The 54,429-nt window shown below is 45.0% G+C and carries 69 protein-coding genes, 2 tRNA genes and 3 pseudogenes (1 of these 74 cut by a window edge); 42 read left to right on the top strand and 32 right to left on the bottom strand.

Features of this window, described 5'->3' with window-relative positions:
* Positions 1-49 precede the first annotated feature (49 nt).
* The 9 genes from rpsM (at position 50) to glmM (ending at position 8,737) form a co-directional block, all read left to right on the top strand.
* Positions 50-406, top strand: coding sequence for a 30S ribosomal protein S13 (gene rpsM / locus ACPXXB_RS12505; RefSeq protein ID WP_423907865.1), 357 nt, complete (start codon positions 50-52; stop codon positions 404-406).
* Positions 407-445: 39 nt separating this feature from the next.
* Positions 446-844 carry a 30S ribosomal protein S11 gene (gene rpsK / locus ACPXXB_RS12500; protein ID WP_423907863.1) on the top strand — a complete coding sequence of 133 codons (399 nt, stop codon included), beginning with the start codon at positions 446-448 and terminating at the stop codon, positions 842-844.
* Between the two features lie 48 nt (positions 845-892).
* Positions 893-1,516 (top strand): 30S ribosomal protein S4, encoded by a 624-nt coding sequence (gene rpsD, locus ACPXXB_RS12495; protein ID WP_423907862.1) that lies wholly within the window; start codon positions 893-895, stop codon positions 1,514-1,516.
* Between the two features lie 89 nt (positions 1,517-1,605).
* Complete coding sequence (locus ACPXXB_RS12490; protein WP_423907860.1) at positions 1,606-2,619, top strand: DNA-directed RNA polymerase subunit alpha; 1,014 nt, start codon at positions 1,606-1,608, stop codon at positions 2,617-2,619.
* A 35-nt stretch (positions 2,620-2,654) separates the two neighbouring features.
* Complete coding sequence (gene rplQ, locus ACPXXB_RS12485; RefSeq protein WP_423907858.1) at positions 2,655-3,047, top strand: 50S ribosomal protein L17; 393 nt, start codon at positions 2,655-2,657, stop codon at positions 3,045-3,047.
* A 329-nt stretch (positions 3,048-3,376) separates the two neighbouring features.
* Entirely contained in the window at positions 3,377-4,585 is a 1,209-nt protein-coding gene (locus tag ACPXXB_RS12480; RefSeq protein ID WP_423907856.1) for an MFS transporter, read from the top strand.
* Between the two features lie 21 nt (positions 4,586-4,606).
* A complete protein-coding gene (locus ACPXXB_RS12475; RefSeq protein ID WP_423907854.1) occupies positions 4,607-5,278 on the top strand; it encodes an RlmE family RNA methyltransferase in 672 nt (223 codons plus the stop codon).
* Positions 5,279-5,382: 104 nt separating this feature from the next.
* The gene (gene ftsH, locus ACPXXB_RS12470; RefSeq protein ID WP_423907852.1) at positions 5,383-7,317 is read left to right on the top strand and encodes an ATP-dependent zinc metalloprotease FtsH; all 1,935 of its coding nucleotides are present in this window, start codon (positions 5,383-5,385) and stop codon (positions 7,315-7,317) included.
* Positions 7,318-7,366: 49 nt separating this feature from the next.
* Positions 7,367-8,737 carry a phosphoglucosamine mutase gene (glmM, locus tag ACPXXB_RS12465; RefSeq protein WP_423907851.1) on the top strand — a complete coding sequence of 457 codons (1,371 nt, stop codon included), beginning with the start codon at positions 7,367-7,369 and terminating at the stop codon, positions 8,735-8,737.
* 884 nt (positions 8,738-9,621) lie between these two features.
* Here glmM and ACPXXB_RS12460 read toward each other — a convergent pair.
* Together ACPXXB_RS12460 and ACPXXB_RS12455 are read right to left on the bottom strand one after the other, a co-directional pair.
* Positions 9,622-9,795 (bottom strand): hypothetical protein, encoded by a 174-nt coding sequence (locus tag ACPXXB_RS12460; RefSeq protein ID WP_423907850.1) that lies wholly within the window; start codon positions 9,793-9,795, stop codon positions 9,622-9,624.
* A gap of 32 nt (positions 9,796-9,827) precedes the next feature.
* Positions 9,828-9,914 (bottom strand) — tRNA-Leu (locus ACPXXB_RS12455).
* A 197-nt stretch (positions 9,915-10,111) separates the two neighbouring features.
* On the opposite strand from ACPXXB_RS12455, the gene queA reads away from it, so the two are divergent.
* The gene (gene queA / locus ACPXXB_RS12450; protein ID WP_423907848.1) at positions 10,112-11,182 is read left to right on the top strand and encodes a tRNA preQ1(34) S-adenosylmethionine ribosyltransferase-isomerase QueA; all 1,071 of its coding nucleotides are present in this window, start codon (positions 10,112-10,114) and stop codon (positions 11,180-11,182) included.
* 24 nt (positions 11,183-11,206) lie between these two features.
* Entirely contained in the window at positions 11,207-12,313 is a 1,107-nt protein-coding gene (gene tgt, locus ACPXXB_RS12445) for a tRNA guanosine(34) transglycosylase Tgt (RefSeq protein WP_423907846.1), read from the top strand.
* A 66-nt stretch (positions 12,314-12,379) separates the two neighbouring features.
* Here tgt and ACPXXB_RS12440 read toward each other — a convergent pair whose 3' ends face one another.
* Complete coding sequence (locus ACPXXB_RS12440; protein ID WP_423907844.1) at positions 12,380-12,712, bottom strand: hypothetical protein; 333 nt, start codon at positions 12,710-12,712, stop codon at positions 12,380-12,382.
* 132 nt (positions 12,713-12,844) lie between these two features.
* On the opposite strand from ACPXXB_RS12440, the gene ACPXXB_RS12435 reads away from it, so the two are divergent.
* The 8 genes and pseudogenes from ACPXXB_RS12435 (at position 12,845) to ACPXXB_RS12400 (ending at position 19,719) form a co-directional block, all read left to right on the top strand.
* On the top strand, positions 12,845-14,056 hold the full coding sequence (locus ACPXXB_RS12435) for an MFS transporter (RefSeq protein WP_423907842.1): 1,212 nt from the start codon (positions 12,845-12,847) through the stop codon (positions 14,054-14,056).
* A gap of 56 nt (positions 14,057-14,112) precedes the next feature.
* A complete protein-coding gene (locus ACPXXB_RS12430; RefSeq protein WP_423907840.1) occupies positions 14,113-14,634 on the top strand; it encodes a hypothetical protein in 522 nt (173 codons plus the stop codon).
* Positions 14,635-14,797: 163 nt separating this feature from the next.
* The gene (locus ACPXXB_RS12425; RefSeq protein WP_423907839.1) at positions 14,798-15,328 is read left to right on the top strand and encodes an L-tyrosine/L-tryptophan isonitrile synthase family protein; all 531 of its coding nucleotides are present in this window, start codon (positions 14,798-14,800) and stop codon (positions 15,326-15,328) included.
* 100 nt (positions 15,329-15,428) lie between these two features.
* Entirely contained in the window at positions 15,429-16,286 is an 858-nt protein-coding gene (locus ACPXXB_RS12420; protein ID WP_423907837.1) for a 50S ribosomal protein L11 methyltransferase, read from the top strand.
* 122 nt (positions 16,287-16,408) lie between these two features.
* Positions 16,409-17,077: pseudogene (locus ACPXXB_RS12415) on the top strand (hypothetical protein); the annotation flags it as partial.
* 126 nt (positions 17,078-17,203) lie between these two features.
* Entirely contained in the window at positions 17,204-18,466 is a 1,263-nt protein-coding gene (gene glyA / locus ACPXXB_RS12410) for a serine hydroxymethyltransferase (protein WP_423907836.1), read from the top strand.
* A 147-nt stretch (positions 18,467-18,613) separates the two neighbouring features.
* A complete protein-coding gene (locus tag ACPXXB_RS12405) occupies positions 18,614-19,204 on the top strand; it encodes a bifunctional transcriptional activator/DNA repair enzyme AdaA (RefSeq protein WP_423907835.1) in 591 nt (196 codons plus the stop codon).
* Between the two features lie 152 nt (positions 19,205-19,356).
* On the top strand, positions 19,357-19,719 hold the full coding sequence (locus tag ACPXXB_RS12400) for a methylated-DNA--[protein]-cysteine S-methyltransferase (protein ID WP_423907833.1): 363 nt from the start codon (positions 19,357-19,359) through the stop codon (positions 19,717-19,719).
* 175 nt (positions 19,720-19,894) lie between these two features.
* Here the strand turns inward: ACPXXB_RS12400 and ACPXXB_RS12395 are convergent, their stop codons facing one another.
* The 3 genes from ACPXXB_RS12395 to ACPXXB_RS12385 all read right to left on the bottom strand — a co-directional run bounded on the left by ACPXXB_RS12395 (position 19,895) and on the right by ACPXXB_RS12385 (position 20,564).
* Positions 19,895-20,161 (bottom strand): Fic family protein, encoded by a 267-nt coding sequence (locus ACPXXB_RS12395; RefSeq protein WP_423907831.1) that lies wholly within the window; start codon positions 20,159-20,161, stop codon positions 19,895-19,897.
* A gap of 84 nt (positions 20,162-20,245) precedes the next feature.
* Positions 20,246-20,446: a DUF6356 family protein gene (locus tag ACPXXB_RS12390; protein WP_423907829.1), complete on the bottom strand. Its 201-nt coding sequence runs from the start codon at positions 20,444-20,446 to the stop codon at positions 20,246-20,248.
* A gap of 31 nt (positions 20,447-20,477) precedes the next feature.
* Positions 20,478-20,564 (bottom strand) — tRNA-Leu (locus tag ACPXXB_RS12385).
* A 162-nt stretch (positions 20,565-20,726) separates the two neighbouring features.
* Between ACPXXB_RS12385 and prfB the strand changes: the two genes are divergently transcribed.
* The 8 genes from prfB to ACPXXB_RS12345 all read left to right on the top strand — a co-directional run bounded on the left by prfB (position 20,727) and on the right by ACPXXB_RS12345 (position 28,062).
* Positions 20,727-21,825, top strand: a protein-coding gene (prfB, locus tag ACPXXB_RS12380; protein WP_423907827.1) for a peptide chain release factor 2 whose coding sequence is annotated in 2 segments (ribosomal slippage) — positions 20,727-20,801 and positions 20,803-21,825 — 1,098 coding nt in all. Because the reading frame shifts where the segments join, the coding sequence is not laid out codon by codon here.
* Positions 21,826-21,865: 40 nt separating this feature from the next.
* Positions 21,866-23,359 (top strand): lysine--tRNA ligase, encoded by a 1,494-nt coding sequence (gene lysS / locus ACPXXB_RS12375; RefSeq protein ID WP_423907826.1) that lies wholly within the window; start codon positions 21,866-21,868, stop codon positions 23,357-23,359.
* Positions 23,360-23,391: 32 nt separating this feature from the next.
* On the top strand, positions 23,392-23,589 hold the full coding sequence (locus tag ACPXXB_RS12370) for a ParA family protein (RefSeq protein ID WP_423907824.1): 198 nt from the start codon (positions 23,392-23,394) through the stop codon (positions 23,587-23,589).
* 9 nt (positions 23,590-23,598) lie between these two features.
* Positions 23,599-24,264: a ParA family protein gene (locus ACPXXB_RS12365; protein WP_423907823.1), complete on the top strand. Its 666-nt coding sequence runs from the start codon at positions 23,599-23,601 to the stop codon at positions 24,262-24,264.
* Positions 24,261-24,767: a hypothetical protein gene (locus ACPXXB_RS12360; protein WP_423907821.1), complete on the top strand. Its 507-nt coding sequence runs from the start codon at positions 24,261-24,263 to the stop codon at positions 24,765-24,767. The genes ACPXXB_RS12365 and ACPXXB_RS12360 overlap by 4 nt, the downstream gene beginning before the upstream one ends.
* 116 nt (positions 24,768-24,883) lie before the next feature.
* Positions 24,884-26,128 carry a lipoprotein-releasing ABC transporter permease subunit gene (locus ACPXXB_RS12355; protein WP_423911190.1) on the top strand — a complete coding sequence of 415 codons (1,245 nt, stop codon included), beginning with the start codon at positions 24,884-24,886 and terminating at the stop codon, positions 26,126-26,128.
* Complete coding sequence (gene lolD, locus ACPXXB_RS12350) at positions 26,125-26,856, top strand: lipoprotein-releasing ABC transporter ATP-binding protein LolD (RefSeq protein WP_423907819.1); 732 nt, start codon at positions 26,125-26,127, stop codon at positions 26,854-26,856. The genes ACPXXB_RS12355 and lolD overlap by 4 nt, the downstream gene beginning before the upstream one ends.
* Positions 26,857-27,141: 285 nt before the next feature.
* The gene (locus ACPXXB_RS12345; protein WP_423907817.1) at positions 27,142-28,062 is read left to right on the top strand and encodes a dimethylarginine dimethylaminohydrolase family protein; all 921 of its coding nucleotides are present in this window, start codon (positions 27,142-27,144) and stop codon (positions 28,060-28,062) included.
* Between the two features lie 13 nt (positions 28,063-28,075).
* Here ACPXXB_RS12345 and ACPXXB_RS12340 read toward each other — a convergent pair whose 3' ends face one another.
* Positions 28,076-28,249, bottom strand: a complete 174-nt coding sequence (locus tag ACPXXB_RS12340) for a hypothetical protein (protein ID WP_423907815.1) — start codon at positions 28,247-28,249, stop codon at positions 28,076-28,078.
* A gap of 39 nt (positions 28,250-28,288) precedes the next feature.
* Between ACPXXB_RS12340 and ACPXXB_RS12335 the strand changes: the two genes are divergently transcribed.
* Both ACPXXB_RS12335 and lon read left to right on the top strand, forming a co-directional pair.
* Complete coding sequence (locus ACPXXB_RS12335; protein ID WP_423907813.1) at positions 28,289-29,551, top strand: Zn-dependent hydrolase; 1,263 nt, start codon at positions 28,289-28,291, stop codon at positions 29,549-29,551.
* A 339-nt stretch (positions 29,552-29,890) separates the two neighbouring features.
* A complete protein-coding gene (lon, locus tag ACPXXB_RS12330; RefSeq protein WP_423907812.1) occupies positions 29,891-32,257 on the top strand; it encodes an endopeptidase La in 2,367 nt (788 codons plus the stop codon).
* A 157-nt stretch (positions 32,258-32,414) separates the two neighbouring features.
* Here the strand turns inward: lon and ACPXXB_RS12325 are convergent, their stop codons facing one another.
* The 4 genes from ACPXXB_RS12325 to ACPXXB_RS12310 all read right to left on the bottom strand — a co-directional run bounded on the left by ACPXXB_RS12325 (position 32,415) and on the right by ACPXXB_RS12310 (position 34,054).
* Entirely contained in the window at positions 32,415-32,705 is a 291-nt protein-coding gene (locus ACPXXB_RS12325) for a cupin domain-containing protein (RefSeq protein WP_423907810.1), read from the bottom strand.
* Positions 32,706-32,804: 99 nt separating this feature from the next.
* Positions 32,805-33,170, bottom strand: coding sequence for a hypothetical protein (locus ACPXXB_RS12320; protein ID WP_423907809.1), 366 nt, complete (start codon positions 33,168-33,170; stop codon positions 32,805-32,807).
* A gap of 141 nt (positions 33,171-33,311) precedes the next feature.
* Complete coding sequence (locus tag ACPXXB_RS12315; protein WP_423907807.1) at positions 33,312-33,746, bottom strand: VOC family protein; 435 nt, start codon at positions 33,744-33,746, stop codon at positions 33,312-33,314.
* Between the two features lie 59 nt (positions 33,747-33,805).
* The gene (locus ACPXXB_RS12310) at positions 33,806-34,054 is read right to left on the bottom strand and encodes an integrase core domain-containing protein (protein WP_423907805.1); all 249 of its coding nucleotides are present in this window, start codon (positions 34,052-34,054) and stop codon (positions 33,806-33,808) included.
* 1 nt (position 34,055) lies between these two features.
* Between ACPXXB_RS12310 and ACPXXB_RS12305 the strand changes: the two genes are divergently transcribed.
* On the top strand, positions 34,056-34,319 hold the full coding sequence (locus ACPXXB_RS12305) for a hypothetical protein (RefSeq protein WP_423907803.1): 264 nt from the start codon (positions 34,056-34,058) through the stop codon (positions 34,317-34,319).
* A 64-nt stretch (positions 34,320-34,383) separates the two neighbouring features.
* On the top strand, positions 34,384-34,545 hold the full coding sequence (locus tag ACPXXB_RS12300; RefSeq protein ID WP_423907801.1) for a hypothetical protein: 162 nt from the start codon (positions 34,384-34,386) through the stop codon (positions 34,543-34,545).
* Between the two features lie 118 nt (positions 34,546-34,663).
* On the opposite strand, the gene ACPXXB_RS12295 is transcribed toward ACPXXB_RS12300, so the two are convergent.
* The 20 genes and pseudogenes from ACPXXB_RS12295 to ACPXXB_RS12200 form a co-directional block, all read right to left on the bottom strand.
* A complete protein-coding gene (locus ACPXXB_RS12295; protein ID WP_423907799.1) occupies positions 34,664-34,816 on the bottom strand; it encodes a helix-turn-helix domain-containing protein in 153 nt (50 codons plus the stop codon).
* A gap of 331 nt (positions 34,817-35,147) precedes the next feature.
* A complete protein-coding gene (locus ACPXXB_RS12290) occupies positions 35,148-35,459 on the bottom strand; it encodes a cupin domain-containing protein (protein WP_423907797.1) in 312 nt (103 codons plus the stop codon).
* Positions 35,460-35,626: 167 nt separating this feature from the next.
* The gene (locus ACPXXB_RS12285; RefSeq protein WP_423911188.1) at positions 35,627-35,893 is read right to left on the bottom strand and encodes a GyrI-like domain-containing protein; all 267 of its coding nucleotides are present in this window, start codon (positions 35,891-35,893) and stop codon (positions 35,627-35,629) included.
* 31 nt (positions 35,894-35,924) lie between these two features.
* Positions 35,925-36,137 carry a hypothetical protein gene (locus ACPXXB_RS12280; RefSeq protein ID WP_423907796.1) on the bottom strand — a complete coding sequence of 71 codons (213 nt, stop codon included), beginning with the start codon at positions 36,135-36,137 and terminating at the stop codon, positions 35,925-35,927.
* Positions 36,138-36,261: 124 nt separating this feature from the next.
* Complete coding sequence (locus ACPXXB_RS12275) at positions 36,262-36,570, bottom strand: DUF1272 domain-containing protein (protein WP_423907794.1); 309 nt, start codon at positions 36,568-36,570, stop codon at positions 36,262-36,264.
* Positions 36,571-36,782: 212 nt separating this feature from the next.
* Positions 36,783-37,166, bottom strand: coding sequence for a RidA family protein (locus tag ACPXXB_RS12270; RefSeq protein ID WP_423907793.1), 384 nt, complete (start codon positions 37,164-37,166; stop codon positions 36,783-36,785).
* Position 37,167: 1 nt separating this feature from the next.
* Positions 37,168-38,276: pseudogene (locus ACPXXB_RS12265) on the bottom strand (site-specific DNA-methyltransferase).
* Positions 38,273-38,644 (bottom strand): hypothetical protein, encoded by a 372-nt coding sequence (locus tag ACPXXB_RS12260; protein WP_423911185.1) that lies wholly within the window; start codon positions 38,642-38,644, stop codon positions 38,273-38,275. Before ACPXXB_RS12260 ends, ACPXXB_RS12265 begins: the two are co-directional and overlap by 4 nt.
* Positions 38,620-39,477, bottom strand: a complete 858-nt coding sequence (locus ACPXXB_RS12255; RefSeq protein ID WP_423907791.1) for a PD-(D/E)XK nuclease family protein — start codon at positions 39,475-39,477, stop codon at positions 38,620-38,622. The genes ACPXXB_RS12260 and ACPXXB_RS12255 overlap by 25 nt, the downstream gene beginning before the upstream one ends.
* Positions 39,474-39,749, bottom strand: a complete 276-nt coding sequence (locus ACPXXB_RS12250) for an HNH endonuclease (RefSeq protein WP_423911183.1) — start codon at positions 39,747-39,749, stop codon at positions 39,474-39,476. Before ACPXXB_RS12250 ends, ACPXXB_RS12255 begins: the two co-directional genes overlap by 4 nt.
* Before the next feature lie 15 nt (positions 39,750-39,764).
* Positions 39,765-40,352, bottom strand: a complete 588-nt coding sequence (locus ACPXXB_RS12245; protein ID WP_423907789.1) for a hypothetical protein — start codon at positions 40,350-40,352, stop codon at positions 39,765-39,767.
* A 156-nt stretch (positions 40,353-40,508) separates the two neighbouring features.
* On the bottom strand, positions 40,509-41,066 hold the full coding sequence (locus ACPXXB_RS12240) for a peroxiredoxin (RefSeq protein WP_423907787.1): 558 nt from the start codon (positions 41,064-41,066) through the stop codon (positions 40,509-40,511).
* Between the two features lie 119 nt (positions 41,067-41,185).
* On the bottom strand, positions 41,186-41,599 hold the full coding sequence (locus ACPXXB_RS12235; RefSeq protein WP_423907785.1) for a hypothetical protein: 414 nt from the start codon (positions 41,597-41,599) through the stop codon (positions 41,186-41,188).
* Positions 41,600-41,716: 117 nt separating this feature from the next.
* Positions 41,717-41,926 (bottom strand): type II toxin-antitoxin system HicA family toxin, encoded by a 210-nt coding sequence (locus ACPXXB_RS12230; protein ID WP_423907784.1) that lies wholly within the window; start codon positions 41,924-41,926, stop codon positions 41,717-41,719.
* Positions 41,910-42,128, bottom strand: a complete 219-nt coding sequence (locus tag ACPXXB_RS12225) for a hypothetical protein (protein ID WP_423907782.1) — start codon at positions 42,126-42,128, stop codon at positions 41,910-41,912. The genes ACPXXB_RS12230 and ACPXXB_RS12225 overlap by 17 nt, the downstream gene beginning before the upstream one ends.
* Before the next feature lie 3 nt (positions 42,129-42,131).
* Positions 42,132-42,338, bottom strand: coding sequence for a hypothetical protein (locus ACPXXB_RS12220; RefSeq protein ID WP_423907781.1), 207 nt, complete (start codon positions 42,336-42,338; stop codon positions 42,132-42,134).
* Positions 42,339-42,346: 8 nt separating this feature from the next.
* Positions 42,347-42,478: a hypothetical protein gene (locus tag ACPXXB_RS12215; RefSeq protein WP_423907779.1), complete on the bottom strand. Its 132-nt coding sequence runs from the start codon at positions 42,476-42,478 to the stop codon at positions 42,347-42,349.
* Positions 42,479-42,722: 244 nt separating this feature from the next.
* A complete protein-coding gene (locus ACPXXB_RS12210) occupies positions 42,723-43,469 on the bottom strand; it encodes a trypsin-like serine peptidase (RefSeq protein WP_423907777.1) in 747 nt (248 codons plus the stop codon).
* Between the two features lie 92 nt (positions 43,470-43,561).
* Entirely contained in the window at positions 43,562-43,915 is a 354-nt protein-coding gene (locus tag ACPXXB_RS12205) for a hypothetical protein (protein ID WP_423907775.1), read from the bottom strand.
* Positions 43,916-44,414: 499 nt separating this feature from the next.
* On the bottom strand, positions 44,415-44,633 hold the full coding sequence (locus tag ACPXXB_RS12200) for a hypothetical protein (RefSeq protein WP_423907773.1): 219 nt from the start codon (positions 44,631-44,633) through the stop codon (positions 44,415-44,417).
* A 217-nt stretch (positions 44,634-44,850) separates the two neighbouring features.
* Here ACPXXB_RS12200 and ACPXXB_RS12195 point away from each other — a divergent pair, with 217 nt between their 5' ends.
* The 7 genes and pseudogenes from ACPXXB_RS12195 to ACPXXB_RS12165 all read left to right on the top strand — a co-directional run bounded on the left by ACPXXB_RS12195 (position 44,851) and on the right by ACPXXB_RS12165 (position 49,996).
* Complete coding sequence (locus tag ACPXXB_RS12195) at positions 44,851-45,363, top strand: phage integrase N-terminal SAM-like domain-containing protein (RefSeq protein WP_423911180.1); 513 nt, start codon at positions 44,851-44,853, stop codon at positions 45,361-45,363.
* Positions 45,297-45,794 (top strand): annotated as a pseudogene (locus ACPXXB_RS12190) (tyrosine-type recombinase/integrase). The gene ACPXXB_RS12195 and the pseudogene ACPXXB_RS12190 overlap by 67 nt, the downstream one beginning before the upstream one ends.
* Positions 45,795-45,946: 152 nt before the next feature.
* Positions 45,947-46,954 (top strand): adenosine deaminase, encoded by a 1,008-nt coding sequence (locus ACPXXB_RS12185; protein WP_423907772.1) that lies wholly within the window; start codon positions 45,947-45,949, stop codon positions 46,952-46,954.
* Positions 46,955-47,125: 171 nt separating this feature from the next.
* The gene (locus ACPXXB_RS12180) at positions 47,126-47,983 is read left to right on the top strand and encodes a DNA-methyltransferase (RefSeq protein ID WP_423907770.1); all 858 of its coding nucleotides are present in this window, start codon (positions 47,126-47,128) and stop codon (positions 47,981-47,983) included.
* The gene (locus ACPXXB_RS12175) at positions 47,964-48,710 is read left to right on the top strand and encodes a PmeII family type II restriction endonuclease (protein ID WP_423907769.1); all 747 of its coding nucleotides are present in this window, start codon (positions 47,964-47,966) and stop codon (positions 48,708-48,710) included. Before ACPXXB_RS12180 ends, ACPXXB_RS12175 begins: the two co-directional genes overlap by 20 nt.
* Before the next feature lie 599 nt (positions 48,711-49,309).
* On the top strand, positions 49,310-49,762 hold the full coding sequence (locus ACPXXB_RS12170) for a hypothetical protein (protein WP_423907767.1): 453 nt from the start codon (positions 49,310-49,312) through the stop codon (positions 49,760-49,762).
* Positions 49,763-49,774: 12 nt separating this feature from the next.
* Positions 49,775-49,996 carry a hypothetical protein gene (locus ACPXXB_RS12165; RefSeq protein WP_423907766.1) on the top strand — a complete coding sequence of 74 codons (222 nt, stop codon included), beginning with the start codon at positions 49,775-49,777 and terminating at the stop codon, positions 49,994-49,996.
* Between the two features lie 103 nt (positions 49,997-50,099).
* On the opposite strand, the gene ACPXXB_RS12160 is transcribed toward ACPXXB_RS12165, so the two are convergent.
* On the bottom strand, positions 50,100-51,962 hold the full coding sequence (locus ACPXXB_RS12160; protein WP_423911177.1) for an ABC transporter ATP-binding protein: 1,863 nt from the start codon (positions 51,960-51,962) through the stop codon (positions 50,100-50,102).
* 190 nt (positions 51,963-52,152) lie between these two features.
* On the opposite strand from ACPXXB_RS12160, the gene surE reads away from it, so the two are divergent.
* The 4 genes in view from surE to ACPXXB_RS12140 are tightly spaced (at most 52 nt apart) and all read left to right on the top strand, a layout consistent with a single transcriptional unit that may run on beyond the window.
* A complete protein-coding gene (gene surE, locus ACPXXB_RS12155; protein ID WP_423907764.1) occupies positions 52,153-52,908 on the top strand; it encodes a 5'/3'-nucleotidase SurE in 756 nt (251 codons plus the stop codon).
* Between the two features lie 52 nt (positions 52,909-52,960).
* Positions 52,961-53,653 (top strand): protein-L-isoaspartate(D-aspartate) O-methyltransferase, encoded by a 693-nt coding sequence (locus tag ACPXXB_RS12150; protein ID WP_423907762.1) that lies wholly within the window; start codon positions 52,961-52,963, stop codon positions 53,651-53,653.
* A complete protein-coding gene (locus ACPXXB_RS12145) occupies positions 53,650-54,228 on the top strand; it encodes a YqaA family protein (protein ID WP_423907760.1) in 579 nt (192 codons plus the stop codon). Before ACPXXB_RS12150 ends, ACPXXB_RS12145 begins: the two co-directional genes overlap by 4 nt.
* 1 nt (position 54,229) lies before the next feature.
* On the top strand, positions 54,230-54,429 hold the beginning of the coding sequence (locus tag ACPXXB_RS12140; RefSeq protein ID WP_423907758.1) for a peptidoglycan DD-metalloendopeptidase family protein. It continues 583 nt past the right edge of the window; the window shows 200 of its 783 coding nt (coding positions 1-200); the start codon lies at positions 54,230-54,232; its stop codon lies off the right edge, out of view.

The following is a 54,429-nucleotide window of genomic DNA, read 5'->3' as shown; positions in this document are numbered from 1 at the left end:
CCTCAAGCGGCGCATTTAGAGACTGGGCAGAGTAATTAGAGACTAGAACATGGCACGTATTGCTGGAATAAATCTTCCAAACCATAAACATATTGAGCTGGGACTGACCGCGATATACGGTATCGGTCGTCATACGGCACAACAAATTTGTGACGCAGCGAGCATTGAACGCTCGACCAAAGTTCAGGATCTTGATGAATCCCAAGCCGAAAAACTGCGTACTGAAGTCGCTAAATATGAAGTTGAAGGCGATCTTAGAAGAGCGGTCTCGATGAACATCAAACGGCTGATGGACCTGGGTTGTTATCGAGGCCTGCGACATCGAAGGGGGTTGCCGGTTAATGGCCAGCGCACTAAAACAAACGCACGTACCCGTAAAGGGCCTGCCCGTCCTGTCAAAAGGTAACTCGCGGATACTAAACCAACACAAAGAAGCAATTAATCTATGGCCAAACCAGGCACCGCAAGCAACAAAGGAAAAGCTAAAGTCAGGAAAAATGTGACCGAAGGCATCGCGCATATTCATGCCACATTCAACAATACTATCGTGACCATTTCGGATCGTCATGGTGATACTTTGTGTTGGGCATCGGCCGGCAATTCAGGGTTTAAAGGTTCGAGAAAGAGCACCCCGTTTGCTGCCCAGACTGCTGCGGAGTCTTGTGGTCGGCGGGCCCAGGAAATGGGCGTAAAACAACTTGAGGTAAAAATCAAGGGCCCTGGCCCTGGAAGAGAATCCGCAGTTCGGGCATTGAATGGGCTTGGATTCGAAATTCACTCAATTTCTGATATTACGCCGATTCCGCACAATGGCTGTCGTCCGCCTAAACGACGACGCGTATAGAATCGGCATTAATCGCAAAAGAATTCAGCTAACGACAGGTAATATTTTATGGCAAGATATCTAGGCCCGACTTGTAAACTGGCTCGACGTGAAGGCACCGATTTATTTTTAAAAAGCCCGGCGCGCAGCATTGATTCCAAGTGTAAATTTGATCGTGTTCCCGGCGTGAAAATCGCTGGGCGCCGTTCTCGAAGCACGGTTTATGGCATACAGTTGCGAGAAAAACAAAAGTTGCGCCGAATATACGGCGTGCTTGAAAAACAATTTAGCAACTACTACAAAAAAGCCGCTCGTATTCCAGGCTCCACTGGGCTTAACCTATTGCAATTATTGGAAAGCCGATTGGATAATGTCGTATTTCGATTGGGTTTTGGGGTTACTCGTGCAGAGGCCCGTCAATTAGTAAGCCATAAGAGCATTATGGTCAACGGCAAAAAAGTAAATATTGCGTCCTATCAGGTACAACCTGGGGACCAAATTGAAGTGTTGGAAAAATGCAAGAAACAGTTGCGAATAACATCCGCATTGGAAATTGCAGAACAGATTGGATTCGTCTCATGGGTTGAAGTGAATGTTCAAGCCGTTAAGGGAAGCTATAAATCACTGCCACAGCGGTCTGACTTGTCACCAGATATAAATGAAGCATTGGTCGTTGCGCTTTACTCTAAATAGCGCGGGTATTTAGCGTGGATATTTTTTAGGCGGCAAGTACATTTAGCCGATTTTTATTTTTAACTTCGTTTCAATTGCGAGGAAAACAGATGCAGGACCCAACTGTCGAATTTCTTAGACCACACCTGGTGGAAGCCAAAACTATCGACAAACATCATTCAAAAATTACCATTGAACCACTGGAGCGGGGATTCGGCCATACGCTTGGCAACGCGCTTCGCCGTATCATGCTGTCTTCCATGCCCGGTTGTGCGGTTACTGAAGTTCGCATTGAAGGTGTATTACATGAATATTCCACGCTTGAAGGCGTGCAAGAAGATGTCATAGACATTTTGATGAACCTGAAATCCCTTCCGGTGGTCATGCACAATCGAAGTGAAGCGGTAGTCACTCTGCGTAAAAAAGGCGCTGGGGTGGTAACTGCTGATGATATTGAATTGACCGACGATGTGGAATTGGTTGATTCGACCCATCACATTGCGACTCTTTCTAAAGATGCCGAGCTTGATATGGAACTCACTATCCGCCGGGGACGAGGTTATGAAACGGCGGAAAGCCGATTAAAAGATTCCGACGAATCCCGTGCTGTTGGAGTTATTCAGCTAGATGCATCATTTAGCCCGATTAACAAAATTTCCTACTCGGTGGAAGATGCCCGGGTTGAGCGATTGACTGACTTGGACCGATTGGTGCTGGAAATAGAATCAAACGGTTCCGTTGACCCTGAAGTAGCGGTCAGGCGCGCAGCAACGATATTACACGATCAGATCTCGGTTTTTGTTAATCTGGAAGAATCTATGGTGCAAAGCCAGGTGAAAGAAGAGCCTGAAATTGATCCGCCGTTGTTAAAACCGGTTGACGATCTTGAACTTACGGTTAGATCAGCGAATTGCTTGAAAGCGGAAAATATTTATTACATCGGCGATTTGATTCAACATACCGAAACTGAATTATTGAAAACCCCCAATCTAGGTAAAAAGTCCCTTACGGAAATCAAGGATGTGCTGGCACAAAGAAATCTGTCATTGGGTACAAAACTTGAAAACTGGCCGCCAGCTTCGTTGGTTAAAGAAGATGGGGGCATGCCACTAAGAATGAATTAATGGGAATGAATTAAGAATATTTCGGAATTTTAAAGATGCGACATAAAAAAGCTGGACGCAGCCTGAATCGTACCTCATCTCATCGAAAAGCCATGTTTAGCAACATGGCCAATTCATTGTTTTTGCATGAGCAGATTAAGACCACGTTACCCAAAGCGAAAGAGCTCAGAAGGTTCGCCGAACCGTTGATCACTTTATCGAAGACCGCTAGTGTGGCCAATCGCCGTCTGGCTTTTGCAAAACTTCGCGACCGTGATATGGTTGGAAAATTATTCGATGATTTGGGCCCCCATTTTAAAGATCGCCCGGGTGGTTACCTGAGAATCCTGAAATGTGGCTTGCGTATCGGTGATAACGCGCCGATGGCGTATGTCCAACTGGTCGGCCGTGAAATCGCCGCCGAGGAAAAAGAAACCGCGAAAGAATAACGCGCATTATATTACTCCATTAAGGCTAGGTGTTAGCCCGCAGTCCGGTCAGTGGGGGGGGATTCTGTCACTTGATTGCCCGTCGTCATGTCAACGAAAGTTGGAATCCAGTCAACCATTTGTCCCGCGTGGCGGGACACAAAACCACAAGCCCAAAGCGAGTGCCGGCCTCGCAGCCCTTCAACCCGGCGCCCGTCAATTCCCGTCTGGCGCAGAAATCCAGCAATTATGTCGGCGGGTTGACTAAACTCCAGCGCCCCCATCCTCAAGAGCAGAATACGCTATACCATTTGCGGTAAAATCTAGCGGATTATTCCCAATTTGCCAGCATGAAAAAATACCACTCAAAATGGCGTAACCCTGAAATTCTGTTGATGCTGATGGCGGCAGCGGTGCCGTTGTCGTTCGCCAGTTGGTCGGCGTTAATCAATAACTTCGCGATTGAACAAGCGGCATTTGACGGCGCTGAATTCGGGATGCTGCAAAGCATTCGGGAAATTCCCGGGTTTCTTGCGTTTTTAGTGATTTTCCTGTTGCTCTATTTTCGTGAGCAAAACATCGCCATTATTTCGTTATTAATGCTGGGTGTTGGCACCGCAATTACCGGCTATTTCCCCACGCTTGTCGGCCTGTTTTGCACAACGTGGTTGATGTCTTTAGGTTTTCACTACTACCAAACCATCCAGAATTCCCTTTCCCTGCAATGGATTGAAAAATCGCGAACGCCCTATGTATTGGGAAAATTGATCGCCGTCGGGTCTTTTACATCACTGGTTGCGTACTTGCTGATATTTTTAGGATTAAAGGCGTTTGGTCTCGAATATTCCTCGACTTTTGCCATCGCCGGATGCCTGACCGTGGTTATCGTCATCATCGTATGGAGTTGTTACCCGCACTACCCCAGCAAAACCGTCCAGCACAAAAAACTGGTTTTGCGAAAGCGCTACTGGCTTTATTATGTTCTAACTTTTTTATCCGGCGCCCGGCGACAGATTTTCGTGGTGTTCGCCGGATTCATGATGGTTGAAAAATTTGGCTACAGCGCGGCTTCGTTAACCCTGTTATTTTTAATCAACTGCGCGATTAACATTTGGCTGGCGCCGATAATCGGAAAATTAATCGCCAATTGGGGTGAGAGTAAGGCGCTCGCCTTCGAGTATGCCGGCTTAATCATAATTTTTGTCGGTTATGCGTTTGTGCAAAACGCAAATGTTGCGGCGGCGCTTTATATCCTTGATCATTTATTCTTTGCGTTAGCGATTGCGATCCAAACTTATTTTCAAAAAATTGCCGATCAAGCGGACATCGCCTCCACTGCCGGTGTGTCCTTCACCATCAATCATATCGCCGCCGTAATATTGCCAGCCACGCTAGGCGTAGTATGGCTAACCTCTCCGGCCGCGGTATTTTTAACCGGCGCCGGCTTCGCCGCGGTATCTTTGGTGCTGTGCTTAATGGTGCCCAATGAACCCAGGTCGGGCAAGGAAGTCAGATTGCCGTTTCGCGCTGAAGCGGTACGACAGGGTGCGGTACGCTAACGCCAGCGGAAGTTCTGAATAATGCATGGAAGCCGTCCACATACAAATAATAAAAAGCCCGACAATAAAAAATCCGGCAAGTGGGCGGCCAGGCAAAATCGTGACCCGTTTGTCAGGCAGTCACAGAGACAAGGATTGCGAGCGCGCTCTGTCTTTAAACTTGAACAAATCGATCAAAAGTACCGGTTGATCAAACCCAGTTCAAAAATAGTTGATTTGGGTTCGGCGCCGGGAAGCTGGTCACAGTATGCGGCGTCCAAAGTGGTCGGGAACGATCAAATTGTCGGGGTGGATCTGTTGCCGATGAAAGAAATTAAGGGAGTAAGGTTCATCCATGGTGATTTCTGCGACCCCGGTAGCCATCGGCAGATTTTTGATTGTTTCGAGGAAGGTAGAATTGACCTTGTTTTATCGGATATGGCCCCCAATATCACAGGTATTCGTATCACCGATCAGGCCAATGCCGCACAATTGCAGGATGCGATATTGGCTTTTTGCCTGAAAGCGCTGACGGCGCGCGGTAATTTGCTGACCAAGCTATTTGAAGGCGAGTCTGTCGGCTTCGTCCGAAAAAGATTTATCGAACATTTTGATCGGGTGCAAATGGTTAAACCGGTTGCCTCTCGAGCAGAATCAAGAGAAGTTTATCTGTTGGCGCGTGGTTTCAAGTTAAATTCAAGCCGACCGGATTGAAGTTGATGCACCGAAGTTTTTTTGGCGGATGCCGTATAATCAGCGGTTGATTTAATTTTTATTTGCTAACAATTTTTTAATAGTTTTCATTTGGAGCGTTTGCTTTGCCTAATTTGACCAAAAATATTTTACTCTGGCTTGTCATTGCCATGGTGCTCATGTCGGTGTTCAACAATTTCACCAACTCCACCGGCGGCTCGAATAACGAAATTGATTATTCGACATTCCTGGCTCAGGTGCGGCAAGGGAAAATTTCGGCGGTGGAAATTGACGATAAAGTCATCCGTGGCGTCACTCATGGCGGGCAGACATTTGTCACTTATGCCCCTAATGATCCCAAATTGATAGACGACCTGGTTAGTAATCAGGTTGATATAAAAGCGAAAAAAGAAGAAGAAACTTCCCTGTTGTTGCACCTATTCATCAGCTCATTCCCAATACTGTTGTTAATAGGAGTTTGGATATTTTTTATGAAACAAATGCAGGGTGGCGGTCGCGGCGGTGCACTGAGTTTCGGAAAGAGCAAGGCGAGAATGTTGACCGAGGACAAAAACCAGATTACCTTTGCAGACGTGGCGGGTGTCGATGAGGCCAGGGAAGAAGTTGAAGAATTGGTCGAGTTTTTGAAAGATCCATCGCGTTTCCGCAAGCTTGGCGGGCGCATTCCGCGCGGCGTGTTAATGACCGGCAGCCCAGGGACCGGTAAAACGCTTTTGGCAAAGGCCATCGCTGGAGAAGCCAAAGTCCCGTTCTTTACAATTTCCGGCTCTGATTTTGTTGAAATGTTTGTCGGGGTTGGGGCATCCCGGGTCAGGGATATGTTTGATCAAGCGAAAAAGCATGCGCCTTGCATTATCTTTATTGACGAAATCGATGCCGTGGGCCGACAACGCGGCGCCGGCCTCGGCGGTGGTCACGACGAACGCGAGCAGACTTTGAACCAGTTGCTGGTCGAGATGGATGGATTCGATGCCAGCGAAGGCGTCATCGTCATTGCCGCCACTAACCGTCCCGACATTCTCGACCCCGCGTTGCTGCGCCCCGGCCGCTTTGATCGCCAGGTCACCGTGCCACTGCCTGATATTCGTGGCCGCGAGGCGATATTAAAAGTGCATATAAAAAAAGTGCCGTTGGATGACGATATCGATCTTGCGATTATCGCACGCGGCACGCCCGGATTTTCTGGCGCAGATCTTGCGAACCTAATCAACGAAGCGGCATTGTTCGCGGCCCGAGAAAATAAAAAAGTGGTCAGCATGCCTCAGTTTGAAAAGGCCAAGGACAAAATATTAATGGGTGTTGAAAGACGCTCCATGGTGATGTCCGAAGAGGAACGCAAAAACACCGCGTATCATGAATCAGGGCATACTGTGGTGGCTAAAGTTTTATCGAATCTTACCGACCCGGTGCATAAAGTGACTATCATTCCCCGTGGCAGGGCATTGGGGATGACGATGCAATTACCGGCAGAAGACCACTATAGCCAGAACCGCGATTATTTACTTGCAAGAATTGCCGTGTTGATGGGCGGGAGGATCGCTGAGGAAGTGTTCATGAATCAAATGACGACCGGGGCCTCCAACGATTTTGAACAAGCGACGCAATTGTCACAAAACATGGTGTCGCGCTGGGGTATGAGTGATTTATTAGGGCCGCGTGTTTATGGCGATAATCAAAGCGAGGTTTTTCTTGGGCGGGAAATGTCCACCCACCGTAACGTCAGCCCGGACACTGCGGAAAAAGTGGAAAAAGAGGTGAGCCGGATAGTTGATCAGGAATATAAGCGAGCGAGAAAAATAATTGAACAAAACCATGACAAAGTTGAAGCCATGGCCAAGGCTTTGCTTGAATGGGAAACGCTGGATGCTGCTCAGGTTGACGAAATTATGGCGGGCAAACAGCCAACCCCTCTACCGCCATCAAATGACAAGGACACCAAGTCCAAGGGCGGCGCATCGGCGGAATCCAACGCAGCGGATGATGCGCCCACACTGGACCAATCAGACCTGGATTTACCCGACCCGTCCAAGTTGAATTAGTCTGTATCGAATCGTCAAAGTGAATAGCCAAAGTGAGAGCATGGGTTAGATGCCGGATTCACTATTTGGTACTGATGGGGTAAGGGGCAAGGTCGGCGAAGCGCCGATTACGCCGGAGACTGTACTAAAGCTGGGCTGGGCCGCCGGTCGTGTTTTCGCAAAATCAGGACGCGGTGACACGGTTCTAATCGGAAAAGACACCCGAGTTTCAGGGTACATGCTGGAGTCCGCTTTGGAAGCCGGATTTTCCGCCGCTGGCGTGAATATTTCCCTGCTTGGACCGATGCCCTCGCCGGGTATCGCCTACCTGACGCGAACCGCTAGGGCGTGCGGGGGGGTGGTGATCAGCGCCTCGCACAACCCCTACTACGACAATGGCATAAAAATATTTTCATCGGCAGGAACCAAGCTGCAAGATAGCCTGGTCGACGAAATCGATGCGATGGTGCAGCAGCCATTGCAATGCGTTTGTTCGGCGGATTTGGGCAAGGCGAAACGTTTTCCCGATGCCTATGGGCGTTATATCGAGCATTGTAAAAACACCTTTAGCGAAACAAAAACACTGTCGGGCATAAAAATCGTTGTCGATTGCGCCAATGGCGCAGCCTATAACGTTGCGCCCAAAGTCTTTGCCGAGCTGGGCGCGGATGTCATCGCCATCGCAAATCAGCCCGATGGGTTTAATATCAATGAGCGATGTGGCTCTACTGATTTGAAAGCGCTGAAGAAAAGTGTGAAAAAAGCCGAAGCGGATATTGGCATTGCCCTGGATGGCGATGCGGACCGGGTTTTGCTTATTGATCGGCAGGGCAACGAAATTAACGGCGATCAAATACTCTACATTCTTGCTGGGCACCGAAAATCGCAGAATCGACTCCATGACGATAGCAATGACAGTAATGGCGGCATTGTCGGCACGCTGATGACTAACCTGGGATTGGAACTAGCCCTCAAGAAAATGTCCATCCCGTTTCAACGCACCAAGGTCGGCGATCGCTATGTCCACGAAGCGTTGACAAAAAATCATTGGAACCTGGGCGGCGAAGCGTCTGGCCATATCATCTGCCTTGATAAAACCACGACTGGCGACGGCATTGTCGCTGCCCTTGAGGTGCTGGAAGTGATGCTTGAAACCGGGAAGCCAGTGGCGGAATTAGTTAAAGGAATGGAAATTTACCCGCAACACATGATTAATGTGCCCATCGGCAATTCAAATGGTAAAAAACTGGCAAACCATAAACAAGTTCTTGAGGCGGTGGCAGATGTTGAAGGGAGCTTGGGACGAACCGGCCGGGTGGTGTTGCGACCTTCCGGGACAGAGTCGGTGTTTCGGGTAATGATTGAAGGCAACAATTTGAATGAGGTGCAAAACCTGACCCGGCAAATCGCGGCAACGATAGAGCAGGTCGCGGCCAGTTAGATCGTGGAGAATCAGCGCGAAGAATTAGACTGATCCGGATACGCCGCTTGTCTTCAACGCCTTTCGTTTGGACTCAAAAATCATATCAATTGCGGATAACCCGACTGCAGAACCTATTAAAAAGAAAGCAGTCATGTCGAACTCGAGACCAAAATATCATTCAAAAACATATGTGATGGAGGTATTGCCGCCAAACAAAGCATTGTCTGTAGAGACTCTGATTTTGCCATGCCCAATTGCAGGAAATATACTGGAATAGATCGCAATTAACGCAGTGCCGCCACCCGCCATAATCGCTAACAGCAATCCTGATATTACATTTTTGTTTATTTCCGAAATGACTAAAAAACAAACAAAAAGCGCAATAAACAAGAAAAACACGCCAATAAAATCTCGTTTAACTGCACTTTTTTACTCAAAATAAACACAGAAAAAGGCAACACCAATATAAGGACCAGAAGAATCTTCCACCAGCCCGGCAATGAATGCGGGAATCAATCAAATAAAGATAAAAAACCTACAAAAGCCATTGCTGTATAAACATTCAAAAACAACAAAAATTTAACTTCATTGTCTGTTGCCTACATATTATTAGCATTTGTCCGCATATAATAAAAAACACTGCATAAAAAAATGCCATCTGTCTCATGCGTCGCGTACGCCATATATGCCGCTTCCATCTTCTTTTTCGTGAGCGCAACGAACCCGCAGGGTGCATATCAGGGATGATACGCACAATCCAGCGCCCTTTTGTTTTGTGTTTGCTTTAGCAGTACTAAACACCACCCCAGAGTCTCACCGTTCCCGCTTTTTATAATGCGACGGCTTGCGCCGCGGGTGTCTCACTGGATTATCGGGGCCGCCGCCTTTCGCACTCGGGTTGCTTATTTGTAATCTTGAGACAAAGCATCTTTTAGCTTTTCCTTCTCTTTTTCCCGGTTGTAATCCTTTTTGGATTGATGGGCATGGCCTTTTTTCAACAAAGGGGAGATGGCGATTTTGTTTCTTGGATTGATTTTTTTAGGGGTGCCTTTATGAGGGTCTTTATGTGTTTCCATGGACTGATTACCCAAAAAAGTTCAAAAAGAAATGGTACCGAGGGTCGGACTCGAACCGACACTGAGTTGCCCCAACCAGATTTTGAATCTGGCGCGTCTACCAATTTCGCCACCCCGGCACACAGCTGGAACATAATAGGTTTTTATCTGAGATGCAACATTTCCAGTGCCATTTCCAATGATATGGGGGGGGATGAATTTATTTCGATCCGAATCGACATCGGCAAGGCGCTAACTGAAAAGAAATAACCCTTCATAGCAAATGTCCAATAAAATCGGCCAATAAAATCAGCAGACATTAACTTGTAATTACAACATGGATATCAGTCAGTACGAATACTCTTTACCAGAATCGCTAGTCGCACAATTCCCCACACCGAAGCGGTCGTCCAGCCGATTGCTGGTTGTCGAATCAGATGAGGATTATCGGGATATTCAATTCGAGAACATCATCGACCAGCTCAATCCAGGTGATTTGCTCGTAGTCAATGATACCCGGGTATTGCCGGCCCGAATGTTTGGGAAAAAACCGAGCGGGGGCAAAGTGGAAATCATGTTGGAGCGGATTGTGGATGATCGATGCGCGTTGGTTATGCTGGGTTCAAACAAACCGATTCGAAAGGGCCAGGTGTTATTGCTCGGCAACGAGCATCATTTAGTGTCCGGCAACGAGCATAAATCAGCGCCCGGCGATTGCGCGTTGGTGGTTAGTGGCCGTCGCGGCCAGTTTTTTGAGTTGCTGTTTCCGAGAGGTTATAACGTCAGGGACACTTTTGAGCGATGGGGTTGCATGCCGTTGCCGCCCTATATTGCTCGTGATGCCAGCGCATTCGACAGCGACCGTTACCAAACGGTCTATTCCAAAACTCCTGGTGCGGTGGCTGCGCCAACAGCGGGGTTGCACTTTGATCAACCTTTAATTGATCGTCTTCATCAGCGTGGCGTGGCTTGGGGCGCGATTACGCTGCATGTGGGGGCGGGCACTTTTCAGCCGATTCGATGCCAGGACATTCGCTCCCATCAGATGCATTATGAGCGCATCGAGGTTGGCGAACAAGTTTGTCAGCAAATCGCCCAAACCCAAGCTCAGGGTGGCAGAATCATCGCCGTGGGCAGCACGGTGGTCAGAGCGCTTGAAAGCGCTGCGCAATCCGGTGGATTAATGCCCGATGCCATGGATACTGATTTGTTTATATTTCCGGGCTATAAATTTAACGTCGTTGATGCACTGGTTACCAATTTCCACTTACCCAAATCCACATTGCTAATCATGGTCAGTGCGTTTGCGGGTTATGAAAGAATAATGGCGGCGTATCGGCATGCGATTGATAACGGCTACCGTTTTTATAGTTATGGGGATGCGATGTTTTTGCAGCGACAGCCATAAAAGTCAAGATATAAAAGCCAAGCCATGAAATTCACAATTAAATCAAACCAGGGCAATGCGACTCAGGGCAAGGCGCGTTGCGGCGAGTTGTCCTGCAGTCGAGGAAATATCAGCACACCGGCATTCATGCCTGTGGGTACAAGCGCCACGGTAAAGTCCCTTATCCCGGAAGAAGTCGAATCCGCAGGCGCGCAAGTTATTTTGGGCAATACGTTTCACTTGATGCTGCAACCGGGAACAGAAGTGATTCAAGCGCATGGCACACTGCACGATTTTATGAATTGGCATCGCCCGATTTTGACCGATTCCGGCGGCTTTCAAGTATGGAGTTTGAAAGCGCTCAGAAAACTCGAAGAAGGCGGCGTAACATTTCGTTCGCCAGTGGATGGCAGTAAAATTTTTCTTGGGCCTGAACAATCCATGGACATCCAAAAAGCCCTGGGGTCGGATATTGTAATGGTTTTTGATGAGTGCACGCATTGGCCAGCGACTGAAAACGAAGCACGCGCTTCCATGGAATTGTCGGCCAGATGGGCCAAGCGATGCAAACACAGTTATTCGGGGCAGGGATCGTTGTTTGGAATAATTCAGGGTGGAATGTATGAAAACCTGCGACTGGAATCGCTTGGACATTTAACTGATTTAGGTTTCGATGGTTATGCCATTGGTGGTTTATCGGTCGGCGAGCCCAAAGAAGAAATGATGCGAATTGTCGATGCACTCGTCCATCGAATGCCGGAAAATAAGCCACGCTATCTAATGGGTGTGGGGACACCAAAAGATCTTGTGGATTGCGTGGCCAAAGGGGTGGATATGTTCGATTGTGTCCTGCCCACTCGAAACGCACGAAACGGATGGTTATATACGGATGGCGGAGTGGTCAAAATCAGAAACAGTCAATACCGACTGGACACTAATCCGGTGGACAGTTCCTGCCTGTGTTATACCTGTCAGAATTATTCACGGTCGTATTTAAAGCACCTGCATAAAAACAACGAAATCCTTGGCGCGCGTTTGTGCTCCTTGCACAATACGCACTACTATCAAAATTTGATGCAACGAATTCGGGCCGCAATTTCGTGTAACCAATTCGATGAACTCGCCCAAAATTTCAGTCCAAAATTTCAGTGAGGATTTGATAAAATTCGTCCTGCTGTTATTAGTAATGACTTTAACCAACCTTATATAAGCGAAAAATTACTCTTTTGGGGCATTGACGGATGCAAGGCCGGATGGCTCTGCGTCGGGTTGGGTGTGGGCGGTGAACACGATCATTTTGTCGGTAGCGATATTCGCGAAGTTGACAAACACTTTCCGGAAGCAGAGCAGGTGTATAGATGCTGTTGCGAGAAATTCAAAAGGAAGGATGTGGCGCGAGATGATATTGTTGACGCACTGGTAGCGGCGATTACGGCAAAAATCGGTTTTGGAGAAAATGTCCTGAACTGAAAACACTGCAAATACTTCCTTCCGATCCGCCCGAAGATTCCTGCGGGTTGCGAATGGAAATGTTGTATACAGATTGGTCAACTGTAGCCGTTTGAGCCCCGGAGATTGGCTAAACGCTGTTGCATATAATGAGGGCTGTCCCAGGCAACCAAGTTTATCGTAAGATAGCAGAATGAGAAAGAGTTGTTTAAGCCAGTATAAACAAATTCGTTCATGATGAAAAAAATTTCGTGGTTATCAATAGCCTGTATGGGACTTGTAAACTCGTGTTTTATGAGCACTATTTTCGCATTTTTCTTAATGGGCGGATTGATTGGCAAGGATTACGCTGGGGAACCGATATATAGCACTCTACCGATTTCAGCTTTTGTGGCTGGTGCAGCTATTTCTGTGATTCCGATTTCTATGCTAATGGCTCGATATGGCCGTCGGCTTGGTTTTCTTATTGGGTCTATAGCAGGTATGGCAAGCGGTGTACTCTGTTACGCGGCTTGGGCATATTCTAGCTTTATCTCAATCTTCACCGCTGGTTTTTTGGTTGGAATACTAACTGCCTCTTCATCTTATCTACGATTTGCAGCACTTGAAATAACCCCCGAGCAGTGGCACGGTCGGTCGGTGTCAATCGTTCTTGGCGGCGGTATCATCGCTGCTGCAGTCGGTCCACATTCCGCTTTAGCTGTAAACAGCTTGTTTGATACTCATCTGTATCCATCACTTGGGTTGGCTCTTATTGCCATTAATATGATCGCATTTGTCCTGTGCCTTTTGATCAAATTCGGTCCGCGACCGAATTCTAAAAGCCATACATTAGATTTTAAATGCCTGATGGGAAAAGTGCGGTTTCAGCTTCAATACCCCCTATTTTTACGTGCCGCTACTGCCTCTGTTACTGGTTATATCATCATGACGCTGATTATGAATGCTTCCCCTCTCACTTTAGTAGATAATTTGGGCTATTCTCTAGAGACTACAGCAATCATAATGCAGAATCATTTTTTTGCGATGTTTATCCCATTCGTTATCTCAGGCTATCTGTTGGATTATATTGGAGCCAATAGAATTGTATATATAGGATTTTTCTTATACGCCATCTGCCTATTCATTCTCCTGATATCAACTACCATTCCAGCATTTCAAGTTGCGCTAGTACTTCTAGGGCTTGGGTGGAACTTTACTTTTCTTGGAGGTACCACGCTGCTTTTTACTTCTGGGTCGGCAGAACAAGGTCTCGTTTCGCAGCCGTTGAACGAGTTCTCCATTGACTTAGGAAATTTCTTTGCCTCTATGTTTGTTGGCTGGGCTCTTTATACAATCGGCTGGGTCTCAATTTTGCTCGTCGGTGGCATTTTGACCACCTTAGCCTTACTAATTTTTAGTCTGCTCAATTATATAGTGCTAAAACAATATTCTACGGAAACATAAAATGGAAGAGATCATCACTATGGAATCTGGTCTAGAATCGAATATAAAGCTCGGAGATGGGCGATTTGCCCCTCCTCTTTCATATTCCGATCAAATTTTCTACTATAGAACTCCAGTCTGGAAATATCGTGTTTTCATACTTGGTTGAGGAAGCTCGTGAATCGGCTTGTAACTCGGCCAAGCGAATCGCAAAAACTTCTTCTGGAAGTTACGCTGAGCAAATTTGGGCACTTATTACGTCAGGAAAATATCGCCGTAGCTCGCTCTCTTATCCTCAAGAGGTATACGATGAAATTATAGAATCTATTGAAACGTCCATCAATGAGCGCAAACCAATAGAGTTGGTCTTTAGTTTCTTTCCTTCTGAATTCGGCGAAATTTCTAGAAAAATTTTACAACCTAGTGTGGCCAGCGCCTGTCGATTCATCGCAATCAACCAGGTTGTAGGCATCGAAGAGCCTCACAAACAGTTATTTCGTAATTCGATTCGCTGTACTGTCCATCCAAAGGTTCGGCAGTTGGGCATTCACCTATCAATAAATCTACTCATGTATTCGCACATTGTGGTCAAGGAATAATTAGGGGGAGCATACAGGAACCAATTAGGCTCAAAGATATCCGGGTTGATTTCGCTGCGAACATCTTGAGGAATGGTCAGCGGGTCGAAGGGATAACATTGGATCCGGAAATTTATCCATTCTCATCCCCTAATCATCCATTTGTAGTCTGGAAACAAAAGTCATGACTACTTTATTTGTACCGCGAATCAGCCAAGTTAAATTTTCACCACCTCTTTCTGAGACAGACATCTATCACCCCGTTCAAACAGTTGTTGCAGATGTGAATTTTACATCTCTCAAGGAACAGGTATATGAAAAGGCGTTGAGCATCGTACGATCAATCGAGAAAATCCCTTCACTTCGAATCGAAGAAAAAATACTATCATTTCTGACTAACGATCGGTATTGCCATCCCGAAACTAAAATTGATGGGTCTCATCGTAATAGCTTTCTGAATAAGCTCCAACTGGCGATAAATCGTGACCAACCGATCAATCTAATTCTAAGTCTTTTTCCTTGTAAAGGGTGCCATCCCTTGCGCACATTTGCATCGCAAGGCTCTGAAGTATATCTGTCAGAAATTGCAGCTCTTTTAAGGCTTTATGAGCTCGCATCAGGTATTGGTATTTTATATTCTCCAGGCGCAAGCATTACGATTCTATCTAATGGGATTAGGTATTCCGATGTTTTCTGTGAACCAGAAACCAAATAATCGACCTATGACGGGTGTGGTCCTATCGCCAGAGAACTATCCATTTTCCAACGGCGAGCATCCACTGTACATATACACATCTAATTGAAAGCCACGTATCATGCGTCGACGTAAATCAAGTATTCCAATGGGATCCTTCAATCCATCCTACCATTACGAAATGCTCATTGACCAACGCCGCGTTAAGCCATTCGAGGAGGCCATTCGGTCTGCCATCAGCTCATCCGATGTCGTACTGGATATTGGAACCGGGTCAGGCATTCTCGCTATCTTAGCTGCCCGGGCTGGTGCTAAAAAAGTATACGCGATAGAAAGGATGGCCGACATGCGTCAAATCGCTGAAAGCAATTTCGCTAGAGAGCAGTTACCAGCCTTGAATTACGATATTATATCCGAAGATGCTACTAAGGAGTTGAATCTATGTGAACCTATTGATTTAGTTATTTGCGAACTGCTTTCGACCTGGCTTGTTACCGAGCAACAAGCTTCTGTCTGTATAAATCTTCAACGATATTTGAAGGCCTCCGCAAAGATGATCCCAGCGAGAATGAACAATTTCATAACTGCAGTTCATGCACCGCTAAGATATTTTGACACCACGATTGATGCACCATATTATATCCGGGAACTGAGAAACTCACAGGCAATTAAGTTATCTAATACAGTTAGATCTCACACCACCGATTTTATGACTTTGGAAAGTCATAATGTAAATGTGACAAATATTGAACTCATATGCCATGCAGATGGAATAATCAATGCTGTCCTTTTAGAAAGTAATGCAGTACTTAACGATAAATACTTGGTTGATGATGGCCAAACACTATTTCTACCATACATTGTCCCATTAAAACGGTCGATACACGTTTCGGATGGTGAAAGATTGAAGGCATCAATTGAGTATAATTATGGGCTCGGTTGGAACCAATTGGTAATCAGCTTAAACACTGAGAAGTAACGAAATCATGTTGAAATCTACTATCGGCTTTCCATGGGTGGGTACATTACCCCATTTTTTGATACTGGACGTATTTATAGCTTTAATAATGTCATGAAGAACCGGATAGACCCAAAAATTCGGTTTTGGAAGTCGCATCGGGAACAAGTCCTCTCAGCATCTTGGCTGCGCAGTATGCATCACGGATAGTTGCCATCGAAGATGATCTGGAGATGTTCGAGATCGCAAAGCAAATGATCGCTAGTGCGACTAATATTGATAACATAGAAATAAGACTCGTCGACACTCTTGAAGATACCATGCTTCACGAGATGTTCGACTGCCTTATTTGCGAAGTATTAAGTGCAGGTTTGCTACTCCAACCTCAAGTCAAGCTTCAGAACCAATTTCTACAATATTTAAAACCAAAAGGAGTAACTATTCCATGCGGTATTACCAACCTGGTAAGCTTGGTTGTAGCGAATTTCGAACCACTTGGAATACACTTTCGCTATCCATTTCGAGAGCGGGAAGATTTAGAGTGTCCGATCTTAAAGACTAACAATGTCATTTTGAACGATTTTTGCTTTAACGAGCAACTCCCCATTGAAGTAACTGCTCAAGCGCGTGTGACCGCTATAAACAGTGGGCTTGCCAATGCATTAAGATTTGAAACAGTTGTCCATGTTTCCGAGGAGGTTTCTGTAAGTGGCACTCCAACATCCGGACAAGAGTATGAATTAAATCTTCAATATAATCACGCAGAAGAGATGATCGATATTCCTAATATTGAAATATCAATTTCGCAGTAAGGTTTATGTGACTGGCAATAAATTTAATGTGTAATTACAGGGGTTCTTTCTATACAATTGGTGGTTCGAAAACCATGGCTCGAAAACACCAAGTTTTGAAGGCTAACTCTATATCTGGAGCCTGACATGTTTAAAAAAAATGAAAGTATCGCTGATCTGGATCCCGAATTGTGGGCGGCCATGGCCAAAGAGGAACAACGCCAGGAACAACACATAGAATTAATCGCTTCGGAGAATTTCACCAGTCCGCGAGTGTTGGCGGCGCAAGGGTCGGCGCTGACCAACAAGTACGCGGAAGGCTATCCCGGTAAACGCTATTATGGCGGCTGCGAATTCGTTGATATCGCTGAATCCCTCGCCATTGAGCGCGCGAAAAAGCTGTTTGATGCGGATTATGCCAATGTCCAGCCTCATTCTGGATCTTCAGCGAATTTAGCAGTGTATATGGCGTTGGTTGAACCGGGCGACACCATTCTCGGAATGAGTCTGGCGCATGGCGGGCACTTAACCCACGGTGCGTCGGTCAGTTTTTCGGGGAAAATCTATAATGCGGTCCAATATGGGCTGGATGACGCAACCGGCGAGGTTGATTACCATGAAGTGGAATCGCTGGCCAAAGCGCATAAGCCGAGGATGATCGTCGCAGGATTTTCCGCGTATTCAAGAATTATGGATTGGCAGCGATTTCGGGAAATTGCAGATAGGGCGGGCGCCTACCTGTTTGTGGATATGGCGCACGTTGCCGGGTTGGTGGTCACCGGTCATTATCCTAACCCGGTGCCTATTGCCGATGTGACCACCACTACCACCCATAAAACCTTGCGCGGCCCCAGAGGCGGCATGATTTTGGCCCGGGAGAATGAAACAATAACCAGAAAATTAAATTCATTGGTTTTTCCGGGTACTCAGGGTGGTCCATTGATGCATGTCATTGCTGGCAAAGCGGTTGCGTTCAAGGAGGCTATGGAGCCTTCTTTCAAAGACTATCAACAAAGGGTTGTGGACAACGCCAAAGCAATGGTTGAGGTATTCCAGGCGCGTGGCTACAACATTGTTTCGGGTGGAACGGACAATCACCTGTTTCTGTTGGACTTGATTGATAAAAACATCACCGGAAAAGACGCCGATGCTGCATTGGGTCAAGCGAATATTACGGTAAACAAAAATTCAGTGCCTAATGATCCAAGATCGCCGTTTGTAACGAGCGGTCTGAGGTTGGGCACCCCGGCCATAACTACCCGCGGATTTGGTGTGGACCAAGCTAGAGAACTGACAGGTTGGATGTGCGATATTTTGGAAAATATCGAAGACCAGTCGGTGATTCAAAACGTAAAAGAAAAAGTTATCGAATTGTGCGGCAGGTTTCCCGTATATGAAGGGCAAGCATAAGGACGTTGATTGATTCTAAGATCACTTTGCTTTGGCGATGACGCAACGCGCTTATGCAGAAATAACCATCAGGGGCGGAAAAAATCAGGCGACGTTCAGGTCCGATTTTCGCCAGCGGCTGGCAGCTAAGTAGGTATACTTGTCGGCATGTTATTTGATTTTGAAACTTGTTATGCTGCTGTTAAAAATCGGGATGCTCGATATGACGGGGTGTTTTTTACCGGAGTGAGCAGTACAGGGATATTCTGCCGCCCTGTTTGTCCGGCGGTGACGCCTAAGCCCGAGAATTGTGAATTTTATCTCTCATCCGTTGCGGCCATGGCAGCGGGGTATCGGCCATGCTTGCGCTGTCGGCCGGAATCGGCGCCGAACAGCCCGGCCTGGAATGGTGTCAAAACAACCGTAAAAAGAGCGCTAACGCTGATTGATCAAGGGGCGTTGGATAACCATACCGTGAGTGAATTGGCTGAACGATTAGGGATAAGTGATCGATATCTTAGACGATTATTTTCCAAACATGTCGGTGCGAGTCCAAGGGACGTAGCGCGCTCAAGGCGGGTATTGTTGGCCAAGCGATTGATTTCAGACAGTGCCGATTCAATGACACCTTTCATAAATTATATGGCGCACCTCCCAGCGAGTTGCGTCATGTCCATTCCCGCCAGGCCCATTCCCGAAGGCCCATTCCCGAAGGCCCATTCTAATAAAACCATACATTCAATACAGTTGCAAACATGAAAAAATTTTGCTCAGCTATTTATAAAAGCCCGACTGACGGAATTGGCGAAATTTTGATGATTGCCGATGGCAATAAATTGTGCTTTCTGGATTTCGCAGATAACGATGAGCGTGTTCAGAGACTGCTTAGGCGAAGATACGGAAATTTCGAAATGACTCGGAAAGCAAATGTGTTGAATATGCAAAGCAGGATGGACCGCTATTTCAGCGGTGACTGGAAGGCGTTTGATGGATTGCAGATTGTTGCCGATGGCACCGCCTTTCAACAACGAGTATGGGATTCGCTGAAAACAATTCCCGTGGGCGAGACAATTTCCTACCGCCAATTGGCAAGCGCCATTAAACAATCAACAGCAGTACGGGCGGTGGCCAGCGCAAATGCAAACAACCCGCTGGCAATTATAATTCCCTGTCATCGGGTTATCGGTGAAGATGGATCGTTGCGCGGCTACGCTGGAGGAATGCACCGAAAAGCCTGGCTGTTAAATCATGAGGGTTTTAGCGCCAGATTTTAGTATGTCGTCAATCAGGTCGAGAAGGCGTACATTCGATTCGAATTCAATGTAAAATAATTTGTTCTACAAGCACAGATTTAATTCAAAAATTTATCGCCCTGATCCGCATAACCCAAGATCATAAGAGAGATCATCATGGTTCGGAGAGCCAAATGTATCTAAGCTTATGTAGCCTTCACAGAAACTTATCAAACAAAGATTGATAATCGCCAGCCTCCGCTTGCCTTAATGCCGCGATATATTCGCTACGATGTTGACCAATGTTTTGTAAATGGCCATCGTTCCAATCGATCGGTTGTTCATGTAAGATTTTTTGCAATAACGCATCTGCAATAATACGCGCATGCCTACCATTACCATTCGCAAACAAATGGATTTTAACCAGGCAATGGTGAAAACGTAAGCAATCTCCTTGCACAGAAGATGCCATTTCCCCACTCATCAGTCGCGCCCCATAAGCGTTTTTCTATCGCTTCAATGTGTTCGAGTTGAGGCATGTGGTACGGTGGCCCTGCGCAACCATGAATTAGGCCTGAAGCTTTCTATTATTCGCGATCTTCTTAACGAGATCGCTGGCACTGGTTTGAAACCAGCCTGGCACTATTCCGTGAGCGAATGCCATTATCGCCGCTTTCAAACAATTTCCGGCATAACGGAATGCCACGCTCTGGTGTTCAAAGTAACTTTCTTCAACTTCTGCTAAGTGAGATCTGCTGGCATTAAGCATAGTATGTTTTGGCGTGGGGGCGTTAACGGTCTGGTACCGAGGAAAGGACTTGAACCTTCACGGGCAATCGCCCACTAGCACCTGAAGCTAGCGCGTCTACCAATTCCGCCACCTCGGCATAAAATGAAAGTGGACTGTACCGATTGCGCCGTTGCATGTCAATTTGAACTGCGTTTAGGTTGCGTTCTTGTCTGATATTGCGGCTTGCTATGTTATTCGCCGCGAAAACTAGGTATCCTCGCCGGTCTGAAAATGTGTCCCAACTATTAATGGTATGGCTATGTCAACTCCAAACGAACTTACCGATTCATTAACCCATTCGAGCGAGCGCATGGCGGCGTTAAGGGGGTATCTTTGACTATGAAGGCAAGAAAGATCGACTGCAGGAAGTCGAACTGATTCTGGAAAATCCGGGGATATGGGATGATCTGGAAGAGGCGCAGAAGCGCGGACAAGAACGAGCTAATCTGGCGCAAGTGGTTGATGGATTGGATCAGTTGCAGCGGGATATTGCTGATGCTTTGGAATTGCTGGATTTGGCTAAAACCGAAGATGGCACCGAAATCGTTGAGGAAGTGGCCGAGGATGTCGGAATCATTGAATCCAAGCTGGACAAATTGGAATTTCGACGGATGTTCAGGGGCGAGGCCGATGCTCTTAACGCATTTGTCGATATCCAATCAGGTTCTGGTGGCACAGAAGCTCAGGATTGGGCGGAAATGTTATTACGCATGTATAGCCGATGGGCTGAAGGTCAGGGATTTAAATCAGAGTTGGTCGAGCGCTCCCCAGGGGACGTAGCCGGAATCAAGAGCGCCACAATTAAAGTGTCCGGTGAGTATGCCTACGGTTATATGCGCACCGAAACCGGGATTCATCGGTTGGTTCGTAAAAGCCCTTTCGATTCGGGAAATCGACGGCACACTTCCTTCGCCTCGGTCTATGCCTATCCGGAAATTGATGATAGCTTTGAAATTGATATCAATCCTGCGGACTTGCGAGTGGATACCTATCGCGCCAGCGGGGCCGGCGGGCAACACGTAAACCGCACCGACTCGGCGGTTCGCATAACCCATAATCCGAGCGGAATCGTGGTACAGTGCCAAAATGACCGCTCCCAGCATCGTAACCGCGCTGAGGCGATGTCCATGTTAAAAGTCAGATTGTATCAAGCGGAATTGCAAAAGCGCCGCCAGCAACAACAATCAGAAGAAGACAATAAATCCGATATCGGTTGGGGCCATCAGATTCGATCTTATGTATTAGACCAGGCGCGCATAAAAGATCTGAGAACCGGTGTTGAAACTGGCAATACTCAGGCGGTTCTGGATGGCTCCTTGAATCAATTTATTGAAGCCAGCCTCAAGGCTGGCCTATAACCACCCGCATAAAACCACCCGTAAAACCGGAACAATACCAATGCGCGAAGAAAGCGACCAAAGCCAGCAAAGACGCGACAAACTAACCGCGTTACGCGCTCAGGGCAATCCGTTTCCCAATGACTTTAGACGAGACGCATTTGTCGGTGATCTATTGGAAAAATATTCTGAGGATGGCGAAGGCGTCGGGCAGCAAACCATTCGCGTCAAAGTTGCCGGACGGTTGATGTCCCGAAGAATCATGGGCAAAGCCGGCTTTGCCCACATTCAGGACATGAGCGGCAAAATGCAGTTGTTTTTGCAACGGGATAGGCTGCTCGAGAATGTCTATAACGAAGAATTCAAGAAATACGACATCGGCGACATCATTGCGGCGGAAGGCGAGTTATTTCATACCAAAACCGGAGAGTTAAGCATTCGGGTGGACCGAATTAGATTGCTGACCAAAGCATTGCGACCCCTGCCCGAAAAATTTCATGGCTTAACCGATACGGAAACCCGTTATCGACAACGCTATGTTGATCTAATCATGAATGAGCAAACCCGATCGGTTTTCAAAATCCGGGCTAAAGCGATTCAATATATTCGGGAATTCATGACCGAACGCAGGTTTCTCGAAGTCGAAACACCGATGATGCATCCCATTCCCGGCGGGGCCGTGGCGCGCCCGTTCAGCACCCATCACAATGCCCTGGATATGGCGTTGTTTCTGCGCATTGCACCGGAGTTGTATCTAAAGCGATTAGTGGTCGGGGGATTTGAGCGCGTGTTTGAAATAAATCGTAACTTCAGGAATGAGGGTGTGAGCACGCGCCACAACCCGGAGTTCACAATGCTTGAATTCTATTGGGCATATGCGGATTACCATGACCTCATCGATTTGACTGAAGAAATGATGCGCGGGGTATGCCAGGCTGTTGTGGGTGATACCAAAGTGGAAAGTCAGGGTCAAATTCTCGACTTTTCAAAACCTTTCCGACGTTTCACCATGATTGAGTCGATACTCCACTTCAACCCGGATATAACGGAATCCCAGCTAACCGATTTGGAGGCGATTACCAAACTGGCGATTGAACTTGACATTGACGCGCTGCCAGGTCATGGCGTGGGCAAAATTCAGACCGAGGTGTTTGCAAAGCGGGTAGAGGAGAAACTGACTGATCCGACTTTTATTACCGCCTATCCGGTGGAAGTATCGCCCTTGTCACGACGTAATGATGACCAACCTGAAATCAGCGATCGCTTCGAGTTCTTTGTGGATGGAAAAGAAATTGCCAATGGCTTTTCTGAATTGAACGATCCAGAGGATCAAGCTGAAAGATTCAAGAAACAACAGCAACATAAAGACGCCGGCGATCATGAAGCGATGCATTTTGATGCCGATTATATCCGCGCACTGGAATATGGCATGCCGCCGACCGCCGGAGAGGGTATCGGCATCGACCGGCTGGTGATGGTGCTGACCGATAGCCCGTCGATTCGGGACGTGGTGTTGTTTCCGCATATGCGCCATGAAACAGTTTCTGATTCCTGAGCATATCCGACTTTGTGATAGAATCCACCATTATGAGCAATACGCCCACAGTCGTTTCCGTCATCAATCTCAAAGGCGGTGTCGGCAAAACCACCGTGACTGCTCTGCTCGCGCGTTATGCGGCGCGACAAGGCTTGGATGTCCTCGCTGTAGATTTGGATCCGCAGGCGAATTTAAGTCAGGCGTTGATGACGACCGACGACTACACTAAATTCATGGACGAAAGATAACCTTCCATCGTGGAGTTGTTTTCTGGTTATGCGGTGCCCACCAAAAACAAACCTGCCTCCTACCCTTTGGATGCGGCGGGTGTTATCAAGCAGGTGTCCTCCGGGTGGCTGGCAAAATGGAAACTGGGAGTTATTCCGTCAAGATTTGATTTCTCGGATAACCTTGTTCGCGCCACAAAAATGGATGAAAGAGTGCTAGCAAAATTCATCGCGCGGCACATGCAACACAAAGATTTAATTTTGATTGATTGCGCCCCCACGGAATCAATTTTCACCAAAGCGGCGTATCACGCTTCCCGCTATGTTTTAATTCCGGTGAAACTGGAATTTTTCTCAACCATTGGTTTTCCGTTAATGAAACAATCGCTCGAATCTTTTCGCACGGGCAATCGCGGACATACAATAGATGTGTGCGGAGTGCTTGTTCATAGAACAAAAACAAGTGGATATGGTTCTTCCGCAGATGGACGTGATTCACTAATAGACATCAGAAAAAAAGCAAAAGATTATAAGTGGGATATTTTCACGAACCGGATGGATCATTCCGATGCATACCCCAGATGGGCAAAAGACCCGTACGCTGGATATTTGGGAAACGCGGGGATTGAATGGCCGGATGTGGCGAAAGAAATTCTTGCCAAAATTGATCTCGGCAAACAAGAGAAGGAACAATGAAACAAGAACAAGTGCAAAAAACCTTGAGTGTTTTAATAAACAGCTTTGGCTACGAAAATATCCGCAAAACACTTAGCGGTATGCGCTCGGAAAAATCCGCCGTCGCAAATCGCGGGGCGAAAATTCGCCGTGTCGTCGCTAATCAATCATCCATGAAACCAACCAAGAAAAGAACAAAGCCTAACGCCGTGAAAGTCGTGAAATCCATTGACATAAGCGACGATAAGAAAAAAGAAATTCTTGCCATCATGGCGGAAAAGTACGAAGCGAAAGAGTTCATGCCGAATGTCAACCATGTACGGGATTTTTTAGGCGGCGGAAGGGATGTGTCGCGCATTAAATCGCGACAGCAAGTAACCGTCGCCGTGTTCAAAGAACTGGCTAGTTTGGAAACAAGCGAACTGCGCGAAATGCTGGATCGTGGATTCTATGCCCCCCCCAAAAGACTGGAGTCCTATGCACGGGCTATAGAAGGGTTTAGCAGACAAGGCCGTTCCGCTTAAAACCGACAAGCAGCCCTTTTCCCAAAAAAAATTAATAATCCACCTTATCATTCGCAACGACTATATTGTGTCCGCACCGTGAAATGGCTTGCTGATTTAAAGGAACGAATCCGGTGATGCCGCCGTTAGAGCTTTTTATTGGTTTGCGCTATACGCGGGCTAAAAGGCGCAATCATTTTATTTCGTTTATTTCCATGACCTCCATGGCAGGCATCGTTCTCGGGGTGTGGGCATTGATTACGGTTATGTCGATTATGAATGGATTTCACAAGGATCTTCGCGACCGAATTTTATTCGTGGTTTCTCATATCACTATCAGTGATTTCGATGGTTATCTGGACGATTGGAAATCCGTGTCCGACAGAATTTCCAGCCATCCTCAAGTCCAGGCCCAGGCGCCCTTTGTGTTAGGGCAGGGCATGATTACCAAAGGCGCGCGAGTGACCGGCGCGTTGATTCGCGGTATCGATGCCGACCAGGAGCGAGCAGTGTCCGAGGTACTTAACCATATCGTCGAAGGCGACCCGGATGCTTTGCAGTCCGGGTCTTTTGGCATTATTCTGGGTAAAAATTTAGCAAGATCGCTGGGTGTAAGTCTCGGTGAAAAAGTGACCGTGGTGGCGCCAAACGGCAAGGTAACGCCAGCCGGTCTGTTGCCACGGTTAAAGCGTTTTACCGTGATTGGATTATTTGAAATCAACATGTACGAATACGATAGCGGCATCGCATTAATCCATATCGACGATGCTGCGAAGTTGCTGAGCCTTGAGGATAAAGTCACCGGTCTGCGGCTCAAGCTTAACGATGTTGAGCAAGCGCGGAGGTTTCGAATCGAAATTTCTCGGCAACTCAATGACGAGTTTCGGGTGCGCGACTGGACTATGGAACATGCCAACTTTTTTCGCGCGCTGGAAATCGAAAAGCGGGTGGTGTTCATCGTGCTGTTGTTGATTATTGCGGTAGCCGCATTTAATATTGTCTCAACCCTGGTCATGATTGTCACCGACAAACAAGCTGATGTGGCAATCCTGAGGACTTTGGGTATGAGCCCGGCAAGCATCATGAAAGTGTTTATGATTCAGGGATCGATAATTGGCGTGATCGGCATTTTATTGGGTGGCGTGTTTGGCGTAATTACCTCGCTCAATGTGGAAACCATCATCCCCGCCCTGGAAAACTTCTTCGATACGGAATTGTTCCCGTTGGACGTTTATGTGATCAGCGATTTCCCGGCGGACATGCGCTGGGCCGACGTGGCACGGGTTATTTTTGCGGCGCTGTCGATGAGTTTTCTCGCGACCATTTATCCGGCCTGGCGAGCCTCTAAAGTTCAACCGGCTGAGGCGTTGAGGTACGAATGAGTACGCATCAGGAGGCCGATAATTTGGGTGCTGATAATTTGCCGAGCGATAATTTAGTGATTGATTGCCGGAATGTTTCTAAAACATTTGATGAAGGGCCGATTACAGTTGAGGTGTTGGAGGATATCGAATTTCAGGTTGAACGAGGGGAGCAAGTCGCCATTGTCGGCGCTTCCGGGTCGGGGAAAAGCACGCTGTTGCATATTCTGGGTGGTTTGGCCGAACCGACCAGTGGAAAAGTCATGATTGACAATCGGGATATTAATCGCCTGTCTCAAAAAGCCCGGGGTGATTTGCGTAATGCGGCGTTAGGTTTTGTTTATCAATTTCATCATTTGCTCCAGGAGTTCACCGCCCTTGAAAATGTGGCGATGCCGTTGTTGATACGTAAAACCAGCGCCGAACAGGCATTTGATACGGCGCGAGACATTCTTGAGCGAGTGGGGTTGGGACAGCGAATTGAACACAAGCCGGGAGAGCTGTCCGGTGGTGAACGGCAAAGAGCCGCCATTGCGCGGGCGATGGTGACAAAACCTAAATGCATCATGGCGGATGAGCCCACGGGTAATCTGGATTCCCATACCGCCGATGCTATTCATGAGTTGTTGCTGGAGCTAAATCAGGATGTTGGAACCAGCCTGATTGTGGTGACCCATAACTTAAAACTTGCACACAAAACCGGGCGAATTGTCAGTATTAAGGATGGTAAGTTACACGCTAAGGCATAGCCCTTTTCCTGGTCAATGCCAGTACTCGAGTAAAAGGCTCAAGGTAATTTGAATGCTTGTTGTCCGGGGTCGAACACAAAGGAGACAGCCCGATGCAGGCCAAAGCGAAGCATATCAAATCAATGGCGGCACAAAACAACGGTTGCATCGTTTTGGGTGTATGATTCTGGAGTATATTCAATAATCTGGCGGGATTCGCATATTCCCCAGCTAAGGCAATGAAAATATCGAAGAAAAATCAATTCGCAGTGGTTTCCTGTGGCGGCCCGCCCGCCCACTGCCAAGATGAATAACAATTTCTCACTGCGGACGAGGCGCGAAGGCGGCGGCACGCCGGTGCTGCGGAACTGGGGAGCGGATTGCGACTATGGCGTATTGCGCGATATTCTGCTTGGGCCCGTGGACCACTACCGCTGGCTGGAAACCAGTTCGGTATCGAAGAAAAGCATCCGACGCAATCTTGCGTATGATTATGATGTAGCCAAAGCGCAGCATGCTGAAATGGTGTCCGCTTATGAGTCAGCTGGGGTCGTCTGTCATTTCCACGCGCCGGACCAGGCATTGCCATATCAGGTATTTGCGCGGGATTCGTCGGTGATGACGCCATATGGAGCAATCATCACCAATATGGCAAACTGGTGGCGACGGGGCGAGAACTTCCGTGCGCTCGAAACCTATGAGCGTCTTGGCATCCCGGTCTATGACTATGTAACCGCTGGACATTTCGAGGGCGGGGATTTTAATGTGATCGAACCGGGATCTGTGCTGATCGGCTGGGAGGGGAATGAAGGCCGTAGCCACGAACCGGCGGCGTTGCAATTGCAAGGATGGTTTGAAGCCGAAGGATGGGAAGTCATGTTGACCGACATTGACCCGTTCTATGTTCACATTGACCTCATGGTGGTTATGTTGGCTCCCAAGCTCGCCGCCGTCTGCCTTGAGTCCACCGACCCGGAAGTAATTTTGTGGCTCAAATCAAAACAAATCGAAATGGTCGCAGTGCCATTTCAGGACACCTTGGAGCTTGGCTGTAACGTGGTTGCGCTGGGCAACGACCGGATTCTGCTGCCGCAAACAAGCAAGGTTTTGAAAGAAAAAGTCCGCGCCTTGGGCATTAAAGTTTACGATCCGGATGTGTCGATGATCACGCCGGGCGGAGGCGGAGTGCATTGCATGTGCCAGGCGTTGCGGAGAGATCCGGGTTAGTCGGTTCTCGAAATCAGAAATTCACATCGATGGGCGCCGGGTCGCCGGTGAAAACGAAATCCTGACGAAAACCGGTCCGATACATGGGAATTATGGGTGGCGATGTGTTTTTCGCTTCCTGGACTATGGGTATGCTGATTATGCTTTTCCTTGTTTTATCCGCTATACCGATTAAGATAAATTGCATGTTACGAGATATATCGTCAAATTAAATAAAGGAGTAGCGATGCAACAAATTCGCATAAATGGGGAGCGTCTGTGGCACACCCTGATGCAGATGGCGGACATAGGCGCAACCGCGAACGGTGGTTGTAACCGTCAGGCGCTTACCGATAGCGACCAACAAGGGCGGGAATTGTTTCTGCAATGGTGTCGTGCCAGCGGTTATGCTGTGCGCTATGATGCCATCGGCAATTTATTTGTGCGTCGCGCTGGTAAAAATAGCGATGCTGATGCTGATGGTGAGTCTGATGATGTGCCTGCGCCGGTCGCTCTGGGAAGCCATTTGGATACCCAACCCACCGGCGGGCGTTTTGACGGCGTTCTGGGTGTGCTGGCGGGCTTGGAAGTGTTACGCAGTTTGGACGACCACAAAATCGCTACAAAATCGCCGCTGGAAGTTATCGTATGGACGAATGAAGAAGGGGCGCGATTTTCGCCGGCGATGATGGGCTCTGCCGTCTATGGCGGAAAATTGTCCTTGCAAGCGGCGTTGTCGGCGAAAGATGCCGAAGGCATCAGTGTTGGCGCAGAACTGCGGCGGCTGGGTTATGACGCGCCCAAGTCGTCTTTGCGCCATCCTCTGCAAGCCTATTTTGAATTGCATATCGAACAAGGGCCGTTGTTGGAGCAATCCGGTAATAGCATCGGCGTTGTTACTGGCGGGCAAGCGATTCGCTGGTATGATGTGCTGATGCGGGGGGAAGAAACGCACGCTGGGCCTATGCCCATGGCTTTGCGTAAAGACCCGGTGATGGCTTTGCCGAAACTGTTGAGCGCAGTCTATGAGGTAGCCGATAAAAACAGTGATGGGCGAGCGACTATCGGGCAATTGCAAGCCTTTCCCGGCTCCCGCAATGTGGTCCCAGGGCGGGTAGCCTTAACCGTGGATTTGCGTCATCCTCAGGAACAAATGCTACAAGCGATGGATGAGAATTTGCATGCCGCGCTTGCCACTTTGGGGCAAGAATTCCCGCATTTATCGCTTGACTGTAGGCCGGTATGGCATTCTCCGGTTGTGCGCTTTGCCGATGAATTGGTGGCACGCATCCGTTGCGCCACCGAAACGCTGGGATACCGTCACCAGGATATTATCTCAGGTGCCGGTCACGATGCTTTCAATGTCGCGGCAAAAACGGCGGCGGCGATGATTTTCATTCCTTGCGCCGGTGGTTTAAGCCATAACGAACAAGAATCCGCAACCCCGCAAGATTGTGAAGACGGAGCCAATGTTTTATTGCATGCGGTTTTGCAAACGGCGAATGTTTGACCCATATCGGTGGTCTGGCTTTACGGGTAATCAAGCACGCCGCCGGTTGCATTCGGGATTGACTCAAAGCGTCCAGGAACAAGGCAAATAATTCACCTTGCGATGCGATATTCATTTTTGTGCGTAAAGTGCCTTGGCGTTGGAATCCCTGTAATGATTGAATCAGGTTTTCCGACGCCGCCGGTGTACTATCAACAACTCATGCAAGCTGCTTGATTTGTCTGGTATGTGGCGAACCCGGACATTGTTGCAAAATCGATGCCGCCCTTGGCAATTCTATCCAAACCCCCATATATTTCTTCATATTTATTCTCGGGCGAATTATGGTACATATAATCAATGAACGATAACGTAGTTGAAAATGTAGTTAATGAACTGGCCAGGCCGGAAGACGTATTGCCCGGAGTTTTGCATTTATTACCGCTGGAGAAAAAACCTTTTTTCCCCGCTCAGGTATTGCCGCTGGTGCTTGATGTACGTAGATGGAGTAAGACATTAAAGGCGATACATAAGGCCGATCAAAGCGCCGTAGGCGTGGTTTTCACCGACGGGGTCAAGCCCGAGGCAATAGAATCCAAGGACTTCAGGTCGGTCGGCACGGTATGCAAGATTCATCACATCGAGCAGCAGGAAGATCAATATCATGTTGTTTTGGCGGGATTGCAGCGTTTTGAAATCACCAATTGGGTTTCTGAAAAACGCCCCTTTACCGTGCAGGTGCGTTATTTCCCTGAACTGAGTCCGGCAGAATCAACCGAAATCAAAGCCTATACCACCGCCATCGTAAATATCATCAAGGAGTTGTTGCCGCTTAATCCGATGTATGGTGAAGAGCTGAAGATGTTTCTAAACTATTTCAGAACCGGCGAACCGGCCAGGTTGGCGGATTTTGGCGCCAGTTTAACCACGGCGGATGCGGTCGAGATGCAGGAAATACTCGAAACCATTGAGTTATTGCCGAGGATGGAAAAGACTCTGGTGCTGTTACAAAAGGAAGTTGAAGTCGCCAAGGCGCAAACCGAGATTCGCGCGCACATCGAAGGCGAAATAACCCAGCACCAACGCGAAATGTTTTTGCGCGAGCAGCTTAAGTTTATTCAAAAAGAACTGGGTATTTCCAAGGACGACCGTGAATCGGAAGTCGAAACTTTCCGCGGTAGATTGGAGGGGTGTGTGTTGCCGGAGCAGGCGCAAAGTCGCATTGACGAAGAGCTGGACAAACTGTCGATGCTGGAACGCGGGTCGCCGGAATATGGGGTAACCCGCAATTACCTGGATTGGTTGACCAGCGTACCTTGGGGTAAACACAGCAAGGATTCCCTGGTTCTGAAAAATGCGGCCGTTATATTAGACCGCGATCATGAAGGCTTGGATGAAGTCAAACAGCGCATCCTCGAATTCATCGGCGCAGGAAAAATGAAAGGCAAGGTGGCAGGATCAATCATGTTGCTGGTAGGGCCGCCGGGCGTGGGCAAGACTTCTCTGGGGCGGTCGGTAGCCGACGCATTGGGTCGAGAGTTTTTCCGATTTTCATTAGGCGGCATGCGCGATGAAGCGGAAATCAAGGGCCATCGTCGAACCTATATCGGGGCGATGCCGGGCAAGTTTGTTCAGGCGCTGCGGGAATGTAAAACCGCCAACCCGGTGATCATGCTGGATGAAATCGACAAGATTGGAGACTCTTTTCGTGGCGACCCTGCGTCTGCTTTGCTTGAAGTTCTCGACCCTGAGCAAAACAAGGATTTTCTCGATCATTATCTTGATGTGCGGGTGGATTTATCCAATGTCTTGTTTATTTGCACCGCCAACCAACTCGACACCATTCCCGCGCCATTGCTTGATCGGATGGAATCGATTCGATTGTCCGGCTATTTGGCGGCGGAAAAAATTGTTATTGCCCGCAAGCATTTGTTGCCCAGACAATTACAACGAGTTGGCCTTAAAAAGCGTGGCCAACTTCGAATCGATACCCTGGCGATGAGAAAAATTGTTGAGCGATACGCCCGTGAAGCGGGGGTGCGTAGACTAGAAAAGATGTTGGGAACGATTACCAGAAAGGCAGTGATGAGATTGCTTAAAAAAAACAAAGCGCCGATTCATGTTACCGTGAAAAATCTTGAACAGTATCTGGGCAAGCCCATTTTCAATGACGAAGATCGAATTGCCGGTGTCGGTGTGGTAACCGGACTGGCCTGGACCGCAATGGGCGGCACCACCTTGGACATCGAAGCAACGCGCAGTCATAGTTTTAATCGCGGATTTAAATTAACCGGGCAGCTTGGCGACGTTATGAAGGAGTCGGCAGAGATTGCTTATAGCTATGTGCTTGGCAACGCAGAACAATTTGGCATTGATCAAACGTTTTTCAAAAACGCCATGATCCATCTGCATGTACCGGCAGGTGCAACACCAAAAGACGGCCCCAGCGCCGGAATCACCATGGCTTGTGCCCTGATTTCATTAGCCAAAGGCCGCGCCATCAAAAAATCCATCGCCATGACTGGCGAGATTTCACTCACTGGACAAGTGCTGCCGGTCGGCGGCATCAAAGAAAAAGTCATTGCCGCACGCCGAATGAAAATCCGCAATCTAATCCTGCCCGAAGCCAATCGCGGTGATTACGAAGATCTGCCCGATTATATTACCAAGGGTATTAAAGCGAATTTTGTATCCCGCTATCCCGATGTCGTAGCGCATTTGTTTTAGGGGCAGTTTTTCGGCGAAGCCGAAAATCACTGCCCCTTATCCTGCGTTAGCGCGCATCGCCAACTTTTTCATTGTGTCTCAAGCCTAACGCCCCGTATCAGTGACAAAGAGCGCGCGTAGCGGGCTCTTTGTCCGACTGCATGCACTTGTTATATATTTACCGCAACTCAATTTCAACAAAATAGAATTCAAAGTCATTCGCGTTAACCACATTATGCTCTACGCCTATAGGTCTGTAGTACGACTGCCCAGCTTTCAGTTCAGCAATGCTATTACCTTCTGTGGTTTCAAGAAGCAAATTGCCATTCATACCTGGAACAACAATGTAATCATAGCCATGTTTGTGCCAACTGGTTTCTGCGCCGGGTTCAAATCGCCACTCGGTGACGATGACGCGTTCATTGTCAATTTGCTTGTTAGCTACAGCCTTAGGTCTGTTTAATGTCATCGATAGTTTCTAAGTAAATATAACGTTGCATATCACCGGCGGCAAAACGCAGAGCGACGAAGGAGTGACGCTTTTTGCTGTCCAAGTGCATTTGCTTTGTTATGGCTTCTCTGAATTTTTCGCTTCACTTTTCAATAACTCATCAAAATCAATATTGAAACGTTTTTCAAGCATTTGAACTGCATGCTTGATACCTATCAGAACATATAACTGATTTGCACCGAAGGCATAGTGCGCTGAGTTGTACTGCTCTTCACCAAGAACACAATAAGCCATTTCATCAGATGAACTTTTGGTGTACGGAACTCTTCCTCGGTATTTTTCTTTCCCCCCTTCTGCATTTGTAAACCGAACCGGATAACGAAAACTTCTACCTTCACCCTCCCATACACCACCAGGACCAAAATTTTGGATGTTTCCGTTATAGCGCTCACTGCTGATCTTATACTCAATATCGTGAAGCATTTCGTAAAACTTTAATGATCTTTTTTCTTTCTTCTTTACCCTATTATTTTGTAGCTATAACGCCTCACATCAGCGGACATCAAAAAGCAGAGCAAGGTACGAGCGTAGCCGTTGTTGCCCTTGTTATGCGATTTTACTTGACTACAAATGACCAGAATATTCACCCATATCTTGTTTTTCGTTTGCTCCGTACGCATCTAGCTCGATTACGTTCCGGTCGGGGTCTCGAATGAATATTGCGGACATGCCCCCAAAACTGAATGACCCAGTAATTTCTATTTGATTGTCTTTCATAAAAAGTTTGGTGACGTCAAGTGAGCTGACGGTTAATGCCATATGGGTAATACCGGTATATTTCTCGCTCACGTCCATCAGTATGTTTTTTCCTTCTGGCATGTTCGATGGTCCGAGCAAATTTAGCACAACCCCACTTGGGTGTTTCATGATAATAGGATGGCCTTCTTCGAAACCAACATCATTTCTGAATTCAAACCCCAGCAATTCGTAGAAAGCGACTGACCGAGACTTCTCTTTAATTCTGATGCCAATATGATTGACGTTTTCTATATTAAGCATTTTCGATTTTCCTCTGGATTATAAAGGCGCATAACGGCGGAGTTGGCCTGCCAATTGTATCAGCATATTAGAGGCTTGCTTCTTTTTTGTATAAGTCCACCCCCTTTGGCACTCTGGTTGATTGTGGATGAGGAAGTTGCAGGAGATCGCAGTCCGAGGCTATGATGAGGCAGGACGGTGTTGCAGTCGAGTAGCCAGTTGGCCAGTTTACGGTTAAAGTCGGTCAGGTCATGGAACGGTTGATCCTCGTGATAATCAACAAACTGCTCCTGGATAGTACGATTGAAGCGCTCGGCGCAAGAGTTCATTTTGTTCGTATCATCCCTGATACGAATCCGCTTCGCGGACTACGCGCCATTTCGCTCCCGTCGAAATGGTGGGCGAGCGGGGATAAGTCCGCTAGTGGGTTATGCCGTGGGCATCGAGGCGTTGCTGGCAACGTCATATGAACTCCGAGCCGTTGTCTTCGATCCTGAAGCGCGGCGGTTGTGGCAGGAGTTGACACAGCACATCAAGGGCGATGGTCGCCTGGACTGGCTGGCGGCTTTGATGTCGATGGCAAAGCGGGAGTGAGGGTTGATGAAGGTGAACAGGTAGCGGCGCAGGCCATCGCGTAGGCGAACACTTCAAGCGGCTGATGCTTGAAGTCTTTGGGTTTGCGGGGGATGAGTTTGTGGCGGCCGTGGGCACTCAGTCTGGTGGGGGCGTGGCGCATTTTGTCAGGGTCTCGGGCGATGATGCGACCGAGGGTAGAGACGCTGGGCAGTGCGATGTCTTGCTGCCTACACCAAGGTCGTAGCAAGACCCGCAGTTTGTCTTTGCCAAGGTTGGGGAATTGCTCGCGCAGTTGGCGGATTTCCCTAGCCAGCATCGGTGCTGTGGCTGTCGCCGGCGCTTGGGGGCACAGGATTTGGCAGTCAGGGCTGCCGGGTCGCCGCTAGCTTGGCGCACTGTTTCCAGCGATAAAGCGTTCTGCGACTGACATTGAAGGCATCACAGGTCGCGGCTGCGCCATAATCCGAGAAGCAACCGAGGATTTTGAGGCGTTCTTGAGCATGTTTGGAAGTCATCTCCCAAAGCTGCCCTGAACAGGCTACGCGGCAAAGCCTTTGTTCGGTATCCGATATGCTGATGTTGCATGACTCTCCTTCTGCATCGGAGTGCCAAAGGTATCTGAACCTATACACGACGGCAAATAAAACAATTGGTTAGGCAGAATTTAACTTAGTTATCTGGGTCAGCCCCTACTTTTATTCATTCACTGGTTGTAATCAGCCATAAGTTACAAAATGTGATTTCAGTGACATGATTCTCTTTGGGTATAACGCCTTTGTATGAGAATTTTAATAAAAGTTTTGACGCGAAGCGGTATTTTATTAAAATTCCTGCATGACATACTTGTTATACGCTGCCTTCTGATTCTATGACTAAGATTCTAGCTTCACCTTTTGGATGAGCTACATGCTCAGTACCCACAGAAGCATAAAAAATATCACCAGTATTTAATACGGTAGATTGCTCAATTCCATTCTCTTTGTATAGCATTTCTACAACGCCATCTAATACTGCAAATACTTCTTCGCCATCGTTAATGTGCCATTTGTAGGGCTTATCTGTCCAATGTAAGCGAGTTGTAATCCCGTTCATATTAGAGATATCTTTAGCGCCCCAAGCGCGACTTGCCGTGAATTCTTTACTTCTGATTATTTCCATAATACTTCCAGGTTAATTGCAAAACTTTAGTAGCGTATAACGCCTGGATAACTTGCAACTACCAGCAACGCTTAACTTTATAAAAGAGAATGATCTTTATTCAATTGACCAACATTGATTGATAAAACGGCTGGTAGTTGTCAATGTTGATTTAATTGTTAGACCATTCAAGGTAACTTTAGTACACGAACTTGAATTTCAGTGATTAAATCTTTTGGATAATTATCGTCAATACTATTCCAGTAGAGTAATCTGATCTCTTCCTTATCGTGAGGCACATATTTGCCCGTTTTCAATACTTTTTGAAAAGTTTTTCTTATTGCTTTGCCAACTGTTTTATAGCTTCCTTTGTAAATATAAGAAGCAAATAACCCACCTTTGAAGGTCGTTTTCTTTACTGTTTCAGTTTCTTTTGGGCTGCCTCTATAACCGATGGCATAATAACTACCATCTATATTTGAACCTTCAACGCTCGTCTTTGAGGAGATAGTATTGAATTAATTTGATTAAAGTATTTGAAATATGCCCTTTGCTTTGGTCATGATGAACATAGAGGACATTCAGATCTTTTACATTTTTGATTTCAAATGTTTGTTCTTTGGGTAACTCAAGCGCATGTACAAATGGCACCATGGCAAGAAGTAGTAAGAATGCAAGCAAACTTAAATATTTATTCATTGGTTTCTCCTTTGTCTAACACGGAAATCACCGGCACGCGAAGCGTGTCCGCGCGTATTGTTTTGTTATATATTATGCATGTCATTATATTATTTATTCTCTTGTAGGCCAGATTTACGGCTCATTATCGTTCATGTGGGGGTATTGATTTAATTTTTGATGCAAATTCTTTATGTTCAGATATTTTTTTAGGGGAGTGTATTACTTTCATTGATGCTGGGTGTTTATCTAAGTGATTATCATTTTTAAGGTTTTGGCTTGGCCTGTTTGGCCTGTTAGAAAAACCACCACCACAATTGGGACAAACATTTTCAAAGATTTCAATGGCACAGTTAGAACAAAATGTACATTCATATGAACAAATCATTGCTTCGGTTGAGTTTGGTGGCAATTCTTTATTACAGTGCTCACAAGTAGGTCTCAGTTCGAGCATTAATTATTCCTTTTTTAAATATATAACGGCGGAGTTGACCTGCCAATTGTATCAGCATATTAGAGGCTTGCCTCTTTTTATGCTGGAGAATTGGTCGGGTTGAACGCTATGTTCGAAGGCGCTTTGCGCCAAGAATATAGTGCTAGACCGCAGGCCAACGCCGCAATAACCGGCGCGAGGTACGAGCGTCCAGCGCGTAGTTAATTGCTTTGTTATGCATTTAACCTTGCAGTTACTTCAATTTCCAACTTCATAGCTTCGTCTAGCAAACCTGCCACAAACATAGTGGCGGCAGGTTTGGCATTGCTTAAGTATCTTTTGAACACAGGCCAACAAGGCTCAAAGTCTTGTTTGTTTGGAAAAATGTAACGGACTCTCACAATGTTATTTAAACTACTGCCTGCCTCGATAAGCGCTTTTTCAATATTTTTAAAACATTGATCTGCTTGCTCCACTGGGTCACTAGAAATTGACATGGTTTCGTAGTTATAGCCTGTGGTGCCTGAAACAAATACATAATCACCATCTGCAACCGCACGTGAGTAACCAATTTTGGATTCAAATTCAGACCCGCTAGATATATGTTTTCGATTCAATTCATTTTCCTTGATGCATAACGCTTGAAATCACCTGACGCGTTAGCGGTCGGCTGGAATGATTTGTTAACCTTTTTTCGTTATCTAAATCTATTAGTTCATATTCTGGTTTTAAAACAAAAAGGTTGTCTTCAATATTCTTTATTTTCTCAGTTGTTGCCTTTATTGCCAGCTTTGATTCATCTATTCCTATCCATTGCCTATTCAATAAATGAGCAGATTTTAAGGTTGTTCCAGAGCCACAAAAACAATCTAAAACTACGCTCCCTTCGTTAGATGAAGTTTTAATAATTAAATCTAAAATAGCAGAGTTTTTTCTGTTGGATAATTAGGATATTGAGAATCTTTATATTCCCAAATATCTTGCATTCTTTTCCCATCTCTTTCGTCAGCAAAAATAATTTTTCTTGGATTGCCAGTATTTGACCATTCAATCAACCCCCCGTTATCCCATTTTTCTAGTGTTTGGACATCTGTTCGCCAATGCCTACCCACTGGAGGCATGATTCCTTTAAATGGCTGATTGGATTTCCCGTTTTCTGTTTCACCCGGCGCATGGATTGGCACGGTTGTATATCTCCTACCTTGTTTTATTTTAGAAAATAATTTTTCAATGTCTTTTTCTGTATAGGGTTGTTTTGGCTCATTCCAAATAGGTTTAGCGGATTTTGAATAAAACAAAATCATATCTTTTATGTTGCCGTAACCTGTTCTTTTGAAATTTTTAGGATTGCATTTTATTCTAGTTATATCATTTCTAAAATTTTCAATTCCAAACACCTCGTCCATCATCACTTTAACATAATGTCCAATTTTGTAATCAATATGCAAATAAATAGAGCCTTGTTCGGATAATAAATCTTTTAATAAAATCAATCTATCTTTCAAGAAATTAATAAAATATTTACCCTTTAATTTGTCGGCATAAGCAATATCGCCATTTTTTGAATTACTGATGGTTGAAGCCCTATCATTTGTAATTGTAAAATTACTATTAGTAGCAAAAGGAGGGTCAATGTAAATTAAATCAATTTTTCCATTTAGTTTTTTATTTTTAAGTAAAAATTTAATCCCTCTTAAATTATCACTGTGAATAAGTAAATTTTTCATAATGAATATAAAAATTCTCTTAGCACCAAAGCACTCATAATATTATGCTTATTTTGATTTCTAACTGATTTACACATTTTATTGTTACTTTCAATATAAGGCGCGCCATCTAAAATCGCAACTGGTATCGCATCAACTTTGGATTCAACGGTGATTATTGCATCGTTAAATTGTGCATTTTGATGTCCACCAGAATCGGTTAAAAATTTAGTTTCACCAATAACATATTTGTTATTGAATCTTGCGACAAAATCTAAACCCTTATCGTGCTTATATCCTAAATTTTGCTTGGCAAATTCCATCATTTGTGCGTCGCTAATTTGTTTCCCAAAGCATCTTGTTGTTAAGCAGTTACTTTTTTCTTGAATATTATTTTCCTGTAAAAAACTTTTAACAATGGTCTTGCCTGAATTTTATCGCCATCTTGGTTAAATAATTGTATTTGCCCACTGTCTCTTAATATAATTGTGTAGATTTGTTTTTCTATTTGTATTTCTTTCTTTTTCTTTATTTCGCCAATATCTTCACCAACCCTATTTTTCCCAGAACTAATATCAATTGTTTTGATGATGTAATAGGTAAAGGCTTTTAAAGTATGCCTCATATACTCATTTATAGGAGATATTTTTGCTTCTTGCTCCAATTTTAGAATGTTTTGAATGAGGTTTACTATTGTGGTTTTTTCTGTTTCCTCATTGTTCCAATATAACCAAACTTTATTTTTAGCATCAAGGTTGTTAAATTCATCTTGTAGTCCTTTATTTGGTTTTGGAGTCAAAAATATAACAGATAGATTTTCTTCCTCTAAATTAAAAGCATCATTATCTTTGTCATTTATTACCGCTTGATAATATGAACTTAATTGTTTTGGGTTTGCCGACCCTTGTTTAATTTTATTTTCTATAATAATTCTATGAAGCTCATTATATGAACTATCTAAAATTTTGATTTGTATATCAATATCACTTCTTTTGTTTTTGTATTGATATGGAACCTCTAAATCAATTTCAAATTTAATGGTTTTATCATCAATGAAATTTTCATATATTTTATTGATGTTGGATAATTTCAAAAAATTATTAATGATTTTACGACCTAATCCATGGTCTTGGTTTGGGTTTAGCAAATATGCAAACATTGCTGACATACTTGGCTCATGCATATTTGATTTTCCTGTACTTAATACGCTAAAAATATTCATTTTATATTCTTCTTATGTTCATTTGTCTTGTTAGCAACCAACAGTTCGGATAGATCCTCCATACCAAGCCAAGGCCTTCTGCGATGAAGCATTCTGTGGCAATTGGAACAGACAAGCGCGATGTCATCCAAATGGGTCTCCTCACCATCTTCATGCAAGGTGCTTACAGGTTTGGTATGGTGTGCCTCTATAAAACCCCTTCCTATTTTTCCGTATGTAGTAAAAAAGTCGAAGCCACAGCATGCACATTTGAGACAGTCATCTTGACGCAGTGCATTATTTTTTGCCTACCTAATAAGTTCAGCATTTCTTTCTCGAGAAAAATGAAGTCTCTCCTTGATCTTCCCCTCAGGAAAACTATTGCGCACACTAGGTCGCTCTGGATCAAGCTCATCTGCTTTTGATCGACTGATAGCTAATGTAAATAATTCATCAATGAAGTCATCAACATCTTTAATATGTGCTGGGACAGATATTTGCACTTCACCAGAAAGAAACTCTTCTATAAAATAGATCTTTCTCTCATCATTCCTCCCATCACGCTTTCTAGGAGAGTATCGCCATTTTAGAAAAGCCTCGGCCGATTCCTCGTCTATTAATTCGTGTATCTCTGCAACAGGGCCGGTCTTTGATTCGGGAAATAGAACAACATAAAAGTTCTCGTTCTCGTGCCAATCAATCAACAATATCCAGAGACCGTGCTCTGCCTCGTCTTTGAACAGGAAAGCCCCTTCATATGGATGTCCATCTGCCCATTGATGAAATCCAGATAATTCCTTTGATAGAATTTTGTCCGACAGTTTGTATTTTGAGTCAGTCTGATTCGCCACCGATGAAAGCAAATCTGCAATTCTTTTTGCATGTTGTCTATTCATTTATTTTTTCCTGCTGATAACTCCTCACTTCAACGGCTGCATTAGCAGTCCGCTGGAAGTGTTTGTTAGGTAATTTTATTATCATAAATTATTGTTTTTGCTGAAATTAAAAATCAAGTGATACTGCCCCCTTTGATTTTTAGATAACCTATCAAATCAGAGTGGGTTTTCCTCCAACCATGCAATGACGTTTTCAGCATTTTTATCCGGTGGAAATACGGGATAAAACACCTTGACAATGTGTCCTTCCCGAATTATCAGTGTTATACGCTTATAGAGACTCATTCCATCCACCTTCATTTCTAATAGTGGGATATTTAAGGCTTTCTTTAACTGGAGATTACTATCGCTAATGAGTGGAAACGGTAGGTGTAGCCTTGCCACTTCGCTTTTCAAATACGGCACATCTTGAGTTGCCAGCCCAAATACACTGGTACTAAGAGCTGAAAGTTCGGACTGGTGATCACGGAAGGCGCACCCTTGAGGAGAACAGCCTCGAGCCCCCGGAATTGCATCCCAACCCTCTGGGTCAACACTGTCGGCGGATGATCTGGGATAGATGTAAACTACGGTTGTTCTTGGTAGTTTTGCCAAAATAATAGGACCCTCGGTTGTCTCGAGCGAAATTGAAGGAAAGCGCATCCCTTCAAGATGGACACATGCACCATCATCCTCTGGTACTGGCAAGTTATCCGGAAGAATTTGTTCATTCATAATATATTTCCAATGCGCATTTCAGTGAGTAGCGGCACGTATTCAATGCCTAACGCTTGAATTCAGCGGTAGCGTACGCTACCGCTGGAATGATTTGTTAGGTGATTTTATATTATAAATCAATGTAATGTTTTAGAATCAATCCCTATTGCGATGCTTATTTTATTGTCAATTTCAGACATAACGACAGGAATTTTTTCTAAGTGTTTTATCATCTCTAATAGATTGTTTTTATTCAGTTCATTTCTAATACTACTTAATAGGTTGCTGACGGTGTCCTTATATTCTGCAACTTGATTCACCCCTTTATCCTCAGTATTTAATGTTAATGCAGTAATAACATTTTCTAATAAAAATTGAGAATTTTTACACCTGATTTCTAAGGCATTCATCCTAATTTTAATTTTCTTTTCTTCTGCCAAGTGTTCTGTGTTCATTGTGGATTCGTCAAACACATTTACTATTTGCTTATATTCGTCAGCAAAATTATCTAATTTTTGCTTAATAATTGATAATATTTCTTTATTGCTCATTTTTTTGTTTCCAACCCTTCTCCATCAAAAAATCTAATAAAAAGGTGGAGAGAATACACCTAACGCTAGAACTCACCTGCCGCGTAAGCGGTCGGCTGGAATGATTTGTTAGGTGTTCTACTTGATATTTCTAAATTCATCAATTGTCAAATCTAGTATTTTTAATAATTGCCTTTCAACACCAGGAGAAATATCTTTTGACCCATTATTTGGCACTGGAAAAGTATTTTTACCATCTGAAAATATAACGTGTGAACCTTTTTGACGCACAACCATATATCCAAGTTTTGTTAATTTTCTTTCAAACTCTCTATACTTGAACGGCATATTTTTCTACCGTATGAGTTAATTCATTCCTGATAATTCTTTCGTCATTTACCTGTTCAAGATGATAATCCATCATCATTTCAACAACATTTTTTAATTCTATAATCGCTTCTTTTTCAGAATAAGCAAATGCGAATAAATTTTGATGTCCTTCTACTTTGGCTAAATAACCATCGCCATCTTTTTCAACTATTGTTTTCATAATTTATTCCTCATCCCATATTTTAGTATACATCGGCATCAATAGTAAGGGCAATAAAAATAATTCTGGTGCAAAAATAAGAATAAGTATTACTCCAATTACTGACCCAAAAATAAACCCAAACCATAACACAAAGCCAGTAATAATTAAACCAGTAACAATAATATTCCACAATAATCTAAAAGGAAATAAAAATATATTTTCCGCCATTTATACACCTAACGCTTGAATTCAGCGGATGCGTTAGCGGTCGGCTGGAATGATTTGTTAGAGGCTTTTATAAAACTGATTTTCATTTTTAATAAGAATCCAATTTCGAAGTTAAATGCCATCCATTGTTTTCTGGACATTGATACATTTTAAGTTTTATGTCTCTTTCTTTTAATGCATAATCTATTTGTTCTTGTGCTTCCCATTTTTCACTATATAGATTTTTTGTTTTATTATCCTTATCTGTGCAATTACAAGTATTCATTCTAACCTTGGGTTTATAAAAAACTACCCATATTTCAGTATTGAGATATGGGTAGTAAGTTGGTTATTTTCTTGGCGGGTTATTACCTCTACCACCACCAGATGGATTGCCAGTTTTATTTACCAATTAGCAACTCCATCTATAAAACTCTGATAGAGATCAGAGGATTTATTTAGACAACCTCCGTAGTTATGAATACCAACTCCTTGTGACCTATTCCTTAAAAGTGGTGACCCGCTCTGACCACCAAAAGTATCAATTTGATAAAGAAACCGACCTGATTGCTTAGTTAACCTATCAGACATTTGATATTGAAAAATTCCATTATCTCTATCTGCTGGATATCCGCACACTACTCCTGAATTAGGCTCACTTAAAACAGGAGTGATAAAACTATTATGATTTACAGGTTTATTTAACTTTATTGCCCCCATATCATAACGAACAGAACCATTTTCTGTCCATCCTTGGGGTGCGGTTAGGGAAGTTGCGTGATATCTCCCATAAGGTTCAGAAAAACCAGACTTTGCAGGAATAACGATTATGGATTTTTTCCAACCACCAGAAGAAGAATAAAATAAGCAGTGTCCTGCTGTATATAGCCGATCATTGGCAACAAGCCATCCCGAACCTACGTACGTTTTTTCATTTGGTGCTTGCATGTAGAGTTTACAAATTGCAATGTGGGGCAACTGTTTTGTAGCTACGACTTTTTGCCGCTGGTCAATTCCGCAAACTGACTCTGTGGTTAAATCTTCAGAAGATTCAACCCAAATATCATTCACTATTTCTGACTCGTTTATTTCGTCAATACTTCCTATCGGGTTATGAAATACAAGTTCTTGTATTTTACTATCAATACTCATCACTTTTCTCCTAATTTAATCCCCTAACGCTTGAATTCAGCCGACGCGTAAGCGGTCAGGTGGAATGATTTGTTAGATGTTTTTATAGTTTTTTAACGGCTTTTCCCGTATCCAAAGCCACCCAATGCACCAGCAATAAAAGTTAAGAATGGGATAATAATGTCTTTATGTCCATACACTATCATAGTAGCAATAAACGCCATAATCACAACAAATACAAGGCTTAACATCCAATATAGACGTTTAGTATTAGTCAGTCTAAAGTCTTTTTCTTGTTCTAGATTATGAGCTTTATTTTCGATTTCAATTTTGGCAGTGCGTTCAGACATAGCAATTTCTGCTAAACGCACATCTCTATCATTGTCTGATTTGTGTTTTTCAGTGCTAGAAATAGAGTTAAATAATGCTATTTCTCTGTCATTAACCTGTATTTCAGTATTTGACATTATAGTGTTTTCTCTCTTAATACAGGGCGGTCATATTCAATAAAAAAATGTCCAGTATCGCTATTACTCCAATCTTGATTGATACGGTAACGTGTTCTTATAATGTGTTTATTAAGTGATTCGCTAGACATCATTTTTATATATTCTGTAATTGTTAGATATTCTGATTTTATTGGACTTAGTATATTCATAGTTATTTGTTCCATTGCTATTGATATTCTATTTTGAATAATTATACAGCAATTATTTTCTAATATGCCATCGAGAAATTAAGCAGGCTACTCCTTAAGCAAATTAAGGAGTAAAACACCTAACGCTAGAACTCACCTGCCGCGTAAGCGGTCGGCTGGAATGATTTGTTAGGCTACTTTTTATTTATAACTGCCAAATAAATGAGATGAGAAGGAACTGTGATAAATAAAAACACAAATCCAAATATCACCGCCATTATATGCAAAACTATAAACATCAAATTACCCATATTTAACTCCGTTATTTTTTACCAACCATCAAACGCTATAATACTTCTTCTACATCTTTCTGTAGCGACTGTTTTTGCATGCCTGCCAGTGTTTGGATAAGTATGCAGAGTTGGGTATGAGCCTATCTCCTTAAAATATGCAACGCCTTTATTTACGCAAGAATCAAATTTACGATTACCACAACTTGTCAACACAGCCATTCCTATAAGTAAACCTATAATCATAAAGAATTTCATATTCGCTCCTTATTATTTGTAAGCCTAACTATTAGTATAAGGAAAGTTTCCCTCATACGCGGTATTAAATATAAATCCTGTAAAAACAGCCTATTTCTCACCTTTTCCAATATAAAATACAGTTTTTACCTGATATAAGGTATTAAAGTGAAAAACAAGCCAATTACAAAATTCAATCTAACAATATGATAACAGATAAAAACCAATTTTGGAGCAAATGCGAGAGTTGATGCGGCGAATGGGCTATGCCTATGCGACTGAAAATATTTATTGTGATTGGGTTAGGCGGTTTATTAAATTTTCACAAATGGACAGCAGAGAGGATTTGTTTGTGAATGCTGAAAATAAGGTGGAAAAGTTTTTAACGGATTTGGCGGTTAAGCAAAATGTTGCCTCTAGCACTCAAAATCAGGCGTTTAATGCTTTGGTGTTTTTGTATGCTAAGGTTTTAAAGCGTCCTTTGGATGGTGTTGATGCAGCTCGCTCGCGTAAAGAACCGCGCATTCCTGTGGTGTTGAGTATTAAAGAGGTGAAAAAAGTATTGGCGAAACTCAGCGGTACAAATGTTTTAATGGTGCAATTATTGTATGGGGGCGGGTTACGTATTTCTGAACTGGTACGTTGCGCATACAGGATATTGATTTTGAATACAGTCAAATTACGGTGCGTGATGGCAAGGGCAAAAAAGACCGTGTTACCCCGCTTGCACAAAAGCTTATTCCCTTGTTAAAAGCACATTTGATACAAAGAAAAATGATACACGAGCAAGATCTAGGGCAAGATTTTAGCAGTGTATATTTACCAAATGCGCTTCGTCGAAAATATCCTGATGCCGATAAGGATTTTGGCTGGCAGTATGTATTTGCCAGTCGAAATATTGCCACTGACCCTAGAAGCGGTATTGAGAGAAGACATCATATTGATTAATCGGCGGTGAATAAGGCGATTAAAGTGGCAGTGGGCAAATGTAGAAGTATTGATAAAAAAGTATCAGCACATACTTTTAGACATTCCTTCGCCACGCATCTTTTGCAAACGGGCACTGATATTCGCACCATTCAAGCGTTGCTTGGGCATCGTGATTTGCAAACGACGATGATTTATACCCATCTGTTAAGACAAGGCGGGCAGGGCGTAAAAAGTCCATTAGATGATTTATGAACAACCTTATTTTCATTGCCAACAATTGTAAATGCCAATAATTATAAATGAAACAGCATTGGCTAAGCCGGGCCCTTTCGTGATGATTTTGCGCGGTTAAAAGCCCCCCCTTCCGAAAATATATCGTCGATAACCCGAGCAATTTCACTGATATGAAGAGATTTATTCAAGGCTTGCCCAAAGTTGAATTACACTGCCATATCGAGGGGACGCTTGAGCCGGAATTGATGTTTGAACTTGCCGAGCGCAATGGCATTGCACTGCCGTATTCGAGCGTAACCGAACTGCGGCAGGCCTACGCCTTCACCCGGTTGCAGGATTTTCTCGATATCTACTACCAGGGCATGAACGTGTTGCAGACCGAACAGGATTTTTTCGATCTGACCTGCGCCTATCTAACCCGGATTCACGCACAAAATGTTCGACACACGGAAATATTTTTCGACCCTCAGGCTCATCTTTGCAGGGACCTCTCCTTTGATGTGGCAGTCAATGGCATTAGCCGTGCTTTGCAGGCGGCTGAGCGGGATTATGGCATCAGTTCTCGTGTCATCATGTGTTTCCTGCGCCATCTCGACCAGGCTGATGCGTTTAACACCCTGGATCTGGCCAGACCTTACCGGGAGAAAATTATCGGCGTCGGTCTCGATTCCAGTGAGCGCGATAATCCTCCCGAAAAATTTGAGCAAGTGTTTGCCGAGGCGAGAAGCCAGGGTTATCTGTGTGTCGCACATGCTGGAGAGGAAGGGCCGCCGGAATATATCTACAGTGCGTTGGACCGGTTGCGGGTTAATCGTATTGATCATGGTAACAGTTGCTTGCAGGACCCGGCGCTGGTTGAACGCCTGGTTGCCGAAAAAATGCCGTTGACTGTTTGCCCATTATCCAATACCCGATTATGTGTGGTGCAGGACATGACTGAACATCCACTCAAGCTGATGCTGGACCAGAGTATGCGCGTTACCATCAACTCCGATGACCCGGCTTATTTCGGCGGCTATATGAACGAAAATTTTGAGGCGATTACCGATGCGCTGAATCTTTCCCACCACGACTTAGCGCAACTTTCAAGTAACGCCATTGATGCGGCTTTTGTCGAGACCGCGCGCAAGCACGAACTAAAAAGTGAGTTAGCTGGTTACGTTTGGAATAAGCGATGAGGTTTCGAGAAACAATCAATCCCATTGAATTCACCTTTGGCGCTATTGAGCATCGGCGCCAACGATTCAAGGTTGCTTGACCAGTGATGTGATGTTGCCTATGATGCTCAAACTTGGACAATGCACACGGAAAAACCAGCATCGACAAACCGCTTTTGAAACGAGTATAGAATGGAAATAACAACAGACATACACCTTGGCGATAGCAAGGAGCAGTTAAAACTGCTCCCGAATGATTCTGTTGACCTTATTGTTACATCGCCTCCTTACGCTGATCAGCGAAAAAATGTATATGGCGGTATGCATCCGGATGAATATGTTAATTGGTTTTTGCCCATTTCAGAACAACTTTTACGTGTCCTTAAGCCGTCAGGAACTTTTGTCTTGAACATCAAGGAAAAAGCAGTTAATGGAGAGCGTAGTATTTATGTGATGGAACTCATTTTAGAAATGCGCAGGCAAGGATGGTTGTGGACAGAGGAGTTTATTTGGCATAAAAAAAATTGCTATCCGGGGAAATGGCCGAATAGATTCAGGGACGCATGGGAAAGATTGCTTCAGTTTAATAAAAATAAAAAGTTCAATATGTATCAGGAAGAAGTAATGGTGCCGATGGGTGATTGGGCAAATGCCAGATTAAAAAACCTTTCTGAAACCGACAAAATGCGTGACACTTCAAAAGTAGGGAGTGGGTTTGGCAAGAACATTTCAAATTGGCGGGATAGAGACAAGGCATACCCCACGAATGTTTTGCATTTGGCTACTGAATGCAATAATAAAAATCATAGCGCAACATTTCCTGCGGGATTGCCTGAATGGTTTATTAAGCTGTTCACGAAAGAAAAAGACCTGGTGCTTGATCCATTTATGGGGTCGGGGACAACCTTGCTTGTCGCTAACCAGATGAGACGGAACTCAATAGGTATAGACCTTGTCCCCGAATATTGTGAAATGGTAAGAAAGAAAATAAACCCAGTCGAGATGTATTTATTTGAACCTAAGGAAAAATATGAAAAAACTAGCCCTTAAAGATGTAACACTTTACGTTGAAGAAAATATAGGCATTTTTCATCAACAACGCATCCAAAGTCTTGACAAATTAAAGTTGTCAAATGTTCTCAAGCGGAAAAATCCGTATTTGTTCAAAGCGAAATATGTTTTAACTGCCGAGCAAATCATAAAGGGATTGGTGGATGCTCATATATCATCAAACGAAGAAACCATTTTTGGAGACTGGCTGGAAGGGCTCGCTATTTTTATTAACCATGCAGTCTATGATGGTCGAAAATCAGGCATCACCGGGATTGATCTTGAGTTCGACGCTGACAACACAAGATACATCGTAACCATTAAATCCGGACCGAATTGGGGCAACAGTTCGCAAATAGCGAAAATGAAAGCGGATTTCATAACCGCAAAGAAAACATTAAGAACCAGTAATTCACAACTAAACATCCTCGCTGTAAATGGTTGCTGCTATGGTAAGGATAAAAAGCCGGATAAGGGCGATTACTTTAAATACTGCGGTCAACGATTTTGGGAGTTTATTTCGGACGATAGCGAGCTATTTACCAGAATCATTGAACCGCTCGGTTATAAAGCCAAAGAAAAAAATGATGATTTTGTAGGATCATACTCACAGATAATCAATAAATTTACCAAGGAATTTGCAAATCTGCTGTGCAAGGATAATGGAGAGATTGATTGGGACAAACTGGTTCGTTTAAACTCTGCAACAGAAAATCTAAGGAGCTGACCCGGATAACTCCAAATTTAGGTTATTCTGGCCGGATGAGAAAGAGTTGATGCCGAGAAAGTTTTAACCGGCGACAAGGGGTTGCGATGATCAGGCCGGATTGGAATCTCCGCGTGTTCCTGTTATGCAACATTCGCTTCCGCTTGCACAAAATCACTGCAGGGCGTTGCAATCGGTTCGCCTTTTCAAGAACGGCGGTATATCTCATTTGTGCCTCGTTATTTTAAGCCTGCTTGTTTCAATTCGTTTCCGATTCGTTCTGCTCTGCATAACTATGCAGTCTGACGAATAATGCCTTAGGTGCTACTAGTAGTGTAACAAGTTTCTCAATCCACCCACCCCCGCGCATTCTGGAAAATCCTGATTCACGGACTGTATTCGCCCCATCCGCCAAATCTTTACGCGCATAAAAGTGTGGAAAATTCGCATTTTTATGCGTGTAAAAGTGCGGTTTCAGCTATAATTCCGCCATAATCAACCGCCGCCCGGCTACTCCGAAATGAAACGCTTATTGACTAATCAACTGGAGGTTCTCCCACAAGTTATTTCGACGGCTCCAACTGGGGCAAAATGATGATCAAAATTTAAGGAACATGACAATGACTGACTCGTTAGACGAACGCCATAAGTTGCTTATGGATATACTGCTTGAAGTGATTTCAAGAGGAGATCCGATTACATATAAGGGCATATATGAACGTGCACTTATAAAAAATAGAGAGGTTGGTCTGCGCTTACATTTTCATGCTCTTCTTCCCGCTCTGTTGGGCGAGTTGAATGGTGCGATTGATGGCAAAAAAATAAAAGTGCCAGCAGCAATTAGCGCAATCGTAGTAAATGCACAAACCAGGTTACCCGGGTCTGGGATTCGCGGCTTTTCTGGCTTTAAAAAATGGGAAAGTTTAGATTCGAAAGGTAAGCGTGAAACAGTAGCCGCAGCTCAACAAAACATATTCTCTTATCAATCGTGGAATAAAGTTTATGAATCTTTGTTTAACGAGGTGCCGAAAATTACCAATGAAAGAGATGGTAAGAGCAATCAAGGCAATTGAGGTAATGGAGAAATGGAATTTTCGTTGCCATCTGGCGACAGCGTCGACGTGGTGTTCGTGCGGAAAGATGGAGTTACATTAATAGAGGTAAAATCTTGCATATCTTCGGATGACGACTTAAACGAGGCATCTATCAATGCGTCAAGTATCGCGCTGTTTATTGCGCGTGGCGGTGTGATTTACTGGATGTCAGCGAAAAGAATACCCAAAAGTTTGCGCGGGCTGTGTTGGTAACAGAACGCACGCTTCCAGACGAGTTGGCTAAGTTGGCAAAAACGCTGAAAGTAGAGCAATTTCAAATCGAAATGCACACGGCGTAACGCCGCCGCTTTGATTTTCACGCGGCTTTATCATTTTGTTTTAAGTCATATGCAAGAAATCCACCGGATTGTCTGGCCCATAATTCGCTATACAAACCACCATTTTCCAGGAGTTCATTGTGGCTTCCCTGTTCGACGATTTGTCCTTCATCCATAATCACCAATCGATCCATCTGGGCGATGGTGGATAGCCTATGGGCAATGGCAATAACCGTTTTGCCTGCCATCAATTTATAGAGACTGTCCTGGATTGCCGCTTCAACTTCGGAGTCGAGGGCGCTGGTAGCTTCATCAAGCACCAGTATTGGCGCATTCTTTAATAACACTCTGGCGATGGCGATGCGTTGTCGCTGACCTCCTGACAGCTTGACACCGCGTTCACCGACATGCGCCTGATATCCGATTTGCTCCCGTAAATCTTTCAGATCTTTAATGAAATCATGCGCCTTGGCCTGCTTTGCTGCGGCTATTGCTGTTTCCATCGTGGCCTCCGCATTGCCATAGCGAATGTTGTCAAACACAGAGCGGTGGAGTAGTGAAGTATCCTGGGTTACCATGCCAATCTGCGCGCGTAAACTATCCTGGGTCACCGATTTGATGTCCTGGCCGTCGATCAGAATTTTCCCTTTGCCTAGGTCGTAGAATCGTAATAACACACTTACCAATGTGGATTTACCCGCGCCTGAGCGGCCGACAATTCCAATTTTTTCTCCGCCGTTGATAGACAGGCATAAATCTTCTATAACGCCGCTGTTGCCATCATCTTTTCCATAGTTAAAAGAGATGTTTTGGTATTCGATCACACCGTCTCTGACTTCGAGAGGTCGTGCTTGCGCGGCATCGACGATGGAAATATCATTAGAAATGGTTTCAATGCCATCCTGGATTACCCCAATATTCTCAAACAACCCGGAAATTTCCCAAAGGATCCATTGCGACATGCCCTGGAGTCGTATGACCAACCCCATGGCGAAGGCAATCGACCCGGCGGTTACCACACTGGCATGCCATAACCAAATCGAACTGGCCGCCACACTGAAAAGCAGCAACGCGTTCATTGTGGTTAAACAAATCGACAATGTTGTCGCCAGGCGCATTTGCCGATAGACCGTATCAAGGAATATTTGCATTCCTTCCTGGGCATACAAATCCTCGTAATTAGCATGAGCGAACATCTTGACCGTGGTGATGTTGGTGTAGCTGTCCACCACCCGGCCGGTAACCATTGACCGAGCTTCCGCTTGCTGCATGGAAACTTTTCGCAGTTTTGGTATGAACAGGCACATAATGATTATGTAGCCGACCAACCAGCCAATCATCGGAAAAGTCAAGCGAATATCGCTTGCCCCAAAAATAATAACGGCGCCGGAAAAATAAACGATGACATAGAGCAAGACTTCGGTTAGTTTGACAATAGCGTCACGCACGCCGAGAGAAGTTTGCATCATCTTCGCCGCCACTCTGCCGGCGAAATCGTTTTGGAAAAATTCAACGCTCTGGCGCAGTAAATATCGGTGCGCCTGCCAACGCGTGCGCATAGCAAAATTGCCCAGCAAGCCCTGATGGACCGCGGCTTCGTAAAAGAATTTTAACAGCGGCAATACCGCCACGGTTAGAATGCTTACCGCAATGATTTTTGTTTGGTGAACTTCCCAAAAAGAACTTCGATCAGTTGCAATCAACCAATCGACCAGATTTCCAACAAAAGAGAAAAGGTAAACTTCTATTAACGCAATGATGGTTGACAGCACCGCGGCGGCGGCGATCAAACGCCAAAATGGCTTGGCGTAGTGGGCCACAAAGCCGAGCAAGGATGACGGCGGTTTTGAAGGCAGGTCCTCAGGAAAAGGATCGCTATACTTTTCAAACCAGGTGAAAATAGCGTTAATCAACTTGGGCGCTCGGGTTTACTGATGCGGGCAATGATACGATTTTTTCTGTCACGAAGGTATGCCTGTGGTTGTCATCTGGGTATCAGGTCTTGGTCTCAGGTCTTGAAGCAGGTTGAATATGGCATAAAATTGTCGGAATCTATATGACTTTTGTTCGGCAACCCTGTATAAACTCGCCATGAAAATTTTGCTCAGCAACGACGATGGTTACAATGCGCCAGGACTATTGACATTATTTGAGGCGGTTTCGGAGGTCGCTGATGTTGCTGTGGTGGCCCCGGAAACTAACTGTAGTGGCAGCAGTAATTCACTAACTTTGCGGAAACCCATCAGAGTCCGAAACCATAAAAACGGATTCATTTCGGTACGGGGTACGCCAGCGGATTGTGTGCATTTAGCCATTGCCGGCATGTTGGCCAAAATAATCGGCTGGCAACCGGATATCGTGGTTTCCGGCATTAACAACGGCGCCAATCTAGGCGATGATGTCATCTATTCCGGTACCGTGGCGGCGGCAATTGAAGGTCGATTCCTGCGTCTGCCTGCCATAGCGGTATCCTTGGCGGGAGAGGCGCTAAAACACTTTGATACGGCGGCCCAGGTTGTTTTGAATTTGCTCGAAAAAATTAATGCCCATCCAATGTCTGGACATTGCTTGTTGAACCTCAACGTTCCCGATTTGCCCTACCATCAAATTAACGGCATGGAAGTGACTCGATTGGGCAAGCGCAGCCATTCCGAGCCAATCATTAGCGAGAATCCCGTCGATGGTGATAATATCTACCGAATAGGACAACCGGGCGCAGAGGAAGATGCCGGAACAGGTACAGATTTTTACGCCGTTAATCAGGGTAAGATATCAATTACACCATTAACAATTGATATGACGCATTATAAAAATATACCAGTGATAGATGACTGGCTCAATAATTGAACCGCCTTGATCACACATTGACATAAGATTTGATGAATTGTTTTAGATAATCATGGTTGACCCAAAATTCAGTCCAAAATCCAGGCGGCGCGAAGGCATAGGCATGACATCGCAGCGAACCCGACGCAGGTTAATCGATAGATTGCGTGAGCAGGGGATTGTCAATGAAAAAGTTTTGAGTGTGCTGCTGGATACGCCCCGGCATCTTTTTATTGACGAGGCGTTGGCGCATAAGGCTTACGAGGACACCGCGTTGCCGATTGGTCAAAGTCAAACAATTTCCCAGCCATTTATCGTCGCCCTAATGACCGAATTCATTTTTAAAAGCGATATTACGGTTAAGAAAGTGTTGGAAATCGGTACCGGTTGTGGTTATCAAACTGCGATTCTGTCTCAGCTGGCCACTTGGGTATTTACTATCGAGCGAATCGCTTCACTGCAAGCCGAAGCAAAACAGCGACTGCCCAATCTCGGATATCGCAATATCAGTTACCTGAATGGAGACGGATTTCTGGGTTGGGAAAGCAACCAGCCTTTTGATGGCATTATCGTGACCGCCGCGCCTGAAGCCGTCCCTCAAACGTTAACGGCTCAGTTGTCTCAGGGCGGCAGGTTGGTTATTCCGGTAGGCGGCGGGGAAGGTCAGCGGTTGCGTATTATTACCAGGACGGCAAGGGGATTTGATGAACAACAGCGCGAAGCCGTGCGTTTCGTGCCCATGTTAAACGGTAAAATAAGCCTGTGAAAATTTTCGGCCCTGTTTACCGCAAGGTGATGCAATGGTCCAGCCACCCTCATGCCGAAAAATTTCTTGGCGGCGTTAGTTTTATCGAGTCCTCGTTTTTCCCGGTCCCGACATCGCTAATGCTTGCGCCGATGGTAATGGCAACCAGAGATCGAGCATGGCGGTTGGCTTCCTTAGCCACAATCACATCGGTACTGGGCGGGATATTTGGTTATTTCATCGGCTATTTTTTGTTTGATCAACTCGGCCAACCCATACTGGAAATCTATCATTTACAGGAAAAATTTATGAAAATGAAAGAGTGGTTTGACCAGTACGGTGTTTGGCTGGTATTGCTTGCCGGGCTGACCCCCCTGCCTTACAAGTTATTCACGATTACCTCCGGTGTGATGGGAATCGCGTTGATACCGTTTACACTTGCTTCGATAGTTGGTCGTGCATCACAATTTTTCCTGGTGGCTGGTTTGTTATGGTGGGGCGGTGAAAAAATAGAACCGATATTGAACAAATGGATGGAATGGATCGGCTGGGGCGTATTGGCGATGGTCGTGGCAGGGTATCTGATACTTGTTTAGCATGAAAAAATTCTTAGGCATTGGTATTATCGCGGTTGTTGTGATTTTCATGGGCGCCTGTGCGCTGCACGCGCCGCCAGTCATCAATAAATCACCATCCCGAAAGATTCCCGAAGCATATGCGGTAAAACCGGGCGATTCCATCTATAACATTTCCTGGAGTGTCGGACTGGATTTTCTGGACATCGCCAAATGGAATAA

Origin of the sequence: Candidatus Spongiihabitans sp., assembly GCF_965237845.1 — a bacterium.
Classification (GTDB): domain Bacteria; phylum Pseudomonadota; class Gammaproteobacteria; order Arenicellales; family Poriferihabitantaceae; genus Spongiihabitans.
Note: the sequence above shows the minus strand (reverse complement) of the source record. Positions and strands in the feature narration are given on the sequence as shown.

Bases quoted from the DNA above. Each gene is read 5' to 3' on its own strand.
- rpsM (WP_423907865.1), top strand. From the start codon at position 50: ATGGCACGTATTGCTGGAATAAATCTTCCAAACCATAAACATATTGAG.
- rpsK (WP_423907863.1), top strand. From the start codon at position 446: ATGGCCAAACCAGGCACCGCAAGCAACAAAGGAAAAGCTAAAGTCAGG.
- rpsD (WP_423907862.1), top strand. From the start codon at position 893: ATGGCAAGATATCTAGGCCCGACTTGTAAACTGGCTCGACGTGAAGGC.
- ACPXXB_RS12490 (WP_423907860.1), top strand. From the start codon at position 1,606: ATGCAGGACCCAACTGTCGAATTTCTTAGACCACACCTGGTGGAAGCC.
- rplQ (WP_423907858.1), top strand. From the start codon at position 2,655: ATGCGACATAAAAAAGCTGGACGCAGCCTGAATCGTACCTCATCTCAT.
- ACPXXB_RS12480 (WP_423907856.1), top strand. From the start codon at position 3,377: ATGAAAAAATACCACTCAAAATGGCGTAACCCTGAAATTCTGTTGATG.
- ACPXXB_RS12475 (WP_423907854.1), top strand. From the start codon at position 4,607: ATGCATGGAAGCCGTCCACATACAAATAATAAAAAGCCCGACAATAAA.
- glmM (WP_423907851.1), top strand. From the start codon at position 7,367: ATGCCGGATTCACTATTTGGTACTGATGGGGTAAGGGGCAAGGTCGGC.
- ACPXXB_RS12460 (WP_423907850.1), bottom strand. From the start codon at position 9,795: ATGGAAACACATAAAGACCCTCATAAAGGCACCCCTAAAAAAATCAAT.
- queA (WP_423907848.1), top strand. From the start codon at position 10,112: ATGGATATCAGTCAGTACGAATACTCTTTACCAGAATCGCTAGTCGCA.
- tgt (WP_423907846.1), top strand. From the start codon at position 11,207: ATGAAATTCACAATTAAATCAAACCAGGGCAATGCGACTCAGGGCAAG.
- ACPXXB_RS12435 (WP_423907842.1), top strand. From the start codon at position 12,845: ATGATGAAAAAAATTTCGTGGTTATCAATAGCCTGTATGGGACTTGTA.
- ACPXXB_RS12430 (WP_423907840.1), top strand. From the start codon at position 14,113: ATGGGCGATTTGCCCCTCCTCTTTCATATTCCGATCAAATTTTCTACT.
- ACPXXB_RS12425 (WP_423907839.1), top strand. From the start codon at position 14,798: ATGACTACTTTATTTGTACCGCGAATCAGCCAAGTTAAATTTTCACCA.
- ACPXXB_RS12420 (WP_423907837.1), top strand. From the start codon at position 15,429: ATGCGTCGACGTAAATCAAGTATTCCAATGGGATCCTTCAATCCATCC.
- glyA (WP_423907836.1), top strand. From the start codon at position 17,204: ATGTTTAAAAAAAATGAAAGTATCGCTGATCTGGATCCCGAATTGTGG.
- ACPXXB_RS12405 (WP_423907835.1), top strand. From the start codon at position 18,614: ATGTTATTTGATTTTGAAACTTGTTATGCTGCTGTTAAAAATCGGGAT.
- ACPXXB_RS12400 (WP_423907833.1), top strand. From the start codon at position 19,357: ATGACTCGGAAAGCAAATGTGTTGAATATGCAAAGCAGGATGGACCGC.
- ACPXXB_RS12395 (WP_423907831.1), bottom strand. From the start codon at position 20,161: ATGAGTGGGGAAATGGCATCTTCTGTGCAAGGAGATTGCTTACGTTTT.
- ACPXXB_RS12390 (WP_423907829.1), bottom strand. From the start codon at position 20,446: ATGCTTAATGCCAGCAGATCTCACTTAGCAGAAGTTGAAGAAAGTTAC.
- lysS (WP_423907826.1), top strand. From the start codon at position 21,866: ATGCGCGAAGAAAGCGACCAAAGCCAGCAAAGACGCGACAAACTAACC.
- ACPXXB_RS12370 (WP_423907824.1), top strand. From the start codon at position 23,392: ATGAGCAATACGCCCACAGTCGTTTCCGTCATCAATCTCAAAGGCGGT.
- ACPXXB_RS12360 (WP_423907821.1), top strand. From the start codon at position 24,261: ATGAAACAAGAACAAGTGCAAAAAACCTTGAGTGTTTTAATAAACAGC.
- ACPXXB_RS12355 (WP_423911190.1), top strand. From the start codon at position 24,884: ATGCCGCCGTTAGAGCTTTTTATTGGTTTGCGCTATACGCGGGCTAAA.
- lolD (WP_423907819.1), top strand. From the start codon at position 26,125: ATGAGTACGCATCAGGAGGCCGATAATTTGGGTGCTGATAATTTGCCG.
- ACPXXB_RS12345 (WP_423907817.1), top strand. From the start codon at position 27,142: ATGAATAACAATTTCTCACTGCGGACGAGGCGCGAAGGCGGCGGCACG.
- ACPXXB_RS12340 (WP_423907815.1), bottom strand. From the start codon at position 28,249: ATGCAATTTATCTTAATCGGTATAGCGGATAAAACAAGGAAAAGCATA.
- ACPXXB_RS12335 (WP_423907813.1), top strand. From the start codon at position 28,289: ATGCAACAAATTCGCATAAATGGGGAGCGTCTGTGGCACACCCTGATG.
- lon (WP_423907812.1), top strand. From the start codon at position 29,891: ATGAACGATAACGTAGTTGAAAATGTAGTTAATGAACTGGCCAGGCCG.
- ACPXXB_RS12325 (WP_423907810.1), bottom strand. From the start codon at position 32,705: ATGACATTAAACAGACCTAAGGCTGTAGCTAACAAGCAAATTGACAAT.
- ACPXXB_RS12320 (WP_423907809.1), bottom strand. From the start codon at position 33,170: ATGCTTCACGATATTGAGTATAAGATCAGCAGTGAGCGCTATAACGGA.
- ACPXXB_RS12315 (WP_423907807.1), bottom strand. From the start codon at position 33,746: ATGCTTAATATAGAAAACGTCAATCATATTGGCATCAGAATTAAAGAG.
- ACPXXB_RS12310 (WP_423907805.1), bottom strand. From the start codon at position 34,054: ATGAACTCTTGCGCCGAGCGCTTCAATCGTACTATCCAGGAGCAGTTT.
- ACPXXB_RS12300 (WP_423907801.1), top strand. From the start codon at position 34,384: ATGCTTGAAGTCTTTGGGTTTGCGGGGGATGAGTTTGTGGCGGCCGTG.
- ACPXXB_RS12295 (WP_423907799.1), bottom strand. From the start codon at position 34,816: ATGACTTCCAAACATGCTCAAGAACGCCTCAAAATCCTCGGTTGCTTC.
- ACPXXB_RS12290 (WP_423907797.1), bottom strand. From the start codon at position 35,459: ATGGAAATAATCAGAAGTAAAGAATTCACGGCAAGTCGCGCTTGGGGC.
- ACPXXB_RS12280 (WP_423907796.1), bottom strand. From the start codon at position 36,137: ATGAATAAATATTTAAGTTTGCTTGCATTCTTACTACTTCTTGCCATG.
- ACPXXB_RS12275 (WP_423907794.1), bottom strand. From the start codon at position 36,570: ATGCTCGAACTGAGACCTACTTGTGAGCACTGTAATAAAGAATTGCCA.
- ACPXXB_RS12255 (WP_423907791.1), bottom strand. From the start codon at position 39,477: ATGAATATTTTTAGCGTATTAAGTACAGGAAAATCAAATATGCATGAG.
- ACPXXB_RS12245 (WP_423907789.1), bottom strand. From the start codon at position 40,352: ATGAATAGACAACATGCAAAAAGAATTGCAGATTTGCTTTCATCGGTG.
- ACPXXB_RS12240 (WP_423907787.1), bottom strand. From the start codon at position 41,066: ATGAATGAACAAATTCTTCCGGATAACTTGCCAGTACCAGAGGATGAT.
- ACPXXB_RS12235 (WP_423907785.1), bottom strand. From the start codon at position 41,599: ATGAGCAATAAAGAAATATTATCAATTATTAAGCAAAAATTAGATAAT.
- ACPXXB_RS12230 (WP_423907784.1), bottom strand. From the start codon at position 41,926: ATGCCGTTCAAGTATAGAGAGTTTGAAAGAAAATTAACAAAACTTGGA.
- ACPXXB_RS12225 (WP_423907782.1), bottom strand. From the start codon at position 42,128: ATGAAAACAATAGTTGAAAAAGATGGCGATGGTTATTTAGCCAAAGTA.
- ACPXXB_RS12220 (WP_423907781.1), bottom strand. From the start codon at position 42,338: ATGGCGGAAAATATATTTTTATTTCCTTTTAGATTATTGTGGAATATT.
- ACPXXB_RS12215 (WP_423907779.1), bottom strand. From the start codon at position 42,478: ATGTCCAGAAAACAATGGATGGCATTTAACTTCGAAATTGGATTCTTA.
- ACPXXB_RS12210 (WP_423907777.1), bottom strand. From the start codon at position 43,469: ATGAGTATTGATAGTAAAATACAAGAACTTGTATTTCATAACCCGATA.
- ACPXXB_RS12205 (WP_423907775.1), bottom strand. From the start codon at position 43,915: ATGTCAAATACTGAAATACAGGTTAATGACAGAGAAATAGCATTATTT.
- ACPXXB_RS12200 (WP_423907773.1), bottom strand. From the start codon at position 44,633: ATGAAATTCTTTATGATTATAGGTTTACTTATAGGAATGGCTGTGTTG.
- ACPXXB_RS12195 (WP_423911180.1), top strand. From the start codon at position 44,851: ATGCGAGAGTTGATGCGGCGAATGGGCTATGCCTATGCGACTGAAAAT.
- ACPXXB_RS12185 (WP_423907772.1), top strand. From the start codon at position 45,947: ATGAAGAGATTTATTCAAGGCTTGCCCAAAGTTGAATTACACTGCCAT.
- ACPXXB_RS12180 (WP_423907770.1), top strand. From the start codon at position 47,126: ATGGAAATAACAACAGACATACACCTTGGCGATAGCAAGGAGCAGTTA.
- ACPXXB_RS12175 (WP_423907769.1), top strand. From the start codon at position 47,964: ATGAAAAAACTAGCCCTTAAAGATGTAACACTTTACGTTGAAGAAAAT.
- ACPXXB_RS12170 (WP_423907767.1), top strand. From the start codon at position 49,310: ATGACTGACTCGTTAGACGAACGCCATAAGTTGCTTATGGATATACTG.
- ACPXXB_RS12165 (WP_423907766.1), top strand. From the start codon at position 49,775: ATGGAATTTTCGTTGCCATCTGGCGACAGCGTCGACGTGGTGTTCGTG.
- surE (WP_423907764.1), top strand. From the start codon at position 52,153: ATGAAAATTTTGCTCAGCAACGACGATGGTTACAATGCGCCAGGACTA.
- ACPXXB_RS12150 (WP_423907762.1), top strand. From the start codon at position 52,961: ATGGTTGACCCAAAATTCAGTCCAAAATCCAGGCGGCGCGAAGGCATA.